The 57,671-nt window shown below is 34.1% G+C and carries 52 protein-coding genes and 1 tRNA gene (2 of these 53 cut by a window edge); 28 read left to right on the top strand and 25 right to left on the bottom strand.

Going from position 1 to position 57,671, the window contains the following annotated elements; genetic code table 11:
• The 5 genes from JS605_RS12790 to JS605_RS12770 form a co-directional block, all read left to right on the top strand.
• On the top strand, positions 1-525 hold the 3' portion of the coding sequence (locus tag JS605_RS12790; protein ID WP_203258105.1) for a MotA/TolQ/ExbB proton channel family protein. 177 nt of this gene lie to the left of the window's left edge; the window shows 525 of its 702 coding nt (coding positions 178-702); its start codon lies beyond the left edge, outside the window; its stop codon occupies positions 523-525.
• Between the two features lies 1 nt (position 526).
• Positions 527-922: an ExbD/TolR family protein gene (locus tag JS605_RS12785; RefSeq protein ID WP_092579256.1), complete on the top strand. Its 396-nt coding sequence runs from the start codon at positions 527-529 to the stop codon at positions 920-922.
• 44 nt (positions 923-966) lie between these two features.
• The gene (locus tag JS605_RS12780; RefSeq protein ID WP_203258104.1) at positions 967-1,818 is read left to right on the top strand and encodes an energy transducer TonB; all 852 of its coding nucleotides are present in this window, start codon (positions 967-969) and stop codon (positions 1,816-1,818) included.
• A gap of 4 nt (positions 1,819-1,822) precedes the next feature.
• The gene (locus JS605_RS12775; protein WP_203258103.1) at positions 1,823-3,040 is read left to right on the top strand and encodes a bifunctional folylpolyglutamate synthase/dihydrofolate synthase; all 1,218 of its coding nucleotides are present in this window, start codon (positions 1,823-1,825) and stop codon (positions 3,038-3,040) included.
• Positions 3,041-3,103: 63 nt separating this feature from the next.
• A tRNA-Val gene (locus tag JS605_RS12770) sits at positions 3,104-3,178 on the top strand.
• A gap of 280 nt (positions 3,179-3,458) precedes the next feature.
• Here the strand turns inward: JS605_RS12770 and JS605_RS12765 are convergent.
• Positions 3,459-3,692 (bottom strand): hypothetical protein, encoded by a 234-nt coding sequence (locus JS605_RS12765; protein ID WP_203258102.1) that lies wholly within the window; start codon positions 3,690-3,692, stop codon positions 3,459-3,461.
• Between the two features lie 23 nt (positions 3,693-3,715).
• A complete protein-coding gene (locus JS605_RS12760; RefSeq protein ID WP_203258101.1) occupies positions 3,716-3,991 on the bottom strand; it encodes a hypothetical protein in 276 nt (91 codons plus the stop codon).
• Between the two features lie 111 nt (positions 3,992-4,102).
• Here JS605_RS12760 and JS605_RS12755 point away from each other — a divergent pair, with 111 nt between their 5' ends.
• Positions 4,103-4,426, top strand: a complete 324-nt coding sequence (locus JS605_RS12755; RefSeq protein ID WP_203258100.1) for a helix-turn-helix domain-containing protein — start codon at positions 4,103-4,105, stop codon at positions 4,424-4,426.
• Between the two features lie 7 nt (positions 4,427-4,433).
• Here the strand turns inward: JS605_RS12755 and JS605_RS12750 are convergent, their stop codons facing one another.
• Together JS605_RS12750 and gldJ are read right to left on the bottom strand one after the other, a co-directional pair.
• Positions 4,434-5,723 carry a UDP-N-acetylmuramoyl-tripeptide--D-alanyl-D-alanine ligase gene (locus tag JS605_RS12750; protein WP_203258099.1) on the bottom strand — a complete coding sequence of 430 codons (1,290 nt, stop codon included), beginning with the start codon at positions 5,721-5,723 and terminating at the stop codon, positions 4,434-4,436.
• 69 nt (positions 5,724-5,792) lie between these two features.
• On the bottom strand, positions 5,793-7,466 hold the full coding sequence (gldJ, locus tag JS605_RS12745) for a gliding motility lipoprotein GldJ (protein ID WP_203258121.1): 1,674 nt from the start codon (positions 7,464-7,466) through the stop codon (positions 5,793-5,795).
• A gap of 266 nt (positions 7,467-7,732) precedes the next feature.
• Here gldJ and porU point away from each other — a divergent pair, with 266 nt between their 5' ends.
• The 8 genes from porU (at position 7,733) to JS605_RS12705 (ending at position 18,738) form a co-directional block, all read left to right on the top strand.
• Positions 7,733-11,614 carry a type IX secretion system sortase PorU gene (gene porU, locus JS605_RS12740; RefSeq protein WP_203258098.1) on the top strand — a complete coding sequence of 1,294 codons (3,882 nt, stop codon included), beginning with the start codon at positions 7,733-7,735 and terminating at the stop codon, positions 11,612-11,614.
• Between the two features lie 34 nt (positions 11,615-11,648).
• The gene (gene porV / locus JS605_RS12735; protein WP_203258097.1) at positions 11,649-12,872 is read left to right on the top strand and encodes a type IX secretion system outer membrane channel protein PorV; all 1,224 of its coding nucleotides are present in this window, start codon (positions 11,649-11,651) and stop codon (positions 12,870-12,872) included.
• 107 nt (positions 12,873-12,979) lie between these two features.
• Positions 12,980-13,462, top strand: a complete 483-nt coding sequence (cdd, locus tag JS605_RS12730) for a cytidine deaminase (RefSeq protein ID WP_203258096.1) — start codon at positions 12,980-12,982, stop codon at positions 13,460-13,462.
• A 177-nt stretch (positions 13,463-13,639) separates the two neighbouring features.
• Positions 13,640-14,638: a pyruvate dehydrogenase (acetyl-transferring) E1 component subunit alpha gene (gene pdhA, locus JS605_RS12725; RefSeq protein ID WP_203258095.1), complete on the top strand. Its 999-nt coding sequence runs from the start codon at positions 13,640-13,642 to the stop codon at positions 14,636-14,638.
• Positions 14,639-14,641: 3 nt separating this feature from the next.
• Positions 14,642-16,273 carry a pyruvate dehydrogenase complex dihydrolipoamide acetyltransferase gene (locus JS605_RS12720; RefSeq protein WP_203258094.1) on the top strand — a complete coding sequence of 544 codons (1,632 nt, stop codon included), beginning with the start codon at positions 14,642-14,644 and terminating at the stop codon, positions 16,271-16,273.
• Positions 16,274-16,391: 118 nt separating this feature from the next.
• Positions 16,392-17,423 carry a M28 family metallopeptidase gene (locus JS605_RS12715; RefSeq protein ID WP_203258093.1) on the top strand — a complete coding sequence of 344 codons (1,032 nt, stop codon included), beginning with the start codon at positions 16,392-16,394 and terminating at the stop codon, positions 17,421-17,423.
• On the top strand, positions 17,416-18,099 hold the full coding sequence (locus tag JS605_RS12710) for an SDR family NAD(P)-dependent oxidoreductase (RefSeq protein WP_203258092.1): 684 nt from the start codon (positions 17,416-17,418) through the stop codon (positions 18,097-18,099). The genes JS605_RS12715 and JS605_RS12710 overlap by 8 nt, the downstream gene beginning before the upstream one ends.
• Positions 18,100-18,102: 3 nt before the next feature.
• Positions 18,103-18,738, top strand: coding sequence for an HAD family hydrolase (locus JS605_RS12705; RefSeq protein WP_203258091.1), 636 nt, complete (start codon positions 18,103-18,105; stop codon positions 18,736-18,738).
• Positions 18,739-18,774: 36 nt separating this feature from the next.
• Here JS605_RS12705 and JS605_RS12700 read toward each other — a convergent pair whose 3' ends face one another.
• Complete coding sequence (locus tag JS605_RS12700) at positions 18,775-19,449, bottom strand: SDR family NAD(P)-dependent oxidoreductase (protein ID WP_203258090.1); 675 nt, start codon at positions 19,447-19,449, stop codon at positions 18,775-18,777.
• Between the two features lie 147 nt (positions 19,450-19,596).
• On the opposite strand from JS605_RS12700, the gene JS605_RS12695 reads away from it, so the two are divergent.
• The 3 genes from JS605_RS12695 to JS605_RS12685 all read left to right on the top strand — a co-directional run bounded on the left by JS605_RS12695 (position 19,597) and on the right by JS605_RS12685 (position 22,809).
• Complete coding sequence (locus tag JS605_RS12695; RefSeq protein WP_203258089.1) at positions 19,597-20,193, top strand: SprT-like domain-containing protein; 597 nt, start codon at positions 19,597-19,599, stop codon at positions 20,191-20,193.
• 4 nt (positions 20,194-20,197) lie between these two features.
• Positions 20,198-21,277, top strand: a complete 1,080-nt coding sequence (locus tag JS605_RS12690; RefSeq protein ID WP_203258088.1) for a mannose-1-phosphate guanylyltransferase — start codon at positions 20,198-20,200, stop codon at positions 21,275-21,277.
• A 62-nt stretch (positions 21,278-21,339) separates the two neighbouring features.
• Complete coding sequence (locus JS605_RS12685; RefSeq protein ID WP_203258087.1) at positions 21,340-22,809, top strand: DUF389 domain-containing protein; 1,470 nt, start codon at positions 21,340-21,342, stop codon at positions 22,807-22,809.
• Positions 22,810-22,842: 33 nt separating this feature from the next.
• On the opposite strand, the gene JS605_RS12680 is transcribed toward JS605_RS12685, so the two are convergent.
• Both JS605_RS12680 and JS605_RS12675 read right to left on the bottom strand, forming a co-directional pair.
• Positions 22,843-23,610 carry an ABC transporter ATP-binding protein gene (locus JS605_RS12680; RefSeq protein ID WP_203258086.1) on the bottom strand — a complete coding sequence of 256 codons (768 nt, stop codon included), beginning with the start codon at positions 23,608-23,610 and terminating at the stop codon, positions 22,843-22,845.
• Positions 23,610-24,347, bottom strand: coding sequence for an MlaE family ABC transporter permease (locus JS605_RS12675; protein WP_203258085.1), 738 nt, complete (start codon positions 24,345-24,347; stop codon positions 23,610-23,612). Before JS605_RS12675 ends, JS605_RS12680 begins: the two co-directional genes overlap by 1 nt.
• Positions 24,348-24,458: 111 nt before the next feature.
• Here JS605_RS12675 and pafA point away from each other — a divergent pair, with 111 nt between their 5' ends.
• Positions 24,459-26,087 carry an alkaline phosphatase PafA gene (pafA, locus tag JS605_RS12670; protein ID WP_203258084.1) on the top strand — a complete coding sequence of 543 codons (1,629 nt, stop codon included), beginning with the start codon at positions 24,459-24,461 and terminating at the stop codon, positions 26,085-26,087.
• Entirely contained in the window at positions 26,080-26,886 is an 807-nt protein-coding gene (locus JS605_RS12665) for a DNA/RNA non-specific endonuclease (RefSeq protein ID WP_203258083.1), read from the top strand. Before pafA ends, JS605_RS12665 begins: the two co-directional genes overlap by 8 nt.
• Positions 26,887-26,897: 11 nt before the next feature.
• On the opposite strand, the gene JS605_RS12660 is transcribed toward JS605_RS12665, so the two are convergent.
• The 4 genes from JS605_RS12660 to gcvP all read right to left on the bottom strand — a co-directional run bounded on the left by JS605_RS12660 (position 26,898) and on the right by gcvP (position 32,351).
• Complete coding sequence (locus JS605_RS12660; protein WP_203258082.1) at positions 26,898-27,749, bottom strand: glycosyltransferase family 2 protein; 852 nt, start codon at positions 27,747-27,749, stop codon at positions 26,898-26,900.
• A gap of 65 nt (positions 27,750-27,814) precedes the next feature.
• Positions 27,815-28,336, bottom strand: a complete 522-nt coding sequence (locus JS605_RS12655) for a class I SAM-dependent methyltransferase (protein ID WP_203258081.1) — start codon at positions 28,334-28,336, stop codon at positions 27,815-27,817.
• A 2-nt stretch (positions 28,337-28,338) separates the two neighbouring features.
• Entirely contained in the window at positions 28,339-29,397 is a 1,059-nt protein-coding gene (locus JS605_RS12650; RefSeq protein WP_203258080.1) for a 3-oxoacyl-ACP synthase III family protein, read from the bottom strand.
• A gap of 104 nt (positions 29,398-29,501) precedes the next feature.
• The gene (gene gcvP / locus JS605_RS12645) at positions 29,502-32,351 is read right to left on the bottom strand and encodes an aminomethyl-transferring glycine dehydrogenase (protein WP_203258079.1); all 2,850 of its coding nucleotides are present in this window, start codon (positions 32,349-32,351) and stop codon (positions 29,502-29,504) included.
• Positions 32,352-32,473: 122 nt separating this feature from the next.
• Here gcvP and JS605_RS12640 point away from each other — a divergent pair, with 122 nt between their 5' ends.
• Positions 32,474-33,307, top strand: a complete 834-nt coding sequence (locus JS605_RS12640; RefSeq protein WP_203258078.1) for a UbiA prenyltransferase family protein — start codon at positions 32,474-32,476, stop codon at positions 33,305-33,307.
• Here the strand turns inward: JS605_RS12640 and JS605_RS12635 are convergent.
• The 10 genes from JS605_RS12635 to JS605_RS12590 form a co-directional block, all read right to left on the bottom strand.
• Positions 33,293-33,550: a hypothetical protein gene (locus JS605_RS12635; RefSeq protein ID WP_239000341.1), complete on the bottom strand. Its 258-nt coding sequence runs from the start codon at positions 33,548-33,550 to the stop codon at positions 33,293-33,295. The two genes, JS605_RS12640 and JS605_RS12635, sit on opposite strands and share 15 nt — an antisense overlap.
• Positions 33,550-34,101 carry a sigma-70 family RNA polymerase sigma factor gene (locus tag JS605_RS12630; RefSeq protein WP_203258077.1) on the bottom strand — a complete coding sequence of 184 codons (552 nt, stop codon included), beginning with the start codon at positions 34,099-34,101 and terminating at the stop codon, positions 33,550-33,552. Before JS605_RS12630 ends, JS605_RS12635 begins: the two co-directional genes overlap by 1 nt.
• Positions 34,102-34,261: 160 nt before the next feature.
• Positions 34,262-34,861, bottom strand: coding sequence for a YqjF family protein (locus JS605_RS12625; RefSeq protein WP_317194154.1), 600 nt, complete (start codon positions 34,859-34,861; stop codon positions 34,262-34,264).
• Between the two features lie 5 nt (positions 34,862-34,866).
• Positions 34,867-35,766: a TIGR01777 family oxidoreductase gene (locus tag JS605_RS12620; protein ID WP_203258076.1), complete on the bottom strand. Its 900-nt coding sequence runs from the start codon at positions 35,764-35,766 to the stop codon at positions 34,867-34,869.
• 348 nt (positions 35,767-36,114) lie between these two features.
• Entirely contained in the window at positions 36,115-36,513 is a 399-nt protein-coding gene (locus JS605_RS12615) for a hypothetical protein (RefSeq protein WP_203258075.1), read from the bottom strand.
• Positions 36,514-36,516: 3 nt separating this feature from the next.
• The gene (locus tag JS605_RS12610; protein ID WP_203258074.1) at positions 36,517-36,867 is read right to left on the bottom strand and encodes a hypothetical protein; all 351 of its coding nucleotides are present in this window, start codon (positions 36,865-36,867) and stop codon (positions 36,517-36,519) included.
• 52 nt (positions 36,868-36,919) lie between these two features.
• Positions 36,920-37,423, bottom strand: a complete 504-nt coding sequence (locus JS605_RS12605) for a GbsR/MarR family transcriptional regulator (protein ID WP_203258073.1) — start codon at positions 37,421-37,423, stop codon at positions 36,920-36,922.
• Positions 37,424-37,672: 249 nt separating this feature from the next.
• A complete protein-coding gene (locus JS605_RS12600; protein ID WP_203258072.1) occupies positions 37,673-39,709 on the bottom strand; it encodes a M3 family metallopeptidase in 2,037 nt (678 codons plus the stop codon).
• A 163-nt stretch (positions 39,710-39,872) separates the two neighbouring features.
• Positions 39,873-40,355, bottom strand: a complete 483-nt coding sequence (gene purE / locus JS605_RS12595; RefSeq protein WP_203258071.1) for a 5-(carboxyamino)imidazole ribonucleotide mutase — start codon at positions 40,353-40,355, stop codon at positions 39,873-39,875.
• Position 40,356: 1 nt separating this feature from the next.
• Positions 40,357-41,511: a 5-(carboxyamino)imidazole ribonucleotide synthase gene (locus JS605_RS12590; protein WP_203258070.1), complete on the bottom strand. Its 1,155-nt coding sequence runs from the start codon at positions 41,509-41,511 to the stop codon at positions 40,357-40,359.
• Positions 41,512-41,647: 136 nt separating this feature from the next.
• Here JS605_RS12590 and JS605_RS12585 point away from each other — a divergent pair, with 136 nt between their 5' ends.
• The 4 genes from JS605_RS12585 to JS605_RS12570 all read left to right on the top strand — a co-directional run bounded on the left by JS605_RS12585 (position 41,648) and on the right by JS605_RS12570 (position 45,377).
• Positions 41,648-42,757 (top strand): adenylate kinase, encoded by a 1,110-nt coding sequence (locus JS605_RS12585; protein WP_203258069.1) that lies wholly within the window; start codon positions 41,648-41,650, stop codon positions 42,755-42,757.
• 93 nt (positions 42,758-42,850) lie between these two features.
• Positions 42,851-43,849, top strand: coding sequence for a GTPase ObgE (gene obgE / locus JS605_RS12580; RefSeq protein ID WP_203258068.1), 999 nt, complete (start codon positions 42,851-42,853; stop codon positions 43,847-43,849).
• 253 nt (positions 43,850-44,102) lie between these two features.
• On the top strand, positions 44,103-44,624 hold the full coding sequence (locus JS605_RS12575) for a DUF4136 domain-containing protein (protein ID WP_203258067.1): 522 nt from the start codon (positions 44,103-44,105) through the stop codon (positions 44,622-44,624).
• Between the two features lie 33 nt (positions 44,625-44,657).
• Entirely contained in the window at positions 44,658-45,377 is a 720-nt protein-coding gene (locus JS605_RS12570) for an SDR family oxidoreductase (protein ID WP_203258066.1), read from the top strand.
• Between the two features lie 5 nt (positions 45,378-45,382).
• Here the strand turns inward: JS605_RS12570 and JS605_RS12565 are convergent, their stop codons facing one another.
• The 3 genes from JS605_RS12565 to JS605_RS12555 all read right to left on the bottom strand — a co-directional run bounded on the left by JS605_RS12565 (position 45,383) and on the right by JS605_RS12555 (position 47,719).
• Positions 45,383-46,771, bottom strand: coding sequence for a T9SS type A sorting domain-containing protein (locus tag JS605_RS12565; RefSeq protein ID WP_203258065.1), 1,389 nt, complete (start codon positions 46,769-46,771; stop codon positions 45,383-45,385).
• 1 nt (position 46,772) lies between these two features.
• A complete protein-coding gene (locus tag JS605_RS12560) occupies positions 46,773-47,282 on the bottom strand; it encodes a hypothetical protein (RefSeq protein ID WP_203258064.1) in 510 nt (169 codons plus the stop codon).
• 65 nt (positions 47,283-47,347) lie between these two features.
• Positions 47,348-47,719, bottom strand: a complete 372-nt coding sequence (locus JS605_RS12555) for a DoxX family membrane protein (RefSeq protein ID WP_203258063.1) — start codon at positions 47,717-47,719, stop codon at positions 47,348-47,350.
• Between the two features lie 451 nt (positions 47,720-48,170).
• Between JS605_RS12555 and JS605_RS12550 the strand changes: the two genes are divergently transcribed.
• Both JS605_RS12550 and JS605_RS12545 read left to right on the top strand, forming a co-directional pair.
• Positions 48,171-49,229 carry a sensor histidine kinase gene (locus JS605_RS12550; RefSeq protein WP_203258062.1) on the top strand — a complete coding sequence of 353 codons (1,059 nt, stop codon included), beginning with the start codon at positions 48,171-48,173 and terminating at the stop codon, positions 49,227-49,229.
• Positions 49,226-49,957, top strand: coding sequence for a LytR/AlgR family response regulator transcription factor (locus JS605_RS12545; protein WP_203258061.1), 732 nt, complete (start codon positions 49,226-49,228; stop codon positions 49,955-49,957). Before JS605_RS12550 ends, JS605_RS12545 begins: the two co-directional genes overlap by 4 nt.
• On the opposite strand, the gene JS605_RS12540 is transcribed toward JS605_RS12545, so the two are convergent.
• A complete protein-coding gene (locus JS605_RS12540) occupies positions 49,954-56,082 on the bottom strand; it encodes an alpha-2-macroglobulin family protein (protein ID WP_239000340.1) in 6,129 nt (2,042 codons plus the stop codon). The two genes, JS605_RS12545 and JS605_RS12540, sit on opposite strands and share 4 nt — an antisense overlap.
• A gap of 210 nt (positions 56,083-56,292) precedes the next feature.
• Between JS605_RS12540 and JS605_RS12535 the strand changes: the two genes are divergently transcribed.
• The gene (locus JS605_RS12535) at positions 56,293-57,243 is read left to right on the top strand and encodes a tetratricopeptide repeat protein (protein WP_203258060.1); all 951 of its coding nucleotides are present in this window, start codon (positions 56,293-56,295) and stop codon (positions 57,241-57,243) included.
• A 237-nt stretch (positions 57,244-57,480) separates the two neighbouring features.
• On the top strand, positions 57,481-57,671 hold the 5' portion of the coding sequence (locus tag JS605_RS12530) for a UDP-N-acetylmuramate--L-alanine ligase (RefSeq protein ID WP_203258059.1). 1,165 nt of this gene lie beyond the right edge of the window; only the first 191 of its 1,356 coding nucleotides appear in the window; its start codon is at positions 57,481-57,483; its stop codon lies off the right edge, out of view.

Genomic DNA, 57,671 nt, shown 5'->3' with positions numbered 1-57,671 from the left:
AGGCTTTTTGCAATAAAAGCAGCGTCAAAGGTCGATGCAAATTTCATGAATCAAATTAAAGATCATGTAAGTAACGGTAAAATTGATTCCGCCCAAATGTTATGTGCCCAAGTTAACTCTCCAGTGTCAAGACTCATAGCAAAAGGTATAACAAGAATAGGAAAACCTTTAGCGGATATCAATACTGCAATTGAAAATGCAGGGCGATTAGAAATCTACAAGCTAGAAAAAAATGTGAGCGTATTGGCAACAATTTCAGGAGCGGCTCCAATGATTGGATTCTTAGGAACGGTAATTGGAATGATTTTAGCAATTTTTGAACTTGCCAATGCAGGAGGTACAATTCAAATGGATACCCTAGCAAGTGGGCTTTACACAGCCATGACAACTACAGTAGCAGGATTAATTGTGGGTATTGTTGGTTACATAGCGTACAATCACCTTGTGGTAAGAACCAATAAAGTGGTTTACCAAATGGAAGCCAATTCTTTAGAGTTTTTAGATCATTTAAACGAACCTACATAATATGGATATTAGAGGAAGAAATAAAGTAACTCCAGAATTCAATATGTCGTCTATGACGGATATTGTCTTTTTGTTATTAATCTTTTTTATGATAGCCTCTACTCTGGTAACTACAAATGCTATAGACATTTTATTACCTAAGGCCAGTGGTAAGACTGAAAATAAAAAATCTGTTGCAGTAAGCATCAAAAAAGATTTAACCTACTACATAGATCAAAAACGTGTAGGAGTCAGTGTTTTAGAAAATGAGCTGCTAGCAGCATTATCGAAAGAAGATAAACCAACGATTGTTTTAAGAGCTGAAAAATCTGTTCCAGTAGAGAATGTTGTTAAAGTAATGGATATTGCCAATAGAAATAAATTTAAAGTGATTTTAGCCGTTAAACCTAACAAGTAAGTTTTTAATTTTCTTCGGAATAACTTTTGCAGAATAATAATGGTATGAAGTATTTAGAAACCAAACATGAACGTAATTCAGCTAAAATAACAGTGTTAATTACCATTATCTTATTATTACTATTATTTGTTGTGAGAGGTTGTAATTATATGGATCCTCCAGAAGAATATGGCGTAGCTGTGAATTTTGGAAATTCAGATTTTGGAAAAGGAAATATTCAACCCAAGACACCTGTAAAGTCTGAACCCAAAGTTACTGAGGACATACCAAAGCCAGAATCTACAAAAGCAGAACCAACAAAATCGGCAGAAGCGAAGGAGGAAGTGCTAACACAGGATAACGCTGAGGAAATAGCAATAAAAAAACAGAAAGAGGCTGAAGCAAAAGCAAAAGCCATTGCAGAGGCAAAAGCTAAGGCAGAAGCAGATAGAATAGCAAAAGAAAAGCGAGAACAAGAAGAAAAGCGTAAGAAATTGGATGCTTTAATTGGTGGGGTAAGTAAATCTGATGGGGCTGAAACTGGAAGTGAAGGCAACGATAATAGAGCAGGAGATAAAGGACAATTGGATGGAAATCCGTATGCGCCAAGTTATTTTGGAGGCCAAGGCACAGGAAGTGGGGGAGTTGGATATGGTTTAAATGGGCGTGGTAGAGCTTCGTTTAAACGATTAAAACAAGATTGTAACGAGTCTGGATTGGTTATAGTAAGGATAGTAGTAAATAGAAGTGGTAATGTTATTGAGGCTACGCCAGGAGTAAAAGGTACAACCAACACAGCCCAATGTTTATTAGAGCCAGCAAAAAAAATAGCACTGTCCCATAAATGGCCTTCAGATAGCAAAGCACCATCACGTCAAATAGGTTTTGTTAGTGTTAACTTCAAATTGAGTCAATAATAGAATGACTTATCAAGATACTTTAGATTGGATGTTTGCACAACTGCCAATGTATCAACGCCAAGGTAAAACTGCATTCAAAAAAGACTTATCAAATACGATAAAACTGGCAGAGTATCTTCATCATCCAGAAAAAAACTTTAAATCTGTACATGTAGCAGGTACCAATGGTAAGGGGTCCACCAGCCATATGATTGCTTCTGTTTTACAAGAAGCAGGTTATAAGGTTGGTTTGTATACTTCCCCTCATTTAAAAGACTTTAGGGAGCGGATAAGAATTAATGGAAAACCCGTTAGTAAGCAGTTTGTAATGGGTTTTATAAAAAAACATAAAGCCTTTTTGGAAGCCAGCCAAGTTTCTTTTTTTGAAATGACAGTAAGTATGGCATTTGAATATTTTTCAAAAAAAGCTGTAGATGTTGCCGTTGTTGAAGTGGGTATGGGAGGACGCTTAGATTCTACAAATATTATAACGCCAGAAGTTTCAGTTATTACAAATATAGGCTTAGACCATGTACAGTTTCTTGGTAATACTCTAGAATTGATTGCCGCCGAAAAAGCAGGAATTATTAAACCAAATGTACCAGTGGTAGTTGGAGAAACACAACCAGAAACACAACCGGTATTCAATGCGATAGCTAAGGCAAATACTACTAAAGTTGTATATGCAGATCGATTGGTTAATAAAACCTATGCTTCTGATATGGTAGGGTACTACCAAAAAAAGAATATAAAAACTGCATTTCAAACCATTGAAGTACTAAAGCAAAAAGGCTATAAGATTTCCGAAAAAGCTATAGAGGTAGGTTTTTTAAATGTTGTTAAGAATACAGGATTGCTAGGTAGGTGGCAAGTGATAAGCGAAGCACCTAAAGTGGTATGCGATACAGGGCACAACAAGGAGGGGCTTAGTTTTGTAATGCATCAGATATCAAATCAAGCGTATCATAACTTACATATAGTTTTTGGAGTGGTAAATGATAAAGATTTGAGTGCTATTGTAGATCTACTACCTAAGAATGCCACATATTATTTTTGCAAACCAGATATCCCAAGAGGTAAGGATGCCAAACAATTGCAAGAAGAATTAAAACCATTTGGGTGTATTGGAGCAACATATAGCTCTGTAAATAAGGCTTATAAAACAGCACTAAAAAGGGCTTTAAAAGATGATTTTATTTTTGTTGGAGGTAGTACATTTGTAGTAGCAGAAATAATTTAAATTTTTGTCAAAAAAGTTTTTGCAGTATTAAAAACTAGATTATATTTGCACACCTAATATTTAGGGCGCGTAGCTCAGTTGGTTCAGAGCACTTGGTTTACACCCAAGGGGTCAGGGGTTCGAATCCCTTCGCGCCCACTTCAAAAAAAATCCGATTTGTTTTTCAAATCGGATTTTTTATTGTATGAAATGCAGAGGATGTTCAATAAGTTTTAAAAAGTTATTGTCACTAAAGTTTCAAAGCATTTTTACACACTAAAGATTTGTTTAGTTATATTCTATCAAAAAAGGCTCAAGAGTATTTAATAAATTCAGCATCTTACCTAAACCCCAGACAGTTTAGGCTCGATGCTTTCAACACTAGGATGCCTTTGAGTAAGGCAAATTAATCCCTCCTAGAGATACAAGTTTAATCTGTTTACCAAAATTCAATATAAACTCCGTCAAGAGTAGACCTAACTGTTAAATTATTTGGTACCTCTTGACAGAGTTTTGCTAATTGAATTATTTGTTGTTTAACGATGGGCTCTCTAACAACTGTTTTTATACTATCAAAATGCGAACACAATAAACTTTGGTGCTCTGATATGACTTCTGTTTTGAATATCTCTTCAAAACTTTTTTCTATTTTGTTATAGTGGTGTTTTTTCATTCTTAGTAGAAAATGAAATGGGGTTATGATTTTAGCTTTTCTTTAAATTGGTTGGATATGGTCTCAAATTCTTTTGCAACCTCTACAATCGCATTAAAAACAAGTATGTTTTTGCTAATCCCACTTTTAGTGTTTCTTACCGTTTGGGAGTCTACATGAATACCTTTTGACTTTAGGTTGTTTATTACCATTTTGGTGTATTCCTTGGGCAAATGGTTAACTAATAAATTTTTTAGCACATTTCTCTCTTTTACAGAGCTAACATCATAATGTGTATATAATTTGTTTAAATTTGTCATTATTTATTTAAATATATTTGAGTTTTGAGTGAATTTACGACTAAAATATATAAATAATTAAACAAAAACAAAAGATTTTACTTATTAGTATATTTTATTTGCTTTTCTGATATGAAGTTTGAAGATAAATTGAGACAATTAATTAAAACCAAATACAATACATTGACTGATTTGGCTGAAAAATTTGAGATGAATTATTCTCAATTATCGCAATATGTTAATGGCAAAAAAGTCTCAATAGAGTTTTTAATTAAAATTATAGAAGAATTCCCCGAAGTAGACCTTAATTGGTTACTTAGGGATACTAGTGATAGCGAACGTATTTTAAATGAAACATCAGCAAGATATAAAATCATGGCTAGTAATGAGGAGATTATATCTGAAATCGAATTCTTATTAAAAGAGCTAAAAAGTAAACTTGAAACTAAAGAATAATAGTTAGTTATTCTAACAGGTTGGGTATATCTAAAACCCTCTCTAGTGCCATACCTCTAGAGCCTTTAATTAGTATCATACTGTTTTTAAACCTCATTGATTTATTTGCTGTTTTAAAATCATCAAAGGTTTTAAATTGGGTAATTTTTTCTGAATCTACTTTTGATATGTTAAAGTTCTCTCCGAGGAGATATATTTTATCAATATTTAAAGAGTTAGCCAAATTTGTAATATGTTGATGCTCAGCTTCTGCATCTTTACCCAACTCAAACATATCTCCTAATATGGCAATTTTAAAACCGTTTTGCTTTTCAAAATTTAAAAGCGCAGCACGCATGCTAGTAGGATTGGCATTGTAGGCATCCAAAATAATTTTATTAGAGCCTTTTTGGATGATTTGAGAACGATTATTTGTAGGCGTATAACTTTCTATAGCAGATTTAATGTTGTTATCCTCTATTTTAAAGTAATTACCAATAGCTATAGCCAGAGCAATGTTATTAAAGTTGTAGTCTCCAATAAGTTTACTCTCTATTATAGAGTTATTGTATTTGGATGTCACAAAAGGAGTGCTACTTACAAAATCAATTGACACTTCTGGATGTGTGTCAATTTTTCCAAAGGTAAATGTATTGCCCTTACCGGCCTTTTTGATTTGAATAGGGTCATTTAGGTTTAAAAAAATGGTTTTGTTGTGTTTTATAAGGTGTAGGAACATTTCACTTTTGCCTTTTATAACTCCCTCAACACCTCCAAAGCCCTCAAGATGTGCTTTTCCGTAGTTGGTTATCAATCCATAATCGGGAAACGCAATATTGCACAAGAACTCAATTTCTTTTTGATGGTTGGCGCCCATTTCTACAATACCTATTTCTGTATCTTTTGTCATAGACAGCAAGGTAAGTGGTACGCCAATATGGTTGTTTAGATTGCCTTTTGTTGCACTGGTTTTAAATTGTGTGGACAACACAGCATTTATTAGTTCTTTTGTAGTGGTTTTACCATTGCTTCCAGTCAACGCGATAATGGGTGTTTTTAGATATTCTCTATGATACGTAGCTAGCTTTTGTAGTGTTTCAAGAACATTATCAACAACAATAGTGTTTTCAGCTACATATGTTTCCTCGTCTATCACAGCATATTTGGCACCTTTATCTATGGCTTCTTGAGCATAGAGGTTGCCGTTAAAATTATCGCCTTTTAAGGCAAAAAACAAGTCTCCTTTTTCAATCTTTCGGGTGTCAGTACAAACTGAATTGCATTTTAAAAATATGCTGTGAAGTGCTTTTAAATCCATGAAATAAATGTAAACAAAAAGTCCTGATTTAGCATCAGGACTTTTTGTTTTATTGTGTAAGAAATAAACTTAGGCTTTTTTCTTCTGTTTCATTTTAGATTTTGAACCTACACGAGACATTGCACATCTAAAGCCAATGTAATCTGTAGCCATATCTTGAGGGAAGTAACGTCTTTGAGCAGGGTCTAACCAGTACTCTCTGTCTTTCCAAGAACCTCCTTTGTATACTCTTACTTCATCGTTAATTAATGAAGTTCTGTTATTAGACTTATCGTATTCTCTAACTAAATTACCTAGAGAGTCTCTTGTAATGGTATGCTTTGGAGAATTGTACATTTTTCTGGTATCAGAATCTGTCGTTGCCTCATCTTCGTCTTCTTCTCCAAAACTTTCAAAATTTCGTGATGAACGACGATCTCCATCCCTAAAATTAATATTATCAGCTCTATCAAAGTTAGGTCTTAAATAGGTTTCATTTTCATCCACAGGAACTTTTACAATTTCTCCTGGAAGATTTCTTGCAACAATTCTACCATTAGATAATGTATCGTAAATAATTTCATCAGTTTCTACTACTTTAACAGTACCTTCTTCGGTAATTGCATTCTTTGTATAAACATTTCCTCTGTAGTAGTTAAAATCGTTAAATTCATCATCTACTATAGGTCTGTAAACATCAGCAACCCATTCGGCTACATTACCAGCCATATCATATAAACCGTAGTCATTAGGTTCATAAGATTTTACCGCATTAGTAATATCAGCACCATCATCACTCCATCCTGCAATTCCACCGTAATCACCTTTACCTTGCTTAAAGTTAGCTAACTGGTCACCACGATATTTGCGTTTCCCAGAGCGTGTATATTGTCCGTCCCAAGGGTACTTTTTACGTCCTCTATAAAGGTTATAACTTCTAATTTCACTTAAACCTAAAGCAGCATATTCCCATTCAACTTCTGTTGGGAGTCTGTATTTCGGGCCAATAACACCAGTTTCCATAGAGGCATAAACACCAGTTTCGTTGCCATCGGCATCTACTCTAACATTTCTGTTTCTTCTTCCATCAGTATCTCCGTTGTCGTATGCGCTTGGGTCTACTTTATATCTATCTGTACTAAAATAATTGTCAGGGTCAACTTCAGCTACGTTTATATCTCTATAACCACTTTTCTGTAGATTTAATTCATTAACTCTGTCTGTACGCCAGTTTGAATATTCTACAGCTTGAATCCAGCTTACACCAACAACAGGGTATTCAGCATATGCAGGGTGTCTCAAATAGTTTTCAGTCATTACCTCATTGTACCCTAATCTGTTTCTCCAAACAAGTGTATCTGGTAAAATACCATTATAAATATTTTTATAAAGTTCATCATCAGGAGGGTAAAGTTTCTTCATGTAGTCAAGGTACTCAACGTACATTAGGTTGGTAACTTCAGTTTCATCCATATAGAATGATTGCACATGTTGTTGTGTAGGGGTGTTGTTCCAGTCGTGCATTACATCGTCTTGTACACGACCCTTGGTAAACGTACCACCTTCAATAAAAACTAATCCTGGAGCAGTTTCTTGTTCTTTGAAGTTTGTATTGTACTGAAAACCGCCATCTCGTCCGTTAATTTGCCATCCTGTAGCTCTAGAACTATTTTTAGAGCTAGATGACTTTTTACAACTAAAAGCCGTAACCGAAAGGACTGCGATTAAGAATACTTTTAATATCGCTACATTTTTCATATCCATACGTTTAAGTAAGCTAAATTTTTGTTTTGGTGCTGCAATATAAGAATTAAACCTTACAGAACAAGCTATTTTTTGCATTTTGACGAAAAAAATACGTATTTCATCCTATTTTTAATGTATTACATCGATGATTTTGGCACTTTTCTCTAAACTATCGCATAGAAATAACGTTACTTTTCACAAATTATTATTGTACTTTTGATGTTTAGAAAAAAATTGTTGTTTTATTTGATAATAACTGTGTGCCTTACACGTTATTCTAGCTCATGAAAGAGAGAATTTTACTTTTAATACTTCTAGTGTCTTGCCTAGCTTTTGGGCAAAAAAAAAGTTTTTCAATTGATTGGAATGGAACTACCAAACTAAGTTTTGGTACCAATAGCATCAATCTTCCTGCATTCAACACAAAACATTATAATTATGATTTTGATAAAGGGCTACAATTTATTGCACAGTGGGAGAGTTCTGGTTATGTAGATGAGGCTTCTGTTGTATTAAATAACATAAGTTATCAACCCATTACTGAGGCTGAACTTTTGGATATTGATAGATCGAAAATACCAGTAGGTTTAAGATATGATTTAAAGAATTCTAAATCTAGGGATAATCAGTATGCTTACTTAGAGGTTTCCCCTATAATAAAAGGAGAGAATGGAGCCTATAAAAAAATTGTGTCTTTTCAGATAGATTATAAACCACAAAATAATACTCTTTTTAGTAGGAATAAAGCCTTTAAGGGGTCTAAAGTAATAACTAATTCTGTGTTAAATTCTGGTACTTGGTATAAGTTTTATATCGATACAACCGGAGTTTTTAGGTTATCGAAAGGCTTTTTACAAAATCTAGGGGTTAATGTTAATACTGTAGACCCAAGAACTATTAAGATTTATGGGAATGGTGGACGTATGATACCTTATAGTAATTCTGAACCTCAGCCTTTTGACGTTACTGAAAATGCTATTAAAGTTGTTGGAGAACAGGATGGTGTTTTTGATAATGATGATTATGTGCTTTTTTACGGCGAAGGACCAAAGGAATTCAATGCAGAGAGTAATACCAATATTAATGCTTACACAGATAGGACTTATTACTACATAACAGCTGGAGGTAGTAGTGGAAAAAGAATACAGCCTCTTAGTCAACCATCAGGACCTGTTGATTTAAGTATTAGCACCTATCAGCAATATCAGTTTCATGAGCGAGATATTCATAATGTGGGCACTGTGGGTAGGCGTTGGTTTGGTGAGCGATTCAATATTGAAAATGAACAAGAGTTTACGTTTAATTTTCCAGATTTAGTAACAGCAAACCCTATTAGCTTAAGGGTTTATGCAGCAGCGGTCTCTTCAAGTAATACTTCAATGGAGGTAAGCGTAAACGGTACTGTGATACAAAATTTAATTTTTGGATCTTCAAGTGATATAATAATTGGTTCTCAAAATGCTTACACAGGAGACCTTAATGTGGCTTCAGAGGAAATTAACGTAAAATTGAATTATGACAATCAAGGTAATCCGAGTGCTCTAGGGTATTTGGATTATATATCAGTGGAAGCAACAAGATTGCTAAAGTTTGAAAATAATCAGTTTCGCTTCAAAAATAATAATGTGGCTACTAGTTCTGGAGTTGCAGAGTATACTATATCAGAAGCCTCAAGGTTATCTGAAGTATGGGATGTAACAGACATTTTTAATGTGTCTAATGTGGAAAACTCAGAAGGAGAAAATAGCTTTAGCTTCACATCAACTATGGGTGAGGAGAGGTTATACATGGCATTGTCTCCATCAGATTATTATGAGCCTAAATTTGATGCTAATAAAACGTTAAGAAATCAAAATATAAAGGGCACTGTTTTTAATGGACCAGATGGAGGGTTTCAAGATATCGATTATCTTATAGTTGCTCCAAATAATATGCTAAATCAGGCTGAGCGTTTGGCGCAAATTAACCGAAATCAATACAGTCTAAATGTAAAAGTTATGGGTTTAGATGAGATTTATACTGAATTTAGTACTAGTAATCCAGATATTGCTGCCATACGGAATTTGGTAAAATATATTTATGATAATGCAAGTACTCCTGAAAGAAGAATTAAATATCTCTGCTTGTTTGGAGACGGCTCTTATGATTACAAAGATAGAATTCCTAATAATACAAATATTGTGCCTTCGTGGCATTCTTATAATAGTTTAAACTTAACAAACTCTTTTGTTTCAGATGATTTTTATGGGATGATGGATGATAACGAAGGGGCAATGAGTAATAGTGATCGTTTGGATATAGCAGTAGGTCGTGTTTTAGCCGACACACCGCAAAGAGCAAGGGAATTGGTGGACAAAATAGATTCCTATTATGCAAAAGAATCTTTAGGGAGATGGCGTAATAATTATGTGGTAATTTCTGATGATGTAGATGAAAATTGGGAAGGAGTAATTCAACAAACTACAGATAACATAGGGGATGAGGTTACCGATGAAAAACCATTTGTAAATGTTATAAAGATACATGCTGATGCTTTTCAGCAAGAATCTTCAGCGGGAGGAGAGAGCTACCCAGAAGTTAACGAAGAAATTTCAAATGCTATAGATAATGGAGCTTTAGTGGTAAACTATTTTGGACATGGAGGGGAAGATGGGTTGTCGCAAGAGCGTATTTTAGATGTGCCCTCAATTGATAACTTAAAGAACTTCTGCAAATTAAACTGTTTTGTAACAGTAACCTGTGAGTTTACCAAGTTTGATAATCCTTTTAGGCAAACAGCAGGAGAATTTACGTATTGGAATAAGCAAGCGGGAGCCATAAGTTTAATTACAACAACAAGGCAAGTATTTGTGAATTTTGGTATAACATTCAATAATACTTTAGGGCAGTATTTGTTCTCTTTTAGTGATAATGATAGCTTTGATGATGATGAATACCCAACTATGGCAGAGGCCTTAAGATTGGCTAAAAATGATCCTAATGTTGGATTTGCGACTCAAAGGAGACTAGTGTTTTACATTGGAGACCCGGCAATGAAACTAGCATTTCCTAAACCAAATATACGCTTAACTGAAATAAACGATACACCAATTGCGCAATCTACAGATACCCTTAAGGCACTAAGTAGAGTGAAATTAGCAGGAGAGGTTACAGATGTAAATGGTAATCTTTTAAGTAATTATAATGGGGTGGTATCTACAACAATTTATGATAAATTTATAGACAGGCAAACATTGGCAAATGATAATACAACAAATGCAGGTACTTTAATACAGCTGGATTTTAAAACACTAGGAGCTATTGTTTTTAGAGGGCAGGCAACTGTAAATAACGGGCAGTTTGAATTTGATTTTGTAGTACCAAAAGATATTGGTGTGCCCGTAGGTTTGGGTAGGGTTAGTTTTTATGCTAAGAATACTCTACTATCAGAAAACCAAACTGGAGCAGATGTCTCCAATATTAGAATAGGTGGCGTAAATGAAAATGCAGAAGAAGACAATACAGGGCCAGTTATTAACCTATTCATGAACGACGAAAATTTTGTTTCAGGAGGGATAACCAATGAGTCTCCAACATTGTTAGCAAAACTGGAAGATGCAAATGGTATAAATACAGCCAGTGGCATTGGTCATGATATAGTAGCAATAATTGATGGAGATGAAACCAATCCTTTTGTTTTAAACGATTATTATGAAACCGAGGTTGATAACTATCAAAGAGGTACGGTGAGTTTCCCCTTTAGGGATCTAGAACCTGGATTGCACACGTTAACACTTAAAGCTTGGGATGTATATAATAATTCATCAACTTCCGAACTTCAATTTATTGTATTTGATGAAGACCAAGAACTTGTAATCAATAATGTATTAAATTATCCAAATCCGTTTGTCAATTATACAGAATTTTGGTTCAATCACAATAGTTCACAACCTTTAGACGTTTCTATACAGATATTCACAGTTTCCGGTAAACTAGTGAGAACGTTAAATGGGCAAACCTCTGGTGGTATAAAGGCAACCAGTTCTCTGTCTAAAGATATCGTGTGGGATGGAAGGGATGATTTTGGAGAAAAAATAGGGAAGGGCGTTTACATATACAAGCTAACAGTAAAGTCTAACCTACTAAACAAGACAGTAGAGAAAATAGAGAAACTTGTGATACTCTAATAAAAAATTATATTTGCAACTATAAAATACAACTATGAAGAATACTATATTTGTACTAACGCTTTTAGTTTTAGTAAGCAATTTAACAGCGCAAACAGTAGAAATTCCAGACCCAGATGATACTCGAGTAATAACCACTGGTGTACCGTTTGTTTTGATTGCCGCAGATGCAAGAGCTGCCTCAATGGGAGACATGGGAGTAGCAACATCTGTAGATGCCTATTCGCAACAATGGAATTCGTCTAAGTATGCGTTTTCTGAAACTAAATCAGGAGTTGCAGTGAGCTATACTCCCTATTTGAGCAGATTAGTAAATGATATATTTTTAGGGAATGTAACTTACTTTAATAGATTAGACGAGCGTAGTGCTTTTGCAGCAAGCTTAAAATATTTCTCTTTAGGAGATATTGAATTTGTAGAAGACGAGTTTTCTGAGGCATTGATTCAAAGACCAAACGAGTTAACTATTGATGCTTCTTATGCGCTAAGACTTTCAGATCAATTTGCAATGTCTGTAGCTATGCGTTATTTACGTTCAGATTTAAGATTAAATGTAGGGAACAATGATGCGTCATCTGCAAACACATTTGGTGTTGATATTTCCGGGTTTTATCAGAGTGAGGAAGAAGCATATAGTGATTTTAATGGACGTTGGAGAGCAGGGTTTGCCATCCAAAATATAGGGCCTAAATTTAAGTATGATGATGGAGGAACGGAGAATTTTCAGCCCACCACATTGAGATTGGGAGGAGGATTTGATTTTATTTTTGATGATTATAATAAAGTAGCAGTTACTGCGGAAGTTGCGAAGTTGTTAGTGCCTACCCCACCGCTTAGAGGAAATAGATTTACAGATGTTAATGGAAATGGCACCTATGAGGCAGATGAAGATACAGACTTTGAGCAGGATGTAATTATAGGAGGGCAATCTCAAGACGTAAGCTTTTTGTCAGGAATATTTCAATCTTTTGGAGACGCTCCTGGTGGTTTTAGTGAAGAGTTAAGAGAGTTTACATGGTCTTTAGGTGCAGAATATTTATATCAAGATTCATTTGCTTTTAGAGCAGGTTATTTTAATGAAGCAGAAGATAAAGGAGCTCGTAAATTTTTAGCTATCGGAGCAGGTTTTAAATACAATGTCATAAATATAGACTTATCCTATTTGTTCTCAGCCTCAAGAGTGCAAAGTCCATTAGAAAATACACTTAGGTTTTCTTTAACATTTAACATAGGGGATGGAGAGTATTTTGAATACTAAGACATAATATTTTATTAATATATAAAAAGACTACTGTTTGTAAAGGCAGTAGTTTTTTAGTTTAAAATAGTTTGTAACTTTAGCAGACATACTATTAAGTGCTGCCCATGAAAGAGATAAAGTTAGAAGTGGTTTTTCAAGTTTTTGAAAACGTATCAGAATTACCAAGGGATGTTATTCAATTAATAGAAAACGCTAAAGAAGCTAGGGTAAAAGCCTATGCGCCATATTCAAATTTTGCTGTAGGTGCAGCAATTCTGTTAGAAAATGGAGAGATCGTTACAGGGTGTAATCAAGAAAACGCATCATATCCATCAGGACTTTGTGCGGAAAGAACAGCATTGTATTATGCGGGGGCAAAATATCCAAAAACTAAGATGCTAAAAATGGTAATTGTTGCAGGAAGTTTAAAAGAAGAAACGTTACAACCGATACCTCCTTGCGGAGCATGTAGGCAAGCTATTGCTGAATATGAAGTGCAACAAAAATCGCCCATAGAAATATTCTTTATGGGTACATCAGGAAAGATCATAAAGTCTAATGCTTTAGAGAATTTATTACCATTTATTTTTGATAAATCTCAATTATAATCCACCTAAATTTTAAAAATTTTAGGTCTAATAATGTATCATGGCATAATTGACGAAAAAACAGTATGAAATATAAATTTTTCGCATTTTTTATGCTTTCAATCCTAAAGGGTTTTCCCAAAACCATTCAATGTATTACTTTTGTATTTCGCATAAGTAAAACCTTAATTAAAGTAGATGCAAAAAATAACGAAAGAGGTATACCTGAAATGGTATGAAGACATGTTATTTTGGAGAAAGTTTGAAGATAAACTTGCTGCAGTATATATTCAACAAAAAGTAAGAGGATTTCTTCACTTGTACAATGGTCAAGAAGCAGTTTTAGCAGGTGCTTTACATGCTATGGATCTTACAAAGGATAAAATGATTACGGCTTATCGTAACCATGTACAACCCATAGGTATGGGAGAGGATCCAAAACGTGTTATGGCAGAGTTATACGGAAAGGTAACCGGTACATCAAAAGGTATGGGAGGATCAATGCACATTTTCTCTAAAGAACATCGTTTTTATGGTGGACATGGTATTGTTGGTGGTCAAATACCATTAGGAGCAGGTATTGCATTTGGAGACAAATATCATGGGAGCGATGCTGTAACCCTGTGTTGTTTTGGAGATGGTGCTGCAAGACAAGGTTCCTTACATGAAACATTTAACCTAGCAATGCTTTGGAATTTACCAGTAGTATTTGTTTGTGAAAATAACGGATACGCCATGGGGACATCAGTAGAACGTACAGCAAATCATGATGATATTTGGAAATTGGGTCTAGGTTACGAGATGCCTTGTGGACCTGTAGACGGCATGAATCCTGTGAAAGTTGCAGAAGCTTTTGATGAAGCCATACAACGAGCAAGAAAAGGTGGAGGCCCAACATTCTTAGAATTAAAAACTTACAGATATAGAGGGCATTCTATGTCTGATGCACAGCACTATAGAACAAAAGCTGAAGTAGAAGAGTATAAGAAAATAGATCCTATAACTCAGGTTAAGGATGTTATTTTAGAAAAGAAATATGCATCTGAAGACGATATTAAAGTTATAGACAAACGTGTAAAAGAACGCGTTGCAGAATGTGAAAAGTTTGCAGAGGAATCTCCATTCCCAGAAGTACAACAACTTTATGATATGGTTTACGAGCAAGAAGATTATCCATTTATACCACACAAATTATAAGATATGGCAATAGTTGTAAACATGCCTCGATTGAGCGACACCATGGAAGAAGGAACTGTCGCAACTTGGTTAAAGAAAGTAGGGGACAAGATTGAAGAAGGCGATATTTTAGCTGAGATTGAAACAGATAAAGCTACTATGGAATTTGAGTCCTTTAATGAAGGAACGCTACTTCATATAGGTGTACAAGAAGGGGAAACTACAAAGGTAGATGAGCTGTTGGCTATAATTGGAGATGAAGGAGAGGATATTTCAGCATTACTCAACGGAGGAGGAAGTGCCTCAAATGAAGTTGTAGAAGAAAAAACAGAAGCACCGGCCGCATCAAATGAAGCAGAAACACCTAAAGATTCTGGGGATACTAAAACAGAATTGCCAGAAGGTGTCATTGTAGTTACCATGCCACGTTTGAGTGATACCATGGAAGAAGGTACAGTGGCCACTTGGTTAAAACAAGTTGGTGATACTGTAGAAGAAGGTGATATTTTAGCTGAAATAGAAACAGATAAAGCCACGATGGAATTTGAATCATTCCAATCAGGTACTTTATTAGAAATAGGATTAAAAGAGGGAGAGTCTGCAAAAGTAGACGAGCTTTTGGCTATAATCGGTCCAGCTGGAACTGATGTCTCTGGTGTTGCAGCTAATTTTTCAGCATCATCGCCAACCTCATCTAAAGAAGAGGCTCCTAAAGTTGAAGCAAAATCAGAGGTATCAAAACCTGCACCAGCTAAAGCAGAAACAAAGTCTAAAGCACCTACGCCTACTCCTGTAACAGAAAATGGAAGAGTATATGTCTCGCCATTAGCTAAAAAATTAGCTGAAGAAAAAGGCATTAACTTAACCAAAGTTCAGGGTTCTGGAGAAAATGGACGTATCATAAAGCGAGATATAGAAAACTACGAACCAGCAGCTGGAGCAGCAGCGGTAGGTAAGTTTGTGCCATCAGGAACAGAAGATTTTGATGAAGTACCAAATTCTCAAATGCGTAAAGCGATTGCAAAATCATTAACCAAGTCTAAATTCTCAGCACCACATTATTATTTGGCAGTAGAATTTGATATGGATAATGCGATCGCTTTCCGTAAACAATTCAATTCTATACCAGATACTAAAATTTCATTCAATGATATAGTTGTAAAAGCCTGTGCCATGGCACTTAAGCAGCATCCACAAGTTAATTCGCAATGGTTTGATGATAGAATGCGTTTAAATAATCATGTTCATATAGGTGTGGCCGTTGCAGTACCAGACGGATTGGTAGTACCAGTAGTCCGTTTTGCAAACGAGCAAAGCTTACCACAAATTGGAGCTGAGGTTAAAGAGTTAGCTGGAAAAGCTAGAAATAAGAAATTAACACCAGATGAAATGTCTGGAAGTACATTCACAGTATCTAACTTAGGAATGTTTGGGATTGATTATTTTACATCTATCATTAATCAACCAAATTCAGCAATATTATCTGTTGGATCCATAGTTCAAAAACCTGTTGTAAAAGAAGGAGAAATTGTAGTAGGAAATACAATGAAGTTAACTTTAGCTTGCGACCATAGAACGGTTGATGGTGCCACAGGAGCACAATTTCTTCAAACATTAAAAGGCTATATTGAAAATCCTGTGACGATGTTGGTTTAAAAGATAGTAATGTTCTGAATTTATTTCAGGATATCATAAATAATGATTTTAAGTAAGACCTGTCTCTATATATATAGAGACAGGTTTTTTTTATCTTTAAATTTTTAAAGACGTAACCATGAAAAAAATATTTAGTTTATTTCTGTTAATTCTAATTTTAAGTTGTGGCGGACAAAAAAAGATAATTGAAACGAATCCTAATTCTATAGATAGTACGCCCTTTAATACTTCAAGAAAAGAAGCTAATACTAGCGAGACTATGTCTCCTAATCTATCAGATAAAATAATTCTTAAGGATGTTCAGTCTGGTCTAGAATTTTTAGCTTCAGATGAATTAGAAGGAAGAAATACAGGAACCATAGGCATAGAAAAAGCTGCAGTATATATCGAGAATTTTTTCAGGGAGAATAATGTAAAACCTTATTTTGAAATTTATCGAGATAGTTTTAATTTAAAAAATATGGTAGGTTACAATATAGTAGGTTATGTAGAAGGTAGTGATCCAGATTTAAAAAATGAATTTGTGATTCTTGGAGCGCACTATGATCATATAGGCACGGCAAAAGAAGTAGAAGGTGATAGCATTGCAAATGGCGCAAATGATGATGCTTCAGGTACAGTAGCCGTTATGGAATGGGCAAAACATTTTGCTAAAACAAAACGTAATAGAAGAAGTTTGTTATTCACACTATATGCCGCTGAGGAAATGGGGTTAAAAGGATCTGAACATTTGGCAAAACGATTAAAAGATAAAGGCATAGGTTTATACACTATGATTAATTTTGAAATGATAGGAGTGCCAAGGGCTGAAACAGAAGTTATGGCATATATTACTGGTTTTGAAAAATCTAATATCGCTAAAAAAATAAATGATTATGCAGGTTCAGAAATTATTGGTTTTTTTCCAAAAGCTAAGGAATTTCAATTGTTTAAACGGTCAGATAATTATCCGTTTTATAAACAGTTTAAAATACCAGCGCATGCAATTTCTACTTTCGATTTTACCAACTTTAAGTATTATCATCATGTCGATGACGAAGCGGATAAATTAGACTTTGATCACATGACGAGTTTTATCAATAAAATGATTCCAGTAATAAGTGGTATGGTAAATTCTACTTCAAAAGAAATACAACTGAAAAATGAGTAAAAATATTATAATTACAGGCACCAGTAGGGGTATTGGTTTTGAATTGGTTAAAGTATTTGCAAAAGCAGGACATAGCGTACTTGCACTTTCTAGAAATGAGAAACCTGTACAAGGTTTAAAGCTAAAAAATGTAGAGTGTTTTTCTTTTGATTTAAGTGATACTAAGGCTTATAAAAAAGTTGAAGATTTCATTAAAAAAGAATGGAAACAGGTAGATGTTTTAATCAATAATGCAGGAGCACTTTTGAATAAACCATTTTTAGAAACTTCAATGTCTGATTTTGAACAAGTATATAAAACCAATGTTTTTGGTGTTTCAGAACTTACGCGAGTTACAGTTCCGTTTATGAGCAAAGGAAGTCATGTAGTAACTATTAGTTCTATGGGTGGTGTACAAGGCAGTATGAAGTTTCCTGGCTTAGCAGCATATAGCTCAAGTAAAGGTGCAGTTATTACTTTAACAGAGTTATTGGCTGAAGAGTATAAAGATCAAGGCATTGCATTTAATGTATTGGCTTTAGGTGCTGTACAAACCGAAATGTTAGAAGAAGCGTTTCCAGGCTATCAGGCACCAACTACAGCTTTAGAAATGGCAAATTATATTTTTGATTTTTCACTCAGTGGTCATACCTATTACAATGGTAAATTGTTGCAGGTTTCTAATTCTACACCTTAATCAATGAGTAAGTACAAATGCATAATTTTTGATTGCGATGGGGTTTTAGTAGATAGTGAATTTATAGCTATTAGCGTGCTTATAGATATGGCTAATGCTTTGGGAGCAAATATGGATGTTAAAGAATACTTGATAAGTTTTAAGGGAAAATCATTGAAGTCTTGTATGGACTCAATTTCTAAACACCTTGGAAAACCTCTATCCAGCAATTTTGAATCAGACTATCGTAAAAGAACTTTTGAAGCGTTTCGTAAAGATATGAAGCCTATAAAAGGCGTAAAGCATTTGGTTGAAAATTTAAAAATTCCATTCTGTGTAGCATCAAGCGGGCCAGAAAATAAAATAAGACTAAACTTAGAGGTTACAGGTTTGTTACCTTATTTTGAAGGTAATATTTTTAGCTGTTACACCATCCAAAAATGGAAGCCAGAACCTGATGTGTTTTTATGGGCAGCTAAAACCATGGGGTTTTATCCAAAAGACTGTTTGGTTATTGAGGATAGTGTTTCTGGAGTAAAAGCTGCAAAAGCAGGAGGTTTTGATGTGTTTGGCTATACCGAACACGATTATAAAAATGAACTACAAGGTTTAGCTACTAAAACCTTTGATAATATGAATTCGCTTATGAATATGATTTGATTTTTGGAGTGTGTATAATTTTGTTTGCAAATCGTTTTACCATAATAGTTTGGTTCTATTCTCTGAGTTCCAAAATGTTCCGCTTTCAAATTCGTTTGTTAAGAAGTCAAAAATATTATCTGCTGATTGTTCAGGTGTTAATCTACCGTTTATGAGGTTGCTTTCAATTATTGTTGTTTTTACCCAGCCTGGATGAATAGAAGCTACTTTAATTTTATCCTTTAGTCTGTTTTTTAGAATTTTTGTGTACATATTTAAAGCACTTTTAGACATTCGATATGCAACAGAATCAGTCAATTCGCAAACATCTAATGACCCCATTTTAGAAGAAATATTTAAAATAATCCCGTTTTTGCTTATTAATTCAATTAATGGTTCAGTGAAAAATACAGTTCCGGTTACATTAACATCAAAAGTTAGATTGAAAGATTTTTTTTCAGGAATATAAGTGTCTAAATCTGGTCCAATTCCAGCGTTATTAACTAAAATATCAATATGTTTGAATTTGCTAAAAACTTCTTTGTGAGCATTCTCGATACTTGTTGTATTCGAAAGGTCTAGTTTTAACGAATAGAAATTCGTATGTTCAAAGTTTTTAATTTCATTATTTCTACTTGTTCCAATAACGAAGTAGTTTTCATTGAGCATTTTTTCAGATAAAGCTTTCCCAATTCCTTTACTAGCTCCTGTTATTAATGCGACTTTATTCATTTAGTTTAAGCATTATTGGAATATTTGACAACTTACAAATATGACGTCGTTTCTAATGATAATTATTATTATCCAACAAACGAATCTAGTTATTTTTTCTTACGAAATCAAGTACTGTTTTGATAAAAATCTAGTATTTTCGTAGTGATGCAATCGCAATTAAAAACCCATATCCCCGAACATGCTATTCCAAGAATTACCTTGCTGCTAGAGCACGATAATCTTGTAGTAAAAATTAAAAAGGAGCGGAAAACAAAACACGGTGATTACAAACCTTTACCAAATGGCAAGCATCAAATTACGATAAATGCTAACTTAAATCAGTATCGATTTTTAATAACGCTCATTCATGAGATTGCCCATTTTCAGGCATTTCAAAACTATGGGCGTTACATAAAACCGCATGGTATAGAATGGAAACGTACCTTTCAACATTTAATGCTGCCATTTTTAAATCCAGATATTTTTCCAAACGAAATATTACCGTTGTTGGCACATCACTTTAAAAACCCTAAGGCAAGTAGTGATAGCGATGTTAAATTATCATTAGCATTGAAAAAGTTTGATGTGCCAAATGATAAAACCTATATTTTTGAAATACCGATAGGTAGTACTTTTAAATTATACAACGGGAGACTATTTAAAATGGGAAAAAAGCGCACAAAACGTTTTGAGTGTACCGAGATAAAAACTGGACGATTGTATCTTTTTAATCCAAATGCAGAAGTAGAACTGATAAATTAAAAAAATGAATAAGAATTATTATGCCATATTAATGGCCGGAGGTGTAGGTTCGAGGTTTTGGCCTGTAAGTACGCAAGATTTTCCAAAGCAATTTCATGATATGCTGGGAACAGGAGATACGTTAATACAAAAAACCTTTAAACGTTTAACACACTTAATTCCTAAAGAAAATATTCTAATCTTAACTAACGAGCGTTATAACGATTTAGTTTTAGAGCAACTGCCAGAGGTAACTCAAAAGCAGGTGGTTTTAGAACCCGCAATGCGCAATACAGCGCCTTGTATTTTATATGCCTCGCTAAAAATTCAAAAAGAGAATCCAGATGCTGTGATGATCGTAGCACCCAGTGATCATTGGATTGAGGATGAAGCCACATTTTCTAAAAATGTACAGTCTGCCTTTGAATTTTGCGAAGAAAATGATGCGTTAATGACTTTAGGTATACAACCAACATTTCCAAATACTGGTTATGGTTATATTGAGTTTGATAAATCTTCTACAGATATTGTAAAACCTGTAAACCAGTTTAGGGAGAAGCCAGATTATGATACAGCTAAGGAATTTATTGCCCAAGGTAATTTTCTATGGAATGCAGGTATTTTCATGTGGAGTGTAAAAAGTGCAGTAAGTGCCTTTAAAAGTAATCAACCAGATTTATATGCACTTTTTGAAAATGGTATTGAAGTTTATAATACAGCAGCAGAAAGTGGCTTTATAAAAGACAATTATCCAAAAGCAGAAAATATTTCGGTGGATTATGCAATTATGGAAAAATCGAATAATGTGTATGTAATTGCTGCAGAATTCGATTGGAACGATTTAGGCACTTGGGGTAGTTTATATGATAAACTAGATAAAAACGAATCGGGGAATGCCGTGGTAAATGCACGAACGCTTATCGAGGATGCTTCAGGAAATATGATTCGTACAAAAAATAATAAAATAGTTGTAGTAGATAGTTTAAACGATTTTATTATTGTAGATAAAGAAGAAGTTCTACTTATTTACCCTAAAGTAAAAGAGCAGGATATCAAGATAACACTTCAAAAAGTAAAAGATAAATTCGGAGAAAATTACGGTTAAGACTTCAATACATTGTATCCTAAATTATGCTATATTCGTAAGTATGATGCAATTTAGTAACAATGGAAGAAAGTAAATTTAATTTTTCAGAAGAGGACAAAGAAATCCAAAAGGAGCAAAATGTAGAGCAATCTAAGCAAGAGGTAAAAAAAGATGCCCAAGGTTTGTTTGCCAGTATTTCTAAATTCTTAAGTGAACTTTTAGACTTTAGGGATGATACGGATAGGGCTGCAACTATAGAAGCCATAAAAAACGATATCCCGTTTAAAGGCGCCACGGCATGGATTTTAGTATGTTCTATATTTGTGGCTTCCATTGGTTTAAACGCCGACTCTACAGCTGTAGTTATTGGCGCTATGTTAATATCTCCACTAATGGGACCTATCTTAGGAGTTGGACTTTCCATAGCCATAAACGATATAGATACCCTAAAAAAATCTATGATAAACTTAGCTACAATGATAGTTTTAAGTTTATTAGCAGCTTTTTTATTTTTTAAATTTTTTCCTACTGCTGATATAATGACTACCGAGCTTTTTGGTAGAACAAAACCAGATGTTAGGGATGTGCTTATTGCATTTTTTGGTGGAGCGGCTTTAATCATTGCCCGTACCAAAAAAGGCACTATTGCATCTGTAATTTTTGGTGTGGCAATTGCTACAGCATTGATGCCTCCATTATGTACAGCTGGTTATGGTTTGGCGCATAATTGGGACTATTTTATAGGTGCGATGTACCTATTTACCATCAATACAATTTTTATAGCACTTGCTACATTTTTGGTGCTGAAAATTTTACGTTTCCCTATGTTGAGGTATGCCAATTCTAAAAAGCGCAAGCGTATAGCAAGATTGGCTTCTGTAGTAGCTATTTTGGTTATGGCACCAGCAATTTGGACGTTTGTGAAGTTTATTCAGCAAAGTGGTTTAGAGAGTGATTATAATAACTTTTTAAAAACCGAAGTAGAGTCTAATAATGAATTATGGCTTCAAAAAGGGACACCTGCTTGGGAGGAAAAATCTATCACGCTTTATTTTAACGGAGAAGTCCCAGAAGCTACCATTGCGGATTTAACCAATGAAATAAAGAATTATGATAAAATTAAAGACTTTACCCTAAATATAAAGGGCAATAAAAATAGAAGCTTTGATAAGATATCTGAGGCGTATGATAGAGCCATAAGGGATTTAGATAGTAAAGATAATATCATCGCAGGTTTACAAAAACAAATAACAGAGTTACAGGAAAATATTACCTTACTAAATCAGCAGATTGAAGCTAAAACTAATGGGAATAAACTGTCTTTTACAAATTTGTCTAGAGATGCAAAAGTCAGGTTTAAGGACTTGGAGTATTTTGGTTATTCAAGAAGGTTAGAGTCAAAAGACTTTATAAATATAGATACCGTTTCTGTAGTTAATTTAAGATGGAATAAAAACTTACCTGATAGCACTAAACTTAAAAAAGAAAACGAATTAAGGGTTTGGTTAACAAAAGAATTGAAACAAGATAGTATTTTAATTTTAAGGTAATTTTTTGCCTAAAACCTAAAACCTAAAACCTAATTACTCATTCTCTTCAATATACATTCTACGTACTTTTTTAAAGAGGTTTGATGAGTACACGAAGTCAGTTACAGAAGCATTGTCTGTTTTAAAAATAGTGTCTTTGGAGCCTTCCCATTCTTTTAGACCGTTTTTAAGAAAGACGATTTTCTCACCAATTTCCATTACAGAATTCATGTCATGGGAATTTATTACTGTAGTTATTTGGTATTCATCGGTAATTTCTTGAATTAAATTATCTATAACAATTGCGGTTTTTGGGTCTAAACCAGAGTTGGGCTCATCACAAAATAAATATTTTGGATTATTTACAATGGCTCTAGCAATAGCCACACGTTTTTGCATCCCACCAGAAGCTTCACTAGGCATTTTGTTGTGCGCGTCGGGAAGATTTACACGTTTTAAAACAATATCTGCACGATCTTCCATCTCACTTTTACTCATCTTAGTAAACATTCTTAGAGGGAACATCACATTCTCAGCAATGGTCATAGAATCAAACAATGCGCTACCTTGAAACACCATGCCTATTTCGGCTCTTAAATCGCGTTTTTCACTTTCAGATAGGTTTGTAAATACTTTACCATCATAGGCAATCGTACCAGATTCGTAATGAAACAACCCAAGTAAACATTTTAAAAATACAGTTTTACCAGAACCACTCTGCCCAATAATAAGGTTAGTTTTTCCTTTATCGAAAGTAGTTGTAATGCCTTTTAAAATATGGGCATCTCCAAACGATTTATGTAAATCTTTAACTTCAATCATTAGCCTAAAAGCATTCCGGTTATCACATAATTCAATAATATAATTACAACACTCGTCCAAACAAACGCCGTAGTACTGGCCTTACCAACCTCAAGAGCACCGCCTTTCATATAGTATCCATAAAAGGAGGGTATTGTTGCCAAAATAAAGGCAAAAACAAAGGTTTTTATAAATGCATAAATAACATGAAAGGTATCAAAATCTGTTTGAATACCTAAAATATAATCCGCAAGAGAAGAGTATCCTCCAAAAACACAAGCCGCCATACCACCTAAAATTCCTAAAAACATACCAACAGCGATAGCGAAAGGATACAACATTAGTGCTACTGTTTTAGGGAATACCAGATAATTTAAGGAGTTGATACCCATAACCTCTAAAGCATCAATTTGTTCTGTAACGCGCATGGTGCCAATACTAGATGTGATAAACGAACCAACTTTACCAGCCATAATTATAGAGGTAAATGTAGGGGCAAACTCCAGAATTACAGACTGTCTTGTGGCAAAACCTACCAGGTATTTTGGTATTAAAGGATTATCTATGTTTAATGCAGTTTGAATCGTAATCACACCACCAACAAAAAACGAAATAAATGCTATGATACCCAATGAGCCAATAATAAGGTCGTCAATATCCTTTAAAATTAATTGACGCATTACAGGCCATTTTGTTGGCTTGCGAAACATCTCAGCAATCATTAAAAAATAAGCTCCAATATTATGTAGGTATGTCATATGTACAGTTGTAGATGCTAAATTAAAAAAAACTTAGGGGTATTTAACCTTAATTTTAAATAATGATATGTTAATATGCGTATTTTTGGGTTCACTAAATTTTGTAATAAAATGAAGTACATAGCTACCATTGTATTAGCCGTTTTTTTTATTATGCCAGTTTCTTCTCAAGAGGACCGGCCTAAGTTGGTTGTAGGTATTGTAGTAGATCAAATGCGCTATGATTATCTTACACGTTTTTATAGTAAATATGGAGATGGTGGGTTTAAGCGTATGATGAGGGAAGGATTTAACTGCAAGAACAACCATTTTAATTATGTGCCTACTTATACTGGACCTGGGCATGCATCAATTTTTACAGGAACTACACCTAAATATCATGGCGTAATAGGTAACCATTGGTACGATAAGGAAGCAAAAGGAATGGTGTATTGTGCAGGTGACAATACCGTATTACCTATCGGAACAAATTCAGATATGGAGCGTATGTCTCCACATAGAATGCAAACTACAACTTTTGCCGACGAGAACAGGTTATTTACTCAAATGAGAGGTAAGAGTATTGGGATATCCATAAAAGATAGGGGTGCGGTTTTGCCAGCAGGTCATTCAGCAAATGCAGCATATTGGTTTAGGGGTAAAGATGAAGGTAATTTTGTGTCTAGTTCATATTATTTTAAGCAATTTCCAAAATGGGTAGACGATTTTAATGCATCAAAAATTGCACAATCCTACTTAAAGGAATGGCATACACTTTATGATATTTCAACCTACGTAGAGAGTGGCCCAGATAGTAATGAATTTGAAGGTGGTTTTAATGGAAAAGAAACAGCAACCTTTCCTTATAATTTGAAGAAATTGGCTAAGAAAAATGAGGGCTTCGATATACTAAAAGCTACACCTTTTGGGAATAGTATTGTAGCAGATTTTGCGATTAAAGCTATTCAAGCAGAAGCACTTGGGAAAGATGATATTACTGATGTTTTAACAGTAAGCTTTTCCAGTACAGATTATGTAGGACATAATTTTGGGGTAAACTCAAAGGAAATTGAAGATACTTACATTCGACTAGATAAAGATTTAGAACGTTTTTTTAAGGTTTTAGATGGAGAAGTTGGCAAAGGCGAATACACGGTGTTTCTCACTGCCGATCATGGAGCCATTGATGTGCCGGCATATTTACAATCTAATAAAATTCCAGCAGGATATCTAGATAATAATGCTCGTAAGGCCCTATTTCAAAAGTTTTTAATTGACACTTATGGTACCGCCGATATTGTGGAAAATATAAGTAACAATCAAATTTTCTTAAATAGAGATATGATTAAAGCTCTAGATCTGGATTTGGAAGATATACAGGACGCTATAGTAAATGAGCAAATTAGATATCCCCATATTACCAAAGCATATACTGCCACCACTATGGGTACTGTTAATTTCACTGATGGTATAGAGGCATTGTTGCAAAAGGGGTATCATCAAAAACGATCTGGAGATGTTATTCTGGTTAATGATCCTGCTTATATCAATTACTCCAAAACAGGCTCTACACATGGTAGTGGTCTAAATTATGATACGCATGTACCATTGTTGTTTTTTGGAAAAGGTATAAAAAAGGGACAAACATACAAGAAAACCGAGATAACCGATATAGCACCAACAATATCTGCTCTATTGGGCATAAGTTTTCCAAATTTTGCGATTGGTCAGCCATTGGAATTCGTTTTAGAAAATGAATAAGCGTAGCTGGATTTATTTTTTAGCAATCGTTATTCTACTCTGTGTTTACGGATATGAATATATCTTAGATGAGGAAGAAAAAGTAGAAATCGTTTCAGAAGGGGAAATACCTAAAGAAAATACTAACGAGTTTTTTTTACCATCCAGTACGACAGGCCAAGTTGTACATCATAACGGATACTCTTTATCTTACAGTGAAGCGCATGAACAAGCGGAGTGGGTGGCTTACGAATTAAAAGCATCCCATCTTTCCAGTACAAATCATAAACGCCCTTATTTTGAAATTGATAAAGCGGTAAAGACAGGGGCTGCGAGTTGGCGTAATTATAAGAATTCTGGATATGATCGCGGACATTTATGCCCCGCAGGTGATAGGCGCTATGCCAAAGCAGCACATGATGAAACGTTTTTAACGAGTAATATCAGTCCGCAAGAACATAAATTTAATTCTGGCATTTGGAATAGGTTAGAGCAAAAAGTTAGGTATTGGGCAAAAAAGTACGATGGTGTTTTTGTAGTAACTGGGGGTGTTTTAAAGGGTAATATGAAAACTATTGGTAAAGAGCATGTGACCGTACCCAACCAGTTTTACAAGATTTTAATTGATAACAATACAGGAAAAACCAAGATTATTGCGTTTTTAATGCCACATAAAGCTTCTGATAAACCCTTGTATGAATTTGTGGTCTCAGTTGATGCTATTGAAACGCTAACAGGAATTGATTTTTTTCCTGAATTAGAGGATGCTCTAGAGCATAGGTTGGAAGCATTAAATAGTTATAAAGGTTGGAGCTTTTAATATAAAAATATTTAAGCTTTCAGTTTGCCAAGAATACCTTTCCATCTCAAATTCCTAATAAATTTACCCTCGTCTTCTGCTACTAAATATTCTAGATTATTTTTTTTGGCCTCAAAGTAGCCTCCCATATAGTCTTTGAATAAACTTATCCTTCCTTTTTTAACACTAAGTTTTAAGGCTGAAATTAATGAGATTATCAAGCCGTAGCGCATTTTGTACATTGATTCGCCCTGAAGATATTTAGAGGCTTTGTTGTAACTAATACCAGTAGGTTTTAAGTGTTTTACATGTAATGTGTCGTCCGTTTTAATACTCCAACCGTAATATTGGGCTAGCAGTTCATCAACAGTATCCCATCCCATAGAAGGTTTTAATTTCCCAATTTGTAAAAAACATGCTTTTCTATAGGCTTTTAGCGCACCACGAATATGATCTTTACGGGTAAGGTTTTCTAATACCCACTCTCCATTTTTTTCGATGTAACAAAACCCAGCAACCATACCTAGTTTTTCTTGTGATTTAAAGTGAAAAGCGAGTTGCTCCAGATAATTTTCAGGAAAAATAAGATCTGCATCAAACTTACAGATGATATCATAATTGTCATCTAAGGTTTCATAACCTTTGTAAAAGGCATTAATTATTTTAGAACCAGGTAAATGTCTGTCTGATGATGTGATGTTAACCAAAGAAATGTAATCATGCTTTTGTGCATAGCCATCAACTACAGATTCTGTTTTGTCGGTAGAATTATCGTTGACAACAACAATGTGCTTTGGTTTTAATGTTTGTTGTGAAAGCGAATACAATGTAAGACCTACAGTGTCTGATTCGTTATGGGCTGGTATGACGATGTAGAAATTCATTGTATAAATTTCAATATTTTAAATTCTAAATCCCAATTTTTAAAACACTATTTGGGTTAGGAATTTTAAACCCTTTCAGCATATATGATGTAATACCTTGGAGTAAAACATCTTAACAGAGGGCGAATGCCTATTTTTTTTGTGGGATTAGTCCATTTTGCACTATTAATAATTTTCCAGCCTGTTTTTTCCAGAAGCCAATCAAATTGCCAATCTTCGAATTCATGGTAATGTCTGTCCCACATATCCGTTTTACTCCTGTACGCAGGTGAGAACCATAGTTTAAGTGGCACGCTTGCTACAAGTTTGTTAGCTTTGATAGATTTTAGAACAGTGAATGGAGATAGTAAATGTTCAAAAATTTCAAAGGCAGTAACAACATCTGCATGAGAAGAAGAAATATTAGAAGTGTCTATATCTAAATCTTCGCCTTGAGTATTTTCTACTAAGTATCCATGTTCTTGCATTATTGCTGTAAACGGATTTACTATTCCCAAATCTAAAATAGATTCTGATGAAGAAACGTTTTTTTTAAGAAATTCTATTGTGTGTTTAAAACGTTTGTTAGGATAGGTGTGCTCGTACATTCTTAGTATTGATAAACAACAGCATTAATATGCATACCAGCACCAACACTAGCAAAAATTACAGCGTCTCCTTTGTGTAATTCGTGAGGAGGGAGCTGATTGTTTTTTACAAGATCAAACAAGGTAGGTACGGTAGCTACAGAGCTATTTCCTAATTTTTGGATACTCATGGGCATTACATGCTCCGGAATATCAGTTTTATAGAGTCTATAGAATCGTTTTAAAATGGCTTCATCCATTTTTTCATTGGCTTGATGTATAAAAATTTTCTTTACATCTTTGATATCTACACTACTTTTGTCCAAACAATCTTTCATGGCTTTTGGAACGTTTACCAGTGCAAATTCGTAAATTTTACGACCATCCATTTTAATGTAACGTGTGTCTTTATCAAGTTCAGGATTGTTGGAATTTCCAAAAAATAAAAAGTAAGCTTCGTCATAGGTGAAACTGGCTGATTCATGGCCAAGAATACCACCTTCTTCTTCTGTAGCTTCAACTATTGTAGCTCCAGCGCCGTCTGAGAAAATCATGGCATCCCTATCGTGTTTATCAACTACTCTGGACAGGGTTTCGGTACCTATTACCAAACAGCGTTTAGCCATACCGGCTTTTATAAAAGCTTGAGCTTGAATAATGCCTTCAATCCAGCCAGGGCAGCCAAATAGTAAATCGTAAGCGATACATTTTGGGTTTTTAATACGCAAACTGTGTTTAATTCTAGCCGCTAAAGAGGGTAGAAAGTCGCCTTGGATTGTACCGTGTTTTACATCTCCAAAATTATGACCAACAATAATGTAATCTATGGTTTCAGGATCGATATTGGCATCTTCTATGGCTTTTTCGGCAGCAAAAAAACCTAAATCTGAGGCGTTTAAATGATTCTTAGCATAACGACGTTCAGAAATACCTGTTATGGACTTGAATTTTTCGACAATAATCTCATTTGGAGAAGCAATTACTGAGCCATCAGTATTTAAAAATTCATGATTATGAAAGTTTTCGTTCTTCTCTACAGTTGATGGAATATAGCTTCCAGTACCAGTAATTTTAATATTCATAAATAGAAAAATTGCTTATAGTTTTCACGATTAAAAGCAATATAATTTGTTTTATCTAAGGGGTAATAATTTTTCAAGATAAATTACGATGTTCAAAAGCTATTTTAGGCTTCAATATAATCTTCAATAGGCGCACAAGTACAAATTAAATTCCTGTCTCCATAGGCATCATCAACACGTCTTACGGATGGCCAAAATTTATTTGATTTTATGTAATCTAACGGGAATGCTGCTTTCTCTCTAGAGTATGGTAAATACCATTCGTCTGAGGTAACCATTTCTAATGTATGGGGTGCATTTTTTAATACATTATTAGGTTCATCACTGGAGACAGCATCTATTTCTTCTTTAATAGAAATCATGGCCTCACAAAAACGGTCTATTTCTTCTTTGCTTTCACTCTCGGTAGGTTCTATCATCATGGTGCCGGTAACAGGGAATGATACTGTTGGCGCATGAAATCCATAATCCATTAAACGTTTTGCGATATCTGTAACTTCTATACCTTGTGCTTTAAATGGTCGGCAATCAATAATCATTTCGTGAGCGGCTCTTCCCTTTTCTCCTGAATATAAAGTGTCATAATAACCGTCTAATCTATGTTTAATATAGTTGGCATTTAAAATGGCAACTTTTGTAGACTCAGTTAAACCTTCAGCTCCCAGCATTTTAATATAGCCATAGGAAATAAGGCAAGCCAAAGCAGAGCCATAAGGCGCTGCAGAAATAGCAGTAATAGCATCTTTACCTCCTGTTTTAATGATTGGGTTTCCAGGCAAAAATGGTACCAGTTGCTTTGCTACGCATATTGGACCAACACCTGGACCACCACCACCGTGTGGAATAGCAAAGGTTTTGTGGAGGTTGAGGTGACAGACATCTGCACCAATATTTCCAGGATTAGTTAATCCTACTTGGGCATTCATGTTGGCACCATCCATATATACTTGTCCGCCATGGTCGTGTATAATTTTAGTAATCTCCTTTATGGCAGATTCGTAAACACCGTGCGTAGAGGGATAGGTTACCATTAATGCAGCTAGGTTATCCTTGTGTAATTCTGCTTTTTTACGCAAATCGTCAACATCAATATTACCTTCCTCTGTAGATTTGGTTACAACTACCTTCATTCCTGCCATAACAGCACTTGCAGGGTTTGTTCCATGAGCAGAAGATGGAATCAGGCATATGTTTCTATGGTGGTCATTACGGGATTCATGATACGCTTTTATTACCATAAGTCCGGCAAACTCACCTTGCGCTCCAGAGTTAGGTTGTAAAGAAGTGGCGGCAAAACCAGTAATTTCTGTAAGTTGGTCTTCTAGTTCTTTTAATACTTCTAAATACCCTTTCGCTTGTTTTTTTGGTACAAAAGGATGGATGTTAGCCCATTTAAAAATACTCAATGGTAACATTTCAGAGGCTGCATTAAGTTTCATGGTACATGAGCCTAATGATATCATAGAATGGTTTAGTGCCAAATCTTTACGCTCTAAAGATTTGATGTAACGCATTAACTCTGTTTCAGAATGGTATTTATTAAATACATCTAAGGTCAAAAAATCTGATGTTCTAACTACTGATGTTTCAATGTTGTTGGCTGTAGATACTTCTGAAATTTCAATAGTTTCTTTTCCTGCTGCTTCTGCAAAAATTGAAATCAAATAATTAATATCTCTTATTGAAGTAGTTTCATTGATTGATATAGTAACAGTGCTTTTATCTGGATACCAAAGATTTACTTTTTTATCTGAAGCTACTTGTTTTATTGTTTTAGCTTTCGTTTTTATTTGCAGTGTGTCAAAAAATGATGAATTCACTTGCTCATAGCCCAATGCTTCTAATACTTCAGCAAGTTTAGACGCTTTATTATGCACTTTGTTGGCTATAAATTTAAGGCCTTTTGGTCCATGGTACACAGCATACATACTAGCCATAACAGCTAGCAGCACTTGTGCTGTGCAAATGTTGGATGTGGCTTTGTCTCGTTTAATATGCTGTTCGCGAGTTTGAAGCGCCATGCGTAATGCCCGATTACCATTGGTGTCTTTTGTTACACCAATAATACGGCCGGGAATATCTCTTTTATAAGCTTCTTTAGTAGCAAAGTAGGCCGCATGAGGTCCACCATAGCCCATGGGTATACCAAAGCGTTGTGTAGTGCCAACAACTACATCGGCTCCAAATTTACCTGGAGCTTCAAGTTTTATAAGACTTAAAATGTCAGCAGCAACGGCTACTTTAATTTCCGCTGCATTTGCTTTTTCTATAAACGATTTTATGTCGGTTATCTGACCGTCTTTCCCAGGGTATTGCAAAATAGCTCCAAAAAAGTCAGAAGAAAAATCAAAATCTTCCTCTTTGCCTATTACCAATTTAATACCTATTGGTGTGGCACGGGTTTGTAATAAAGATAGTGTTTGGGGTAAGATGTTTTCAGACACAAAAAATTTAGTGATACCAGCTTTTTTTTGCGCTCTACTTCTAACCGCAAATAATAAACTCATAGCTTCGGCTGCTGCGGTACTTTCATCTAGAAGGGATGCATTCGCTATTTCCATACCTGTTAAGTCAGTTACCATAGTTTGGAAATTTAAGAGCGCTTCTAGTCTTCCTTGTGCAATTTCAGCTTGATAAGGCGTGTAGGCGGTGTACCAACCTGGGTTCTCAAGAATATTCCTCTGTATTACTGCAGGCATAACGGTTGGGTGGTAACCTAAACCTATATAAGTTTTTCTAGCTTTATTTTTTTTAGAGAGTTCATGAATATGAAGTAGGTACTCATACTCTGTCATGGGGGCGTCTAAATTCAAAGGGGTTTTTAGACGAATATCTTGGGGAATAGTTTCAGAAATTAATTGGTCTATAGAGTCTAAACCTAAAGCATCTAACATTAATTTTTGATCTTCTTCACGAGGTCCAATATGGCGAAGCGCGAAAGCATTTGTGTTCATTTCTAGCTATGATTTATTACTTAATTTGCAAAAATACTGAATATTCGAAAGCTTGTATTGAAAGAAAACGAAAGTTTTTAACCATTCACTACATTTATTAACACTTTGTTTATTTTTACAATATGAGGGTTTTAAAGCAGCTTTTTAGTTTCTACATCAATAGCAGTATACATGTGGCTTTAGCGGTTTATGCTTTAACCTATGCGACACTTCTGGAGTTTAATTTGTACTACGATGTGGATGTGCTTTATTTTGTGTTTTATGCTACAATTACGGGGTATAATTTTGTGAAGTATTTTGGACTCGCAAAGTTCCATCATAGAAGTTTGGCAGGGTGGTTAAAAGCTATCCAGATTTTCTCTTTTTTCTGTTTTCTTTTAATGGGATACTACGCCCTTAATTTGCGATTAGAAATACTAATTTATCTCAGTGCTTTTGGTTTAATCACTTTTTTTTACGCGATACCATTTTTACCAAAGCGTTTTTTTATTGATAAAAACCATAACCTGAGAAGTATTGGTGGTTTAAAAGTGTATGTGATTGCTCTTGTTTGGAGCGGTGTTACTGTTTTTTTGCCTTTGTTAAATAATGTATATGAAATAAACGCTGATGTTTATGTTACAGGTATACAACGCTTTTGCTTTGTTATTTTGTTAATGCTTCCCTTTGAAATTCGCGATTTAAAGTTCGATAGTCTAAGGTTGTCTACCATTCCGCAAAGGATTGGTGTAAGATATACCAAGATAATTGGGACTATTATGGCAGTATTTATTTTCCTCTTAGAATTTTTTAAGGATGATACATCGAAGACCCAAGTTTTGGTTTTAGCGCTAGTACAGCTAATAACTGTTTTGTTTTTAGTATTTGCACAAAAAAACCAAAACAAATATTACAGTTCGTTTTGGGTAGAAAGTATACCTGTTTTATGGCTTGTTGTATTATTAGTGCTTAGATAGTTCTTCTTGAAATTTAGACGCCATGGATTCACGTTCCTTAGGACTAAGAGAATCTGTTTTTGCAGATTCTAGAACTTCAGTAAGTTTTGTATTGCGCTTATAATAAGCTCTGGTAATCCTGCACCAAGATAATCTTATGTTAAGTTTAATTTTTTCCCATGAAGAAGCTTCATCATATTGTGCTTTGTCACAAATGTGTTTTGCTTCGTCACAGCTTATAAATAGCAACTTTTTTTTCATCATTAAAACCAATTTTTTTCAAGGCAATCTGCCATTGCAGTTCTTGCTCTGTGGATGATAACCCAAAGGTTAGACGCAGTAATATCTAACTCATTACAAATAACTTCAGTTTCGTAATTTAAAATAGTTTTCATTTTAAAAACATCAGCTTGCTTTTGAGGCAATTTGCCTAAGCAGTTATGTATGGCATCACCTAATTCGTTGTTTTGAAGGTTGTCTTCGGCAGTTTTATCAAAAGGATCTGCTACACGTTCTTCTAACCAATCGCCTTCACTATCAGCGTCGTTATAATTTATTCTTACTTCAGCCTTACCTTTGTTAGAATTAATTTTTCGGTAATGATCAATTATTTTACGTTTAAGGATTGAAATGAGCCAAGTGCGTTCACTAGCTTCTCCCTTAAAGTTTTTCATGGACTTTAACCCGGCCAAAAAAGTTTCCTGTACCAAATCTTGGGCAATCTCACGATCACTTACACGAGTTATAGTGTAATTGAATAGGTAATCAGAGTAAAGGTCAATCCACTTGTTAGGATCAATTTTATGGTTGGGCATTCGTGTAGCTCTTTTTTTTGAATTTCAAAAATAAGGTAAAATTTTCATTTTATCTAAGAATTTGATTCTGAAGCCTTTTTTTACTCTTAACACTAATTTTAGAACCTATTGACAGAATTACAGATTCTGGCTTTATATCATTTAAAAATTTAAAAGTATGTCAGTATGTTTTTTCAAAATCAACATCAATATCATACTCTTTTACTACTAAATGCTTCCACCTTGGATGCTCAACTTCATACTCTAGAGTTTTAAGACCATTTTTAGTATAACCAAAATAGTGTTCAGTTATAAATTCATCCAATGTGTCTTCTATTATAATTTTAGGAATCTTTTCTGTTGTAACAGAAATAGACTGCCATTCCTCATTGATTAACCATTTATATTCATAAAAATTTGAGTTTTTGTTTTCATTTACATTGTGCTTCATTTTCATAGTTTCGTAGTGTTCTTTGTAAATTGAATTTGCTACAAAAGTGATTAGGGGTTTTGGTACAATTTCTTTTATAAAAACAACACCTCTTTTGTTGTTTTGTTTTACATAAAATCTAAGATTAACTTCTTCAAAATTAATGTGGTTTTTAAGTTTTAAACCAAGCACTTTAGTATTTTTAAACATGAACCCTACTATGCTTATGTAGCATTTTCCATTAAAAAGGTCTAGGGCAGTTCCATTAGGTATATATGGTAGTAATAGATCTGGATCTACCGCGTAATTAATCAATAATAAGTTTTCCCAATTGGCTTTTAAAAATGTCATTTTTGTTATTCTTTGAGGTTTAACAATGCCTTTTCAATATTTGGATATTCAAATACAAAACCATTATTCAGTAAACGTTTAGGGATTACATATCTACTTTTTAAAATAAGTTCAGTTTCGGTACCAATTATCTTAGCTCCCAAATTTAACAATGATATTGGATGAGAGATTCCAAAAGACACTTTCATGACCTTTCTCAGTGTTCTCATTAGAGTAAAATTATCGATAGGCTCTGGTACACATAAATTGAATACCCCATCAAGATCTTTATTCCTAATTAAAAAATTTATGGCTTCACAGAAATCAGATTCATGAATCCAGCTTACTTTTTGTTTTCCCGAGCCTTGTTTACCACCAAAACCAAACCTTACAAGGTTTTTGAGTGGGATTAAAGCCCCTCCGTTTTTACCCAGAACGATGGATGTTCTTAAAATCACTTTTCTGGTTTTCGCTGTAACAGTTTTTTTAAAAACTGATTCCCAGGATTTCGCGATATTCATAGAAAAGTCATCTCCAATTTCTCCGTTGATTTCACACATTTTTTTATCATAAGAATTTCTGTAAATAGTAGCTGTAGAAGAGTTTAGCCATACTTTGGGCGGTTTTTTACAAAGGTTTATGGCTAGACCAAGTATATGTGTAGACTCTATTCTGGAATCGTGGATTAACTTTTTGTTTTTCTTGGTATATCTACAATTAACAGATTTACCAGTTAGATTGATTAATGCTTCTGAGCCTTCAAGAGCTTCAGTCCATGTGCCTAAATTTTTTCCATCCCATAAAATATCGTTCTTTTGTTTGGGGTTTCTGGTTAGGATTTTAACGTTATAGTTTTTTGCTATAAAATATGCGTTTAACACTTGTCCAAGAAATCCGCTTCCACCTGCAATTATTATTGTTCTCATTGTTTTTGAATTAAATATGTTATGTAAACAAAATAGCTAGCAATTATCATTGGAATTACAAAAACAAATAAGACCTGTATTACATCATCTTTAATTCCAGATGATTTAGAAATTACCCAAATAAATGATAATATTCCCAAAACAGACATCCAGTATCTTTTCATATGCTTCCTGATGTCTAAGTTGAATTTTTTTAAAGAAAAAAGTAAAATTAGTGCTAAAATAAGCTGAATAACACCAAGTAAAAACTGTGCATACATACCATACATAACAAAATAAATAGTTATGTATGGTATAATTGTTAAAATATAAAAGCAACAGTTTGCACAATGCAAAATTTTCATGATATTATGAGTTATTAGGTTGAGGCTTTACATTTTTACTAGTCTGCCTAGAAATTCGTCTTCCTCTAAAGAAAAAGAACAAATTAATAAATAACATTATCCCTAAGTAGATTGAAAACCCACCAATTTTTTTGCTTAGTATTTCAATAAGGGCTTGGTAACTCATTCCACTACTACTGTAGTAAGAGATTTTTAAAATTAACATAGCCCAACCAATGTTTATGAGATAAAACCCTATTTCAAATAGTTTATTGGTTGCAGTGGCTATGTCTTCTTTCCCTTTAAATATATCTATCATAAATAACTTTCCATTTTTAAAAAGTGTTTTAGAGACATAAATTGTGAGGGTTATTACTAATGGTAAATAGATTAAATAGCCGATAATGATTTTTGAATTCTCCATGATTTATTGTTTTATTGATTTGTATTTTACGAGATAGGTAAGCCAAAACACATTGTTGTAATGTAATATGGCAAGACCAAGTATTATTATTCCCAAATGGTAACTTAAAGTGTTTAACATTTCTTGAATTGAGTGTATGTTTTCCCAATAAGCAATGGTAATTATGGCATAACCAAGATTTACTAAGTAGTAACCTATTAACAATAGGTTATTGATACTCTTTACCAGAGATGTGTCCCTGAATAGATTTAGAAGAAATAATTCTCCATGTTTATAGAATAACCATCCTACATAAATCATTATGAAAAAAATAATAGGTATGTACAGACAGTATGTGGCAATGTTATAATTCATTTTTAATATTTTTAAACTTTCAAAAAATATTGAAAGTTAAATTCAAATTTTTTTATTTAAATAATTTCATTAATGATTTAGTAATCCAGTTTTGTTCTTGGTTTGCTATTTTGTTTAATAGGGAATCAGCAGTATCGGCTAAATCATGTAACGCTTTGGTTTGTTTAATTAATTCTTTTGTTTTTGCAGTGCCGTCGTCTTTAATGGAGCTAACTTCTTTCAAAACTTTTATTACTGGTTTTATTTCTCTACGGCTACGTTCTTTTGCAATATGCCTCGCTAGTTCTTGTACATCTTTTTCTGTGCTAAAGAATTCTTTACGTTCCCCTGGTACCAACTCTTTAGTAACAATACCCCAATCCATTAATTGGCGGAGATTCATGCTAGTGTTACCACGAGAAATTTTAAGTTCTTCCATAATCTCTTCCATGGATAATGGTTTTGTAGAAATGAACAACAATGATTGAATTTGAGCCATAGCTTTATTGATACCCCACATAGATCCTAAACTTCCCCAGGTACTAATAAATTTTTCTTTGGCTTCTTGATATTCCAAAATCAGTAATTTTAAATTCTGTTACAAAGATATAAATAATTTCTAAACTTTCAATAATTATTGAAAGTTTATTGTTTCATTATAAATAAATACCGTTTTTTCGTTTTAGTTGCTTTGGTTTCCATAAACTTCCCTAAGCTATTTGTCATCCGCATTGTTCCACTGAACTTAACCGAAGTATGATGTGGAATTCAGTTTTCTACTAATTGGATTCCTGCCTACGCAGGAATGACAGAAAGAGGTATCAACTTATTTCAACAATCCTGCACGTTTCAGTAAAGCCTCAGGCTTAGGCTCTTGCCCCCTAAAGCGTTTATAAAGTGTCATTGGGTTTTCTGTCCCACCTTTGCTTAATACATTATCTTTAAATTTATTGGCAACTGTTGTATTAAAAATACCTTCTTCTTTAAAATATTCAAATGCATCAGCATCTAAAACTTCTGCCCATTTATAACTGTAATACCCAGAAGAATAACCTCCTTGAAAGATATGGGCAAAAGCGGTACTCATACAATTTTCTGCAACATCAGGATAGAGTTTAGTGTTTTTAAAGGCATCACTTTCATGTGCTTTAACGTTTGTGATACCTGTAGGGTCTTGTCCGTACCAACTCATATCCAATAATCCAAAGCTTAGTTGGCGCAGGGTTTGCATGCCTTCATGGAATGTCGCTGACGCTTTAATTTTTTCAACTAAATCCATCGGAATCAATGCTCCAGTCTCATAATGTGTTGCAAATAATTCAAGAGCCTCTTTTTCATAACACCAGTTTTCCATAACCTGACTTGGCAATTCTACAAAATCCCAAAACACACTAGTGCCTGATAAACTTGGGTAGGTGGTGTTTGCCAGCATGCCGTGCAGCGCATGTCCAAACTCATGAAATAAGGTAGTAACTTCGTTAAATGTTAATAGTGAAGGTTTGGTTTTAGTAGGTTTCGTGAAGTTACAGACTATGGAAATGTGTGGCCTGCTATTTTCTCCGTTTTTTATGTATTGCGGTTTGTAAACTGTCATCCACGCACCATTACGTTTCCCTGGTCTTGGAAAATAATCTGCATAAAATATAGCTACAAACTTACCTTTGCTATCAGTTACTTTATAGGTTAAAACATCATTGTGATATTTATCAATGGTATTAATTTCCTCAAAATGTAAACCAAATAACTTTTCAGCTATTTTGAAAGAGCCATTAATCACGTTTTCTAGTTTAAAGTATGGTTTTAATTTTTCATCATCTAGACTAAATAGTTTTTGTTTTAATTTTTCAGCATAATAAGCCCCATCCCATTTTTGGAGTTGATCGATACCATCTAAATCTTTGGCAAAATTCTCAAGACTTGCAAATTCGCGCTCAGCAGCGGGTTTTGCTTTTTCCAGTAGCTCATTTAAAAATTTCTGAACATTTTCGGGTGTTTCTGCCATACGCTCTTCTAAAACAAAATGCGCATGTGTTTTATAGCCTAACAGATTAGCCCGCTTGTGTCTTAGTTTTACGATGTCTAAAACAATACTCTGGTTGTCAAGATCATTATTTTTAAATCCTTTAGATCCGGCAGCTAATGCTAATTTTTTACGTAGTGTCCTGTTATCTGCATAAGAAACAAAGGGGATGTAACTTGGATAGTCTAAAGTAAATAACCAGCCTTCTTTGCCTTTAGATTCTGCTAATTGTTTCGCAGCTTCTTTGACACCATCGGGCAATCCAGATAAATCTGCTTCATCAGTTATTAGCATTTCAAAAGCATTAGTCTCGGCTAGTACATTTTCTCCAAATTTTAATTTTAGCTTGCTTAGTTGCTTATCAATGTCGCGTAGCTCCTCTTTTTTGTCTTTGGAGAGGTTAGCGCCGTTTCTAGAAAAGCTTTTGTATTTTTTGTCTAATAAGGTTTGCTGTTCTGTGGTGAGATTTAAGTCGTTTTTAGCATCGTAAATTGACTTTACACGTTTAAATAAATCTTCGTTTAGGGTAATATCATTACTAAATTCTGAAAGTAAAGGCGATACGTCTTGTGCTATTTTTTGAATATTCTCATTGGTTTCGGCAGAATTTAAATTAAAGAATATACTTGAAATTCTTTCTAGTTTTTCTCCAGAAAAATCTAAAGCTTCAATAGTATTCTCAAAACTAGGTAAAGCTTCATTGTTTACAATATTATCTATTTCCGCTTTGGCATCTGCAATGGCTTTTTTAAAGGCAGGAAGATAATCTTCATCTTTAATTTTAGAAAATGGAGCAGTGTTATATGGGGTATTAAAACCGTTCGTCGATGCGTATTCAATCATATTTAATAAAAAAATGTTAAAATCAGTATTTTATTATGCATGCATAATAAAATATTTATAATTAATTTATATTTTTGCCCTGATTTTTCAGAGGAGTTAACTTTTAACTCGTAAGAATTATTGTTAATAGCTAATGAAACCTCGATATTATATCGGGGTTTCTCTATTTTAGGTCTTTAGCAGACTGGTTAACCTTAACTTTTAAGCCTTCTTTGTACGCTATTACTTTATCTAGAACACATGTATCATGAGCTCCTATAATTTGTGCAGCAAGTATTCCAGCATTTTTAGCACCATTTAAAGCTACGGTAGCTACGGGTACGCCTCCAGGCATTTGTAAAATGGATAGTACAGAATCCCAACCATCAATAGAATTACTACTTTTTACAGGTACGCCTATTACTGGAAGTGGCGATAAAGACGCTATCATACCAGGTAAATGGGCTGCGCCACCAGCACCGGCAATGACAACAGCAAAACCTCTAGTATGGGCATTTTTACCGTAATCGAATAGTTTTTCTGGAGTACGATGTGCTGATACAATATCAACTTCAACTTCAATATCAAAACCTTTTAAGATGTCTATCGCATCTTGCATCACAGGAAGATCACTTTTGCTTCCCATTATTACACCCACTTTTTTCATATTATTCACTTATTACTTTTATTGATTTTTTTACGTCTTCTGCAATACGTCTTGCCTCGTTTAAATCTTCATTAACAATGGTAACATGTCCCATTTTTCTAAATGGGCGTGTTTGTTTTTTGCCGTAAATGTGTGGTGTAACACCATCCATGGTTAGTATGTTTTCAATGTTTTCATACACCACATTTCCAGAGTACCCTTCTGCACCAACTAAATTTACCATCACACCACCAACTTTACTGTCGGTTCTTCCTAAAGGTAAATCTAAAATAGAGCGTAAATGTTGTTCAAATTGGGAGGTATAACTGGCTTCTATGGTTTGGTGACCAGAGTTATGGGGTCTTGGAGCTACTTCGTTAATTAAAATAGCATCATTTTCAGTTTGAAACATCTCAACAGCTAGTAAACCAACATGATTACATGCTTTTGATACCTCCAAGGCAACTTTTCTAGCTTTTTGTGCAACGTCATCTGGGATTCTGGCAGGACAAATTACATACTCTACTTGGTTAGCTTCTGGATGGAACTCCATCTCAACTACCGGAAAAGTTTTTATCTCCCCTGATGGGTTTCTTGCTACAATTACCGCTAATTCATTTTTAAAAGGGATTAATTCCTCAGCGATACATTCTCCTTTTGGTAGATTTTCCAAATCAGATAATTGTCTTACTACTTTTACGCCATTACCATCGTATCCAAATTGTGCCGCTTTCCATACAAAAGGCAAGCTTAGTCCGCCATTACTTATCGCATCTTCAATTTCTGATAGATAGGCAAACCTTGTAAACGGAGCGGTAGGCAAATCATTATCCAAATAAAATAATTTTTGTGTAGCCTTGTTTTGTATGGTTCTCAGGGTTTTTGAGGCGGGATATACTTTAACACCCTCTTTTTCTATAGCTTCTAGGGCATCAACATTAACGTTTTCAATTTCAATGGTTAAAACATCAACGTTTTTACCAAAGTTATACACCGCATCATAATCCATTAAATCGCCTAAATGAAATTCATCACATGCAATCTTAGAAGGAGCAGTATCACTAGCATCTAAAACACAGGTGTAAATGTCAAACTTTCTGGTGTTGTATAACAACATTTTACCAAGTTGTCCTCCACCTAATATGCCTAGTTTGAAATCTGAAGAGAAATAGTTCATTAGTAACTCTTATGGAATTAAAATTAAAGATGCACAAAAATACACTTAAATAACAAATTCTACAGCCAAATGATAAATCAAAACATCGCAAATCGTAAATCATTTAACTATCTTTGCCTTTTTCAAATTGTAAACGGTGATAAAACTTCACGATAAATATTTTAAGCCCTTTATTTCTGCAAAAGATATTGAGACTGCAGTAGATAAATTGGTGACTGAAATTGCAAACGATTTTGGAGATGAAATTCCTGTTTTTGTGGGGATATTAAATGGCTCGTTTATGTTTGCAAGTGATTTTGTGAAGAAATATCCTAAACCTTGCGAAGTTACATTTATAAAACTGGCGTCTTACGAAGGTGTAAAATCTAGTGAAGATATTCAACGTTTAATTGGATTAACACAAGATTTAACAGGCAGGACTGTAATTATTTTAGAGGACATTATAGATACAGGAAAAACGCTTGCAGAAGTACACCGTATTTTTAAAAATGAAAAGGTAAAGACATTAAAAATAGCCACACTGTTTTATAAACCTGAAGCATACAAAAAAGACTTTAAATTACATTATATAGGAATGGAAATCCCTAATAAATTTATTGTAGGTTACGGTTTAGACTATGATAATCTTGGTAGGGATTTACCAGAAGTTTACCAAATTAAAGAAACACAACACATGACCAACTTAGTACTATTTGGCCCTCCGGGAGCAGGTAAAGGCACACAAGCTAATTTTTTAAAAGAGAAATATAATCTAGTACACATTTCTACTGGAGATGTTTTTAGGTACAATATTAAAAATGAAACAGCTCTAGGGATGCTTGCCAAATCTTATATAGACAAAGGTGCACTGGTACCAGACCAAGTTACTATAGATATGCTAAATGCCGAAGTAGAGAAAAATGCAGATGCCAATGGATTTCTTTTTGATGGTTTTCCTAGAACAACGGCACAAGCCAAAGCTTTGGATGAATTAATGGATAGCAAGGACTCTCAAATTAATGCTATGATTGCACTAGAAGTAGAAGATGAGGTTTTGGTAAAGCGTTTGTTGGAAAGAGGAAAAACTAGTGGAAGAGCAGATGATGCCGATGAAGGCGTTATTAGAAACCGTCTCAAGGTGTATTACGATGAAACTGCAATCGTGGCAGATTATTATACCGATCAAGATAAGTTTATAGCCGTTGACGGTGTAGGCAGTATAGAAGAGATTACAGAACGTTTAAGTGCGGTTATAGATAAACTTTAAGTTTGTTTGTCATTCCTGTGTAGTTGGGAATCCACATAAAATCATTTACTTTTAATTAAATATATTCCCGCTTTTGCGGAAATAGCAGAAGTCATGACAGAAGGTAATTTTGTAGATTATGTGAAAATGTATGTGGCCTCAGGCAAAGGAGGTCAAGGCTCTGCACATTTACATCGCGAGAAATACATTACTAAAGGTGGGCCAGATGGAGGCGATGGTGGACGCGGAGGACACGTAGTCATTAGAGGAAATTCTAACCTTTGGACGCTACATCACTTAAAGTTTAAAAAGCATATTCGCGCAGGTCATGGCGAGCATGGTAGCAAAAGTAGAAGTACAGGAGCAGATGGCGAAGACGCCTATATTGATGTGCCTCTGGGAACTGTAGTTCGGGATACCGAAACCAATGCCGTAATCTTTGAAATTACCGAACACGGACAAGAAAAAATTATTGTTGAAGGAGGAAAAGGAGGCTTAGGAAATTGGCATTTTAAATCGTCCACCAACCAAACGCCACGTTATGCGCAACCTGGTTTACCCATGGAAGAAAAGTATATTACCATGGAGCTAAAGGTACTGGCAGATGTAGGACTTGTAGGTTTTCCAAATGCTGGAAAATCAACATTGCTTTCAGTAATCACTTCAGCTAAACCCAAAATTGCAGATTACGAGTTTACTACGCTTAAACCTAACTTAGGTATTGTAGAATACAGAGATTTTAAAACCTTTGTAATGGCAGATATTCCAGGGATTATTGAAGGAGCTGCCGAGGGAAAAGGTTTGGGACATTACTTTTTACGACACATAGAACGTAATTCTGTACTATTGTTTTTAATTCCTGCTGATGCTGATAATATTAAAAAGCAATACGATGTTCTTTTAGATGAATTACGTCGTTACAACCCAGAAATGCTGGATAAAGAACGCTTAATAGCTATTTCTAAAAGCGATATGCTAGACAGCGAGTTAAAAAATGAGCTTAAAACCGAGTTAGATAACACACTTCCCATACCTTATTTGTTTATTTCCTCTGTAGCGCAACAAGGTATTACAGAACTTAAAGATAAGCTTTGGGGTATTTTGAATGATTAGTGTGCCTGCCTGCTGGTAGGCAGGTTACCCTCCTTAGGTAGGGTCGGGCTTTAAGCAGTCACTCTCTGAGAGGAGCTTCAATCACACGATGGCGTGACCTAATCCCTAATGCGGGTGTATTTGCTAAAACCGCTCATTAATCCAATCGGTAATTATTTTTAAGGCTCTGGGCGAAAAGGTTTCTTCAATAGTTTTATTTTATAAGTTATAAAATGGAATAATTTTTGACTAATTTTAATCAAAAATAAGCATTATGAGACGACTCTTAGCGCTAATGATAGTATTTACAGCCCTATCTTGCGCACCAATTTACGTGAATTATGATTATGATAAGGCTGTAGACTTTTCAAAATACAAAACCTATCAGTATTTTGGGGATATGGAAACTGGACTAAGCGAACTGGATACAAAACGCTTGTTGGATGCTATAGACGCTAAACTTAAGGCTAGCGGATTTACAATTTCTGAAACCCCTGATTTTTTAATAGACATTAAAAGTGAAGAGTTTCGTAACGTACAAAGAGAAACTGTAGGCGTTGGTGTTGGTGGCGGTGGCGGTAATGTAGGTGGTGGTATATCTATAGGACTACCTATAGGTCAATCTAAAATGACTAGACAACTCACATTTGATTTTGTAGATGCTACAAACAAGCAACTATTCTGGCAAGCCAATAGCGAATCTAGTTATAACCCCAGAGCTACACCTATTAAGCGAGAAGAACAATTTGCTGCAATAGTAGAAAAGGTATTTAAGAAATACCCTTTATTTAATTAACTTCATATATTACTAAAATCAAAAATTGTAGAGATGATTCAAAATAAAGTCGCCTTAATTACAGGAGGGTCAAAAGGTATTGGGTATGGTGCTGCCGAAGCATTAATGCAAAAAGGTGTAAATGTAGCTATAACCAGTAGGAGTGAAGTGGCTGCAAAAGAAGCTGCAGATACTCTAAATAGAACTATTTCAACAGATGCAAAAGCCATTGGTATAGCAGCTGATGTAAGAAATTTTGAGAGCCAACAAAAAGCAGTTGAAGCTGTAATGAGTCATTTTGGACAATTAGATATACTTATAGCCAATGCAGGTTTAGGTAGGTTTGGAAGTATTGAAAACTTATCTGTCGAAGACTGGAATGCAGTTATCGATACAAATTTAACTGGGGTGTTTTATTCTATAAAAGCAGGAGTAGAGGCTTTAAAACAAACCAAAGGTTACTTTATTACTATTTCTAGTTTAGCGGGCACTAATTTTTTTGCTGGTGGTGCAGCGTATAATGCAAGTAAATTTGGAGTAACGGGTTTTACCCAAGCAGTAATGTTAGATTTAAGGCAACATGGTGTAAAAGTAAGTACTATAATGCCAGGGTCTGTTTCAACACATTTTAATAATAACGAGCCTAATGAAAAAGATGCTTGGAAAATTCAAATAGAAGATATTGGTAAACTTGTGGTGGATTTGTTAGAAATGCATCCAAGAACATTGCCTAGTAAAATAGAAGTGCGACCTACGATACCACCTTCAAAATAAAACATCTAGTTTCTAATTATTTTTCTACTGGTAAGGAGTGCGTTGTTCGAGTAAAAATGAGCAATGTAAATTCCAGAACTTAAATCACTAATATCGACATCATGCGGTTCATAGTTAGTAAGTGTTAAAGATTCCAGTTGTTTGCCATCTAAACTGGTAATAACTACTTTAAGGGTTGTGTCTATATTGCTTTCAACTTTAAAATTTAGCACCGAGTTAGCTGGGTTTGGGTAAATAGAAATAGTATAGTTATTAGCAGTAGCATCGATATCCTCAATACTTAAAGCTGAGTAATTTACAGTCCAAGTTACGGTGCTAATGTGAATGGATACATTGCTATCTACTCTAAGCATTGGGCTTTTATCAGTAATCACTGCTGTTAACGTATTACTTCCATCTATCACATCAGTTTCTAAAAGGGATAACATATCTACATTATTCGCCATGGTGTTTCCGTTTAAAGTCCAAACACTTTCTAAAGTATTGGGAGTAGGTTTTATAAGTGTTAATTCAAAATCTAAAGGAAAAGTTGGATTCTCTATACTACTTGAATTGTTAGGAGTAAAATCATCAACTGTAGATACCAGATCATGGATTTTTAAAACCATACCTTCTTTACATACAGCACCAAAAGGTTTGTCTATAAATTCCATAATGGAATTATCATGAGGTTTATACCAATCGGTACAGTTGCCTGTAGTACAATCGTATTGATAAATACCAACGCTATTGATATTTAACCAATTTTTCCACCTTACATGAGTAGGATTTGTTTCTCGCGTCATATTTATGGCTTCTCCAGCAAGTATGTCTCCTGGGTAATACTCGTCTTTTAAGTCAAATAAAGAGTGTCCTATTTCGTGCATCATTACCTCGGTACTCCAAGTCCCGTTGTATGCCATAGGGAATTCTCCTCCACTACCACCGTATTCTGGAGAATTTACCAAAATTAGTGCTTGGTCGTAATTTGGGAAACTGTCAGCTAAAAGTGATAGTATCTTTGCTTCAGTATTGTTGGCATTATTGCCATCTATTTCGTAATAAAGTAGTCGGGGACTACCAAAAGAATCGTATGTAGCGTTAAAATATGTATCTACAAATATTCCATCTGTAGGGTGGTCTGCACCACTTTCGTTTGATGGTACCTTTATAGCGTATACATTAAAAAAATCAGCATACTCAGAAAAAGGCGATTCACTAAACATTTCGTTAGTTAAAGTAGTGGCATCTGTAATAAAATCAGATAGTTCACTGGCTTGGTAGCCCTCACTTAAGATGACCAAGTTAATGCGTTTATTATCGTCGCCAGAAATTTTAATGGTTTCAATATCAAAAACTTGAGCTTTTATTGTCGTGCTCAGTGCAAGAATTAAGTAAAAAAATAATTTTTTCATTTTATTTAAGTGGCACTTTAATAAGTTCAATGGTATTTTGTAAACTATCAATTATATTGCTTAAAGTTATAAATTCTGCTTGAGGATGTAATTGTAGCCTTAATGAAAGTGGCGTTTTGTTTTGTTCAATTTTCTGTGCTGAAAAGCTTAACGAGTCATCTAAGGCTTCGACTATTTTAACTAGAGGGTTTTTTACGTATACGGTTTTTAACTCGAATGAGTCTTTGTCTAGTTGCGAACATTTTAAATCATCAACAGTTGGATACTTGGTAAACTTTTGGCCACTATTTTTTAACTTTCCATCGGTTACTCTTTTGTTTATCAAAGTTACACGTTTGCCATTTTCTGTTTTTTGAACAGAATAATTTATAAACAATAGTTTTGGGTTGTTTTCTGGAATTATTTGTTCAGGCGCAATAGCTTTTTTGGTTCCACATGAAATAAAAACCAATGTAATAAGGAAATACATGGTTTTTAGAAGATGATGATATGTTATTTTGGGGCGTTTCATCATCACAAATTTAATAAAAATAAAAAAGAGGCGATAAAGCCTCTTTTTTATGGATTAACGAGAGCTTAGGAAAGTAAGGCTTTGTATTTGTCTTTATACCCAATAAGTGCAATAATATTTAAAACTAAAAGTACAATAGCACCTGCGCTATTTGCTGGATCTAAGGTTAAGTGGAACAGCACAGCGTTAACCGAGATACTCATTAAAATTAATGCAAGTAGTGCTCCAAATTTGTTGAAAATAAGCGCTAATCCTGCCACTATTTCAACAATTCCAACTAACGTTATAACTTTAGCAGATGCAAGTGCAGCGAAATAGGCACCGGCCTCGGCAGACATTTCCCCAAATGGGATAAAATGTAAAAATTTGTTTAATCCGAAAACTAAAACAAAACCCCCAAGAAGTATTCTAAGAGCCATAAAAACTTTTGAATTCATAATCTTATTTTTTATAGTTAGTAATATGAAAGATAAGGTTTTATAATTTAACCTTTGTTTGATGTTTTGTCGTAAAGACGAATTTAGCCTAACAATCAAGAGACTTTGCCGTTTACAAGAATCATTTTACCACTCATCATAATCTCACTTTATTTAGTGTATTTGTAAGATACCTTTACATCATCAATCATCAATCAAAAAACGAATAATGTTATGATTAATTTAATTAAAGTTTTAATTAGTTTTATAGTTAATATTATAGACATGCTTATACACTTAATGTGTTAGTATTATATAGATTTACAAAAACATAAGAGCTGAATTTATGTTGAACACAATACATTAAAACTCAAATACAAAAGAAAATAATAGAAAGGTTTATGAATTAGTCAAGTATATAAATTGAGTTATTTGAAACTTATTATAGAATTGTATGAGATAAAAGCAATACATGAAATTATCATTAAATAAATATTACATTATATTTAGTCTTATAGGCTGGGTCTTACTATTTACAACTACACTGGCAATACCTAAAATTTTTATAAGATCAGAAGAATTAGAATATAAATTCAAACTATATTTCTGGGCAGAAAGTGTTTTATGTGGGGTATTTGCTTTTTTATGTAGTTATATCATATCATTATTCATTGATTACAAGTTGAATATTACTAATTTAAAACAGAATATTTGGAAGCTTATTATTGTTTTTGTTGGAGTACAGTTATTATATTCTTTAATAATCTGGCCAATTTTGGATACTGCTGCTTTCCACATCAGAGGTACTAATACTTCTGTTACATTTAAAGGTAAAATATATAATTTGTTTTATTTTATGACGCTATTTTTTGTGTGGTTTTTTGTGTTTTTAACCATTAAAATATATCATCAATTAAAATCAGTTCAGTTAAAACAAATACAACTAGAGAGTAATTTAAGAGAATCTCAACTTAACACACTAAAAGGGCAAATTAATCCACATTTTATGTTTAACAGTTTAAATAATATTCGTGGTTTAATATTAGAAGATGTTAATAAAGCTAGAGTATTGCTTACTAGTTTATCAGAAACATTGCGCTATTCGTTAACTAAAAGCGATTCAAATTCTATAGCTTTAGAAGATGAGTTAGATATGGTTGAGAATTACATTGCGGTTTCTAAAATACAGTTTGAAGATCGGCTTAAATTTATAAAGAACATTGATGAATCGTCACTAAATATCAAAATTCCGCCAATGATTATTCAGATGTTAATAGAAAATGCCATAAAACATGGGGTTTCTAATTTAAAAGAAGGTGGTAAAGTTAGTCTAAGTTCAAAAGTAGCAGACAATCAATTAAAATTAGAAGTTTCCAATTCGGGGCATTTAACGCAAACTAAAACTGGCACACAATTGGGTATTCAAAATATTAAGAGACGTTTAGAATTACTCTATGGAGATCGTGCTACATTTAACTTAGAAGAATTAAATAGTAATGTAGTTGCCACTGTAAAAATTCCTTTGCAATGATACAATTAAAGGCCGTTATAGTTGAAGATTCACGTTTAGCTCGTAATGAATTAAAAGAGCTTATTAAAGCGCATAATGAAATAGAAATATTAGGAGAAGCAGCCAATGTAGATGATGGTTATAAGCTAATTATAGAAACAAAACCTAATCTAATATTTTTAGATATAAATATGCCTGAGAAAGATGGGTTTCAACTTTTGGAAATGCTAGATGACGTACCTATTGTCATCTTTACAACAGCATTTGATGAGTATGCTATTAAATCTTTTGAATACAATGCGTTTGATTATTTGTTAAAACCTATAAATCAAAAACGATTCACTCAAAGTATTCATAAGGTTATTGAAAAAGCTACTGATAATTTATCGCCTGAAGCGAATAGCAATAATACTTTAAGTTTAGATAAACAGATTTTTATTAAAGATGGCGAAAAATGCTGGTTAGTAAAAATTCAAGATATTTCTATGTTTGAAATCGTTGGTAACTATACACGCGTATTTTTTGAAGACAATAAACCATTAATCTATAAATCGTTAACCCAAATAGAAGAAAAGCTACCAAAAGATGTTTTTTTTAGAGCAAACAGACAGCAGATTATTAATATTAATGAGGTTAAAAAAGTAGTGTCTTGGTTTAATGGCAAACTAAAAGTAGAAATGAATTCTGGAGAAGAAATTGAAATCTCCAGAAGACAATCCTATATTTTTAAAGAGCAATTAAGTTTTTAGTTCACTTTAATTCTAACACCTTCACTGTGGCTGTTATATTCAGGAGCATACATGCTTTGTATAGTTGTAATACCGTTGCTCATGTCTCCAGTATTATTAACTCTTAAATCATATTCAAATACATAAACGCCTTTGGGTAAATAATCAAAAAAGAAGTTAGTAGAAGCATCTTTAGTACTTTCATAATAGCCTAAACCATCTTGCCATTTGTATTTAGACAATACATTAACAGGTTCTAAACCAGAGGCTCGCATATCTTTCATGTGTAAGAATTCCATGTTTCTGTCGCTTCTTAATTCTATACGCACTCTAACTAAATCGCCTACTTTTAAATTAGAGTTTGCGGTAATTTCTGAAATTTCTTCGCCTGTATCAGTATACTTTTTTAAGAATAATGTTTTCTTTAGTTGTAACGGTGTTTCCGCTGAGGTTATCTTGTCAAGATCTTCAAAATATTGCCAATATAAAGCACCCCATGCAATGCCTTTCCCCTTTTTGGAGATACTAACATTTCCCATTTTTGGTTTAATTTCAGAGGAATTCCAAGAGGTTTTAAAATAACCAGTCCCTGCTTCTACAGCAACATCTTCAAGTTTTGAGAGTTCTATACTTTGTCCGCCTAACACCACATCAACCATATCTATAACTGATAACCAATCGCTTCCTTGAAGTAATAAGGCATAAACAGCTTCAGTAGTAGCCTTTGTGGTTTTCCACCTGTTAGTTTGTTTGTTTTTAAGTAACCAGATTTTAAGGTTGTCAATAGTTTTGGTGTTTTCAGATTCAGGTTGAATGGTATTACCAGCTTCTGAAAACGTTTCAATCATCAATGCTTGAGTTTCAATAGGAGCTTGGTGCCAATACCAAGAGTTGGTGTTGGTTTTCCAATACATACCTAATTCATCAGAAGTGATACTTGTTTCTTGCAGTGAATTCAAAATTTTAGCAGTTGTACTATTATCATTATTTCTATGAGAAATCAAAGCCATCATGCCTTTAGCATATAGCGAACGTTTCAGCCAATATTTCTGAATTTGCGTTTGGTAATACGTCATAATTTTTTCAACTTCTTTTGATGTTTCTATTTCAGGAAAGAAGCTACGCATGTAGAGGTAATGCAATTGCGTATAATTTAAATGATCTTTATTTAAATCTACTTTAGCATTGTATTTTCTAATGTCTTTATACCCCTTTATAAATTGAGCGTCTAAGTAGGTAATAGCTTTTGAAATCATAGACGATATTTCATCATTATGGGTAACATCAAGTTTATTGAGGTGCCCAAATCCAGCAATAATGTGTTGTGTAATGTATCGGTTTTCGTAGCCACCTTTAAACCAAGACCAACCACCTGAAGCCATTTGGTTAGATTTTAGTTTGTTAATGGCAGATTGCAACTCATTATTCATCTTATTCAAATCAAATAATAAAGCAATACGTTTTTTCTGTTCAGCTTCACTTTGTGCATCACGCAGCCACGGTGTTTCTTGTATTAAAATGGATTTTAACTCTTGATTTTTTTCAAGGTTTGAAATAAGAGCATCTTGAGATGCCCATTGATTGAATACTTCTTGAATTCTAGGGTTAGAGTTTGCAATATGGCTTGCTAAAGCATTGGCATAATATCTAGAAAATGTTTGCTCATTACACTCGTAAGGATATTCCATTAAGTATGGTAGGGCTTGAACCGCGTACCATGCAGGATTAGAGGTCATTTCTAAGGTTAGCTTATGATGTTTTAGTGTAGTTGAGGTGTTGGTTTTTAGTTTATCTAAGCTAAAACTTCGTGTTTCGTTACTCTTTACCCACATTGGTAAGGTTTCGGTAACTAACATTCTATTGCTTAAAACGGGTAATGCATTTTGTTCGCCATCGCTAAAATCTCCAGTAGTTGCTAGAATTTTATATTGAATGGCTTGTACATCATCTGGGATTGATAAATTCCAAGATACTTGGGTGTTACTTTTTGCATCAACCGAAAAAGAAGCCCCTTCTAACTCGCCAGAAGGTGAGGAACTGAGCAACTTGTGACTAATATTTTCTCCAGAAATAGCATCAGTTAATATTAATTTGGCCTGACCACTTAAAGACTTATCTGTTAAGTTTGAAATTTTACTACTTATGGTAATGTTATCGCCCTCACGTAAAAAACGCGGTGCATTGGGAATTACCATGAGTTCTTTTTGAGTTACGGCAGTTAAAGTTGTTGTTGCACTTTCTAAAGATTTAGTGTGTGCTAACAATTGTAATTTCCATTGGGTTAACGCCTCTGGTGTTGTAAAACTAAAGCTTATGTTACCATTTTCATCTGTTTGTAATTGCGGGAAGAAAAAGGCAGTTTCTTGCAAGTTTTTGCGAATTTTTATGTTTTTGAAATTTCTCTCTCTACCTTTAACTATTTTAGCTTTTTCTAGTTTGATATAGTATTCCGGATTATCTATTGTATCTACTCTTGTGTATTTTGCTTCTTTTACAAAATATCCAGCTTCTTCATCGGCAATTTCATATTGTATAGATTCTTCAACTTCATGATTTGCCTGAACGCTAGGTATTGCATTTAATAAGCCTTGGATTTTATTCTCCCGTTTAAACCTTGACGTATTACCAAACCTAAATCCAAACCAATTCAACTTATCATAGCCTTGCGGTTTAAGACGATGTGAAAACCGCTCTTGGTAGACTCTAAAATGTTCCGTTCCAAAGCTTGAGTAGGCATCCATGTTTAAATTGCTGTAATAACTATGATGTTGAATAGGATTAAAATCCCATTGGTGTGATTTAAATTGGTCTAAAGACGCATCATACATACTCGCCAGTAATTCAGCACTCACTTTATCGCCTTTAGGACCTTTAATTTTAAATTGCCAAGTTTCATCGGTTCCGGGTTGTAGTTTATCCCTAAAGGTTAGTGTTTCAATTTCTAAATCAGTTTTTGGATAGGGTACCGCAATAATTTTAGTGTCTGCATGAAAACTATTAAATGCCGCAAAACTATAATTAACGGCAAATCCACCTAAGTCATTTGCAGTAACTGGAACACTAATCACTCTTTTATTGTTGTTTAATGTGATGGTTTCTTTTTTTATGATAGTGTTGTCTTTCTCTATCATAACTGTTACTACTAAGTTTTTAGCGGTAGAACCAATGGTTATTAAAGCTACATCTCCTGCGTTATAAGACGGTTTGTCTGTTGATATGGAAAATAACTGTTGGTCTGTTAAGGTTTTATCTTTGTCGCTGTATAGCGTAGTTCTTATTTCATCCTTTACTAGTTGTCCAAAATTATCCTTACTTTCTAAAGTAATTGCATATGTTCCAGAAGCCCATTTTTTAAGTCTTCCTAAAGCAATGTTTTTAGAGACTTCAGTATCAAACTTAGTTTCAAAAACTATAGCACCTTTTTCCCAATTCGTAGGGTCATCTTCATTATTATACGCCTCATGAGGGAACAGTATTTTAAACTTGTCTTTAGATAATTCCTGATAATCAGGAGCTGGCCAAGGTCTGGGTCTTAAAGTAAGTTTGGGCGGTATTAACTTATGTATTTTTATAATACCTTTTGCAGGGGCATACTCGCCATTTAAGTTTTTAGAGTCTATAGTAATTTTATGGTCTTTCTGCTTTTTATCTAAACGGTCTGCAATAGTTATGTTTGCAATTAAGGCATGGTAACCAACATTTACGGTGGTTGTAGCACTTCTGGTTTCTCCATTTATATCAGTAACATCGGCGGTAACTTCATATTTAAAAATAGGAAGTTTGTTTTTATCGACACTTTTATCGGGTATTGCCTTAAATGTGATGCTAAAATCTCCAGAATTATCTGTTAAGGTTTCACCATGCGTAACTTCTTGAGGTTCCGTTGTCAAATAGGGGCGATACCAAAAGTACCATCGTGGATACTCTACCTTTCTATGTACACGATATACCACCTTGGCATCGGTAATGTTAGTGCCAGAAAAAGCTAAAGCGTTTCCTTTTATAGTAACCGAATCGTTAACCTTATAGGTTTCGGTAACGGGATTAAAATTGGTTTCAAATTTTGGGCGTTTGTATTCTTCAACTGAAAAATACTGTCTGGAATTTAATCTAGTGTTGTTCTGAGAATTTAGCTGTAAAAAATAGTTGCCGTTTAGGCCTGTATTTGGTAAAATAAATTCCCCTGAAACGGAACCAAAATCGTTTGTAACCAATTCTAGTGTCTTAAGGTTTTCTCCGTTTACATTGAACAAAGCTACGCTCAGGGGTTCTTTTGCCAATACTTTAGATTTACCTTCTTCGGCTTTTATGGCTATACCTTTAAAGTAAAGTGTTTGCCCTGGTCTGTAGATACTTCTATCAGTAAATAAAAAAGCATTGTATTGGGTTTTTCGTTTTGGGCTTTTATACCGTTGATTTAAATAATAATCTCCAAAATAGGCTAGCTCGTTTCCGTGTTTTATTTTAAGATTTATATTTCTGTACCAACCGCTACCTAACTTTTTTAATTGTATTTGCCCAAGTTGGTCTGTAACGTAATTTGCAAATTGGGCATTTCTGTTGTTTGATTTGTAATACGACATTTCAACTTTAGCACCAACAATAGGACTCCCATTATTTCTATCTATAATTTGAAATAGTTTATGGTCTTCCGTGTCGCTTTCAACGAGTGCCATATCAGTAACCTGTAATTGGGTAAAAGCAAAATTATGTTCGTTGTTGGCATGGGTTGTTGCTATAATTAAATACCTGCCATTAGTGAGTTTTGGCACTGTAACTTCAGCAGTATGGGTTTGATAATCGCCTTCGTTTTTTAGGTTGCTTTCCCATGAGGTTGCTAGTTTTAATTTTTTAATGAATGCCCACTGTTCGTCCCGTTTATATATTTTATTGAAGGCTTTAATTTGTTTTTCAGAGAGTTGATAAGCTTTAAAAGTAACGGCTTCTAAATTTTTGTAACGCACTAAAACACGTGAATACTGTTCTATTGGTAAAAATGCTTCTGCTGTAATTTGAAGTGATTCGTGACAAATTTGAGACTTTAAAACGCTACATTTTTCAGCTGCACGACTCTCAGGAAACTTAGCGATAACCGTATCGCAAATATCAAATGCTTCTTTAGCTTTCCAACGGTACGTTTCTTGTTTTTTGGGTATGTAGTCTTTGCTTTTTTCGAAATAAGATAGAGCGGTTTCAAAATCATATAGACCTGAAACTTCATGTTCTTGTAAACCTTTCTTTTCAGCTTCTAAAGTGGCTAAAAAAATACTGTCTTTATCAGTAAATGTGGCATGTTGGTTTACAAATTTTAATCGCTCAATATTTACATCCACCAAAGCTAATGGCGCTTCATCTTTTAAATGAAAACGTGTTAAAGCTTTATAGATCTTTAAAGCATGTAATTGTAACGAGGTAGTGTCTTTGGTGTCAATATTTAAGACGGAAAACGTTTTAGCGTCGGCTAAATATTCAGGTTTATCAATTTCGAACTTATATGCAGGTTTGGTAATGTGAGTTTCATTGGTTTTATAAAAATCTAATGCATCGTGCGCAAGTACATCAAAAAGAGTAGGCCTAAATTGTTTAGAATTCTCTTGTTCATTTAAAAGTACACTGTATTTACTAATAGGCTCCATTTGTAGCAATAATGCATTGTTTAAAGCGTTTTGAAAATGTATATGTACTTCATTAAATAAGGTTTGCAAATCCCAAGTTCTAAAATCCTTTATGTCAACTTTGTCAGCAGTTTTGGTACGATTGTAAAACTTCCATCTATTTTGTTGAAAATACTGCCAGTATAAATTAGCCAAAAAGCTTTCTAGGATATTTTTTGTAGGGAATTCGCTTTTAGCAATTTCAGCTTTAAAATTATTGATGATGTTAAGTTGTGCATCTTCCTCCAAAACCAAGGCATATTTACTCTTAAATAGCATAGTTTTTATAATTTGGGGGTGGTTGCTCTCTTTTTTAGCTTTTAATGCGATAGCTTCTACTTTCTTTAATGCAGATTTTGGTAATCCTTCTTTTTCAAACTTTTCAACAGTCTCCCATAAGTGCTCGTAGTTGTTGTGCTGCGCTTGGGATAGGTTTGAAAATAGTAAAATCATAAGGAGTACTATGGTTTGTTTCGCTAGTGCTAAATTCATTTTAATTTCATTTTATATCTAACTTACGTTCAAAAGCTATTCCAAAAAATAATAAATACGTAAAAACTTTCGTTCGATGAGGGAAGTTAATCATTTTATGAGTAAAACGAACTTAAAACGTATTAACGAAATACTAAATCTTAAGATTATCTTAATCGGAAACTAAAATCACTTAAAACATTTATTTTTGCGATAATGTACCTCAAAACCATGAAATACCTCTTATTCCTTTTTCTATTGCCGTTTATTGCTGTTTCTCAGGAATCACTTGAAGAGGTAGAGCAACATATAGGGCAAAAGAACTTTAAATCTGCAGAGACTACCGTATTGTTATACCTAGAAGAGCATCCACAGCATTTAAAGGCTTTAGAGCTTTTAGGCGATGCTTACGGACACCAAGAAAAATGGGATGACGCTATAGATATCTATAAAAAGTTAGTGGACGCCAACCCTAATGTAGCTAACTACCACTACAAATATGGAGGTGTTTTAGGTATGAAAGCCTTACAGAATAAGTTTAAGGCCATTGGTCTTATTGGAGATATAAAATCATCGTTTTTAAAAGCAGCAGAGCTTGATAAAAACCATATTGATGTCCGTTGGGCTCTGGTGGAATTGTATATGCAATTGCCTGGAATTTTTGGAGGAAGTAAAAGCAAATCCTTAAAATACGCAGAGGAATTAGAGCAGTTATCCACAGTAGATGGCTATTTAGCTAAGGGCTACATATACGAATATGATGATGCTCCAGAATTAGCTGAAACGTATTATAAAAAGGCTATTGAAGAAGGTGGTTCCTTAACGTGTTTTAATAAGCTTACCGAATTTTACGAAAACAAAAGTCAACCAGAAAATGCCATAAAAAACATAGAAGAAGCCCAAAAAAAACACCAAAGAAATGCATTGCACTACCAAATAGGAAAGGTAGCGGCAGAATATAATATTCAGTTAGAAAAAGGGGAAAAATGCTTAAATACGTATTTAAGCAATTATTCAGCTAAAGATGGTGTGCCAAAGGCATGGGCGCACTACCGTTTGGCTCAAATTTATACATACAAAGAAAACAAAGCGAAAGCATTGGAACACATAGATTTTGCGTTATCCGAGCTCCCCAAAATAAAGCCATTTAAAACGCAAAAAGAAAAGATATTACAACTTTAGCTTTTGTGCAGATCTTTTGTTTTGTCATTCCTGCGACATGTGCTGAACTTGTTTCAGTAAGGCAGGAATCCATAAATATTTACAGTGTAAAATTAAAAGTCAGTCTTATTAATAAATAAAAAAAGGATGCCGCTGCAATCCCTAATGCAGAAAGGAACATCCATCTTTTCATGTGGAATATCAACTTTTATACATTAAACTTTTTGAACTTTAAACTGATAGTTTGATATTTGTTACATGAACGTACATTTTATAGCCATTGGCGGTGCTGCAATGCACAACCTAGCCCTAGCCTTGCATAACAAAGGATATAACGTTACAGGAAGCGACGATACAATTTTTGAACCCTCGAAATCTAGGTTAGAAGCAAAAGGCTTACTGCCAAAAACTTTTGGTTGGTATCCTGAAAAAATCACGTCAGATTTAGA

Origin of the sequence: Hyunsoonleella ulvae (genome assembly GCF_016827605.1) — a bacterium.
GTDB classification, from domain to species: Bacteria; Bacteroidota; Bacteroidia; order Flavobacteriales; family Flavobacteriaceae; genus Jejuia; species Jejuia ulvae.
Note: the sequence above shows the minus strand (reverse complement) of the source record. Positions and strands in the feature narration are given on the sequence as shown.

Bases quoted from the DNA above. Each gene is read 5' to 3' on its own strand.
- JS605_RS12625 (WP_317194154.1), bottom strand. From the start codon at position 34,861: ATGACATTTTTAAAAGCCAATTGGGAAAACTTATTATTGATTAATTAC.
- JS605_RS12570 (WP_203258066.1), top strand. From the start codon at position 44,658: ATGATTCAAAATAAAGTCGCCTTAATTACAGGAGGGTCAAAAGGTATT.
- JS605_RS12640 (WP_203258078.1), top strand. From the start codon at position 32,474: ATGAGGGTTTTAAAGCAGCTTTTTAGTTTCTACATCAATAGCAGTATA.
- JS605_RS12760 (WP_203258101.1), bottom strand. From the start codon at position 3,991: ATGACAAATTTAAACAAATTATATACACATTATGATGTTAGCTCTGTA.
- JS605_RS12705 (WP_203258091.1), top strand. From the start codon at position 18,103: ATGAGTAAGTACAAATGCATAATTTTTGATTGCGATGGGGTTTTAGTA.
- JS605_RS12560 (WP_203258064.1), bottom strand. From the start codon at position 47,282: ATGAAACGCCCCAAAATAACATATCATCATCTTCTAAAAACCATGTAT.
- JS605_RS12630 (WP_203258077.1), bottom strand. From the start codon at position 34,101: ATGCCCAACCATAAAATTGATCCTAACAAGTGGATTGACCTTTACTCT.
- JS605_RS12660 (WP_203258082.1), bottom strand. From the start codon at position 27,749: ATGAATTTCTACATCGTCATACCAGCCCATAACGAATCAGACACTGTA.
- gldJ (WP_203258121.1), bottom strand. From the start codon at position 7,466: ATGGATATGAAAAATGTAGCGATATTAAAAGTATTCTTAATCGCAGTC.
- porV (WP_203258097.1), top strand. From the start codon at position 11,649: ATGAAGAATACTATATTTGTACTAACGCTTTTAGTTTTAGTAAGCAAT.
- JS605_RS12710 (WP_203258092.1), top strand. From the start codon at position 17,416: ATGAGTAAAAATATTATAATTACAGGCACCAGTAGGGGTATTGGTTTT.
- JS605_RS12780 (WP_203258104.1), top strand. From the start codon at position 967: ATGAAGTATTTAGAAACCAAACATGAACGTAATTCAGCTAAAATAACA.
- JS605_RS12610 (WP_203258074.1), bottom strand. From the start codon at position 36,867: ATGAATTATAACATTGCCACATACTGTCTGTACATACCTATTATTTTT.
- JS605_RS12665 (WP_203258083.1), top strand. From the start codon at position 26,080: ATGAATAAGCGTAGCTGGATTTATTTTTTAGCAATCGTTATTCTACTC.
- JS605_RS12715 (WP_203258093.1), top strand. From the start codon at position 16,392: ATGAAAAAAATATTTAGTTTATTTCTGTTAATTCTAATTTTAAGTTGT.
- gcvP (WP_203258079.1), bottom strand. From the start codon at position 32,351: ATGAACACAAATGCTTTCGCGCTTCGCCATATTGGACCTCGTGAAGAA.
- JS605_RS12600 (WP_203258072.1), bottom strand. From the start codon at position 39,709: ATGATTGAATACGCATCGACGAACGGTTTTAATACCCCATATAACACT.
- JS605_RS12655 (WP_203258081.1), bottom strand. From the start codon at position 28,336: ATGTACGAGCACACCTATCCTAACAAACGTTTTAAACACACAATAGAA.
- porU (WP_203258098.1), top strand. From the start codon at position 7,733: ATGAAAGAGAGAATTTTACTTTTAATACTTCTAGTGTCTTGCCTAGCT.
- JS605_RS12775 (WP_203258103.1), top strand. From the start codon at position 1,823: ATGACTTATCAAGATACTTTAGATTGGATGTTTGCACAACTGCCAATG.
- JS605_RS12615 (WP_203258075.1), bottom strand. From the start codon at position 36,513: ATGGAGAATTCAAAAATCATTATCGGCTATTTAATCTATTTACCATTA.
- pafA (WP_203258084.1), top strand. From the start codon at position 24,459: ATGAAGTACATAGCTACCATTGTATTAGCCGTTTTTTTTATTATGCCA.
- JS605_RS12535 (WP_203258060.1), top strand. From the start codon at position 56,293: ATGAAATACCTCTTATTCCTTTTTCTATTGCCGTTTATTGCTGTTTCT.
- JS605_RS12685 (WP_203258087.1), top strand. From the start codon at position 21,340: ATGGAAGAAAGTAAATTTAATTTTTCAGAAGAGGACAAAGAAATCCAA.
- JS605_RS12690 (WP_203258088.1), top strand. From the start codon at position 20,198: ATGAATAAGAATTATTATGCCATATTAATGGCCGGAGGTGTAGGTTCG.
- JS605_RS12620 (WP_203258076.1), bottom strand. From the start codon at position 35,766: ATGAGAACAATAATAATTGCAGGTGGAAGCGGATTTCTTGGACAAGTG.
- JS605_RS12755 (WP_203258100.1), top strand. From the start codon at position 4,103: ATGAAGTTTGAAGATAAATTGAGACAATTAATTAAAACCAAATACAAT.
- JS605_RS12555 (WP_203258063.1), bottom strand. From the start codon at position 47,719: ATGAATTCAAAAGTTTTTATGGCTCTTAGAATACTTCTTGGGGGTTTT.
- JS605_RS12680 (WP_203258086.1), bottom strand. From the start codon at position 23,610: ATGATTGAAGTTAAAGATTTACATAAATCGTTTGGAGATGCCCATATT.
- JS605_RS12695 (WP_203258089.1), top strand. From the start codon at position 19,597: ATGCAATCGCAATTAAAAACCCATATCCCCGAACATGCTATTCCAAGA.
- JS605_RS12565 (WP_203258065.1), bottom strand. From the start codon at position 46,771: ATGAAAAAATTATTTTTTTACTTAATTCTTGCACTGAGCACGACAATA.
- JS605_RS12635 (WP_239000341.1), bottom strand. From the start codon at position 33,550: ATGATGAAAAAAAAGTTGCTATTTATAAGCTGTGACGAAGCAAAACAC.
- JS605_RS12550 (WP_203258062.1), top strand. From the start codon at position 48,171: ATGAAATTATCATTAAATAAATATTACATTATATTTAGTCTTATAGGC.
- JS605_RS12785 (WP_092579256.1), top strand. From the start codon at position 527: ATGGATATTAGAGGAAGAAATAAAGTAACTCCAGAATTCAATATGTCG.
- pdhA (WP_203258095.1), top strand. From the start codon at position 13,640: ATGCAAAAAATAACGAAAGAGGTATACCTGAAATGGTATGAAGACATG.
- JS605_RS12720 (WP_203258094.1), top strand. From the start codon at position 14,642: ATGGCAATAGTTGTAAACATGCCTCGATTGAGCGACACCATGGAAGAA.
- JS605_RS12765 (WP_203258102.1), bottom strand. From the start codon at position 3,692: ATGAAAAAACACCACTATAACAAAATAGAAAAAAGTTTTGAAGAGATA.
- JS605_RS12545 (WP_203258061.1), top strand. From the start codon at position 49,226: ATGATACAATTAAAGGCCGTTATAGTTGAAGATTCACGTTTAGCTCGT.
- JS605_RS12575 (WP_203258067.1), top strand. From the start codon at position 44,103: ATGAGACGACTCTTAGCGCTAATGATAGTATTTACAGCCCTATCTTGC.
- JS605_RS12700 (WP_203258090.1), bottom strand. From the start codon at position 19,449: ATGAATAAAGTCGCATTAATAACAGGAGCTAGTAAAGGAATTGGGAAA.
- obgE (WP_203258068.1), top strand. From the start codon at position 42,851: ATGACAGAAGGTAATTTTGTAGATTATGTGAAAATGTATGTGGCCTCA.
- JS605_RS12650 (WP_203258080.1), bottom strand. From the start codon at position 29,397: ATGAATATTAAAATTACTGGTACTGGAAGCTATATTCCATCAACTGTA.
- JS605_RS12675 (WP_203258085.1), bottom strand. From the start codon at position 24,347: ATGACATACCTACATAATATTGGAGCTTATTTTTTAATGATTGCTGAG.
- JS605_RS12590 (WP_203258070.1), bottom strand. From the start codon at position 41,511: ATGAACTATTTCTCTTCAGATTTCAAACTAGGCATATTAGGTGGAGGA.
- JS605_RS12540 (WP_239000340.1), bottom strand. From the start codon at position 56,082: ATGAATTTAGCACTAGCGAAACAAACCATAGTACTCCTTATGATTTTA.
- purE (WP_203258071.1), bottom strand. From the start codon at position 40,355: ATGAAAAAAGTGGGTGTAATAATGGGAAGCAAAAGTGATCTTCCTGTG.
- JS605_RS12750 (WP_203258099.1), bottom strand. From the start codon at position 5,723: ATGGATTTAAAAGCACTTCACAGCATATTTTTAAAATGCAATTCAGTT.
- cdd (WP_203258096.1), top strand. From the start codon at position 12,980: ATGAAAGAGATAAAGTTAGAAGTGGTTTTTCAAGTTTTTGAAAACGTA.